The organism is Pseudomonas sp. NY15364 (assembly GCF_048068235.1).
GTDB lineage: Bacteria > Pseudomonadota > Gammaproteobacteria > Pseudomonadales > Pseudomonadaceae > Aquipseudomonas > Aquipseudomonas mendocina_D.
On record NZ_JBLUPX010000029.1, the window covers coordinates 1 to 46,666 of the forward strand.

Here is a 46,666-nt window from a genome sequence, read left to right on the forward strand (position 1 = left end):
ATCGCCGTGAGGATCGCAGTTATCCGCGAGCGGTCAAACCCAAGCCGTCCAAGTATCCGACCAGAAATAAAAATGCCAGTCAGCTTAACTGACTGGCATTAGCCCGAAGGCGGCTTTCTGTCTGGCATCAAGCCTGCGGGCGCATGTGCGGGAACAGGATGACGTCACGGATCGACGGCGAGTTGGTCAGCAACATCACCAGGCGGTCGATGCCGATGCCCTCACCAGCGGTAGGCGGCATACCGTACTCCAGAGCGCGGACGAAGTCGGCGTCGTAGTGCATGGCTTCGTCGTCACCGGCGTCTTTCTCGGCCACCTGGGCCAGGAAGCGTTCAGCCTGGTCTTCGGCGTCATTGAGCTCGGAGTAGGCGTTGGCGATCTCGCGGCCACCGATGAACAGCTCGAAGCGGTCGGTGACGTTGGGGTTCTGGTCGTTGCGGCGGGCCAGCGGCGATACCTCGAACGGATACTCGGTAATGAAGTGCGGCTGCTCCAGCTTGCTCTCCACCAGCTCTTCGAAAATCATCACCTGCAGCTTGCCCAGGCCTTCATGGCCGAGCACTTTGGCGCCGGCCTTCTTGGCGATGGCGCGGGCCTTGTCTACATCCTGCAGGTCGGCAGCGGTCAGTTCGGGGTTGTACTTGAGGATCGAATCGAACACCGACAGACGCGCGAACGGCTCGCCGAAGTGGAACACCTTGTCGCCGTACGGCACGTCGGTGCTACCGAGAACAGCCTGAGCCAGCTCGCGGAACAGCTCCTCGGTCAGGTCCATGTTGTCTTCGTAGTCGGCGTAGGCCTGGTAGAACTCGAGCATGGTGAACTCGGGGTTGTGCCGGGTCGAGACGCCTTCGTTACGGAAGTTGCGGTTGATCTCGAAGACCTTTTCAAAACCACCGACCACCAGACGCTTGAGGTACAGCTCCGGCGCGATGCGCAGGAACATGGCCATGTCCAACGCGTTGTGGTGGGTCTCGAACGGTTTGGCCGCAGCACCGCCAGGGATGGTCTGCAGCATCGGTGTTTCCACCTCGAGGAAGTCACGCTCGGCAAGGAACTTGCGGATATGAGCGATGACCTGCGAACGCACCCGGAAGGTGTCACGCACTTCTTCGTTGACGATCAGGTCGACGTAGCGCTGGCGATAGCGCTGTTCGGTATCGGTCAGGCCGTGGTGCTTGTCCGGCAGCGGACGCAGCGATTTGGTCAGCAGACGTACGCTGGTCATCTCGACGTACAGGTCGCCCTTGCCAGAACGGGCCAGGGTACCTTCGGCGGCGATGATGTCGCCCATGTCCCAGGTCTTGACCGCTGCCAGGGTTTCTTCCGGCAAGGTCTTGCGGTTGACGTAGACCTGGATACGGCCAGTCATGTCCTGAATGACCATGAAAGCGCCACGATTGAGCATGATGCGCCCGGCAACCTTGACCGGAATGGCAGCGGCTTCCAGTTCTTCCTTGGTCTTGTCGACATACTGTTTCTGCAGGTCGGCGCAGTAGTTGTCGCGGCGGAAGTCGTTGGGGAAGGCGTTACCCTGCTCACGGATGGCAGCAAGCTTTTCCTTGCGCAGTGCAATCAGCTTGTTTTCTTCCTGTTGCAGTTCGTTCTGGTCGCGTTGTTGGTCGCTCATGGTCGTTTTATCTGCCTGGCGTGTATATGCAAATGGGGTTTGGCAGGAGCCAGCTGGTCGCGAAGAGCATCGCCAGCACGCCGACTCCTAAAGGATTGCGGTTAAAGGCCCTGCTTGAGGCTGGCCTCGAGATAGCCGTCGAGGTCGCCATCGAGGACTTTCTGGCAGTCGCTACGCTCGACGCCGGTACGCAGGTCCTTGATGCGCGAGTCATCGAGCACGTAGGAGCGGATCTGATGACCCCAGCCGATATCGGACTTGCTGTCTTCCAGCGCCTGCGAAGCCGCGTTGCGCTTTTGCATCTCCAGCTCGTACAACTTGGCCCGCAGCATCTTCATGGCGGTGTCCTTGTTGGCGTGCTGGGAGCGTTCGTTCTGACACGCGACCACGGTGTTGGTCGGCACGTGGGTGATACGCACCGCCGAGTCGGTGGTGTTGACGTGCTGACCACCGGCGCCGGAGGAGCGGTAGGTGTCGATGCGCAGGTCGGCCGGGTTGATCTCGATCTCGACCTTGTCGTCGATCTCGGGCGAGACGAACACTGCCGAGAACGAGGTGTGGCGACGCGCGCCGGAGTCGAACGGGCTCTTGCGCACCAGGCGGTGCACGCCGCTCTCGGTGCGCAGCCAGCCGAAGGCATATTCGCCCTTGATGTGCACGGTGGCACCCTTGATGCCGGCGACTTCACCCTCGGACAGTTCGATGATGGTGGCGTCAAAGCCGCGCTTGTCGGCCCAGCGCAGGTACATGCGCAGGAGGATGTTGGCCCAGTCCTGCGCCTCGGTGCCGCCGGAACCGGCCTGGATGTCCAGGTAGCAGTTGTTCGGGTCCATCTCGCCGCTGAACATGCGGCGGAATTCCAGCTTCTCGAGGATTTCGCGCAGGCGGTCGACTTCGGCGGCGATATCGTTCACGGCGCCTTCGTCGTTTTCTTCGGCAGCCATTTCCAGCAGGTCTTTGGAATCGGCCAGGCTGCCGGTGAGGTCGTCGATGGTTTCGACGATCTGCGCCAGCATGGCGCGCTCACGGCCCAGCGCTTGCGCGTACTCGGGCTTGTTCCAGACGCTGGCGTCTTCCAGTTCGCGGTTTACTTCGACCAGACGATCATGCTTGTGATCGTAGTCAAAGATACCCCCGAATTGACTGGGTTCGCTCGGACAGGTCCTTGATGGCGTTGAGGATCGGATTGATTTCCATGGTAGTCGGCGCTCGCGGCAAATCGGACGGAAAAGCCGGCGATTATACCCGAGCCAGCCCAGGCTGGCAGCCCACTATCGGCAGGTGATCACAGCTCAATGGATCAACGGCGCACTATACTGGTCACACAGCCGATTGCAGTGGCCTACTCGGGAATCAAAACATGCCCCCAGCGCAAAGCATGCGTAGCCATATCGCCCTCTTCGTTGCCCTTCTGGTCTGCGCCCTCAGCTGGCTTCTGGGCACACTGATCGGCCAGTACACCAGCCAGCAGATTCGCGAGGACGTGGGCCGCAACATGGCCGAGGTGTCCTATGCAATGGTTGATCGCCTGGATCGCGACATGGCCTCGCGCGCTGCGGTGCTGAAGGTGCTCGGCAACCTGCAGGCGTTGCGTCAGCCCGATGACATCGCCGAGGTGCGGCGCCTGCTCGACAGCCTGCAGAAGGAAATCCCCAGCATCGCCTGGATCGGCTTCACCGACCCGCACGGCCTGGTGCTGGCCTCCAGCAACGGCATATTGGAAAACGTCAGCATTGCGCAGAGGCCGGTCTATCTGGAGGGGCGCAACGGACTGTTCATCGGTGACGTGCATGAAGCGGTACTGCTGGCCAAGCTGCTGCCCAACCCAAGCGGCGAAGCGATGAAATTCGTCGACATCAGCCTGCCGATCTTCGCCAGCGACGGCAGCCTGGCCGGCGTTTTGGCCAGCCACCTGTCCTGGGCCTGGGCCGACGAGGTGCGCGAGTCGATTCTCGGCCCGAGCCAGGACCGACATCTGGTCGAATTCTTCGTCATTGGTCAGGATCGCGGCATCCTGCTTGGCCCGCAGGAAATGATCGGCCAGAAACTGGAGCTTCCGGCACTGGAAGGGCTGAAACCTGGACAAAGTCGCTGGCAAGTGCAGCAGTGGCCAGACGGTAACGACTACCTCACCGGCCTGACCCTGAGCCAGGGCCATCAGGACTACCCAGGGCTAGGCTGGACAGTGGTGGCGCGGCAATCGCTCGAGGTCGCCGATGCCCCTGCGCAGAACCTGCTGCAAAGCATCTTGCTCTGGGGCAGCGGCCTGGCACTGGTATTCGCGGTGATCGGCTGGTTGGTCAGCAGCTACTTCACCCGGCCACTGCGCGACATCGCTAACGCAGCAGACCGTCTCAGCGCGGGTGAAATCACCGAAATCCCCGAGCTGCGGGGTAGCCGTGAAATTCATCAGCTGAGTCAATCCATCCGTCACCTGGTGGAAAGCCTGACCCTGCAGCAGACCGCGCTGGGCATGATGGAAAGCCTCGCTCACCACGACGCGCTAACCGGCCTGCCCAACCGCATGGCGCTGGAGAAATTTCTGCCTCAGGCCCAACAACGAAGCCGCCTGCAGCATGGATGCCTGGCCCTGCTCTATCTCGACCTCGATGGTTTCAAACCAGTCAATGACACCCATGGCCATATAGCAGGGGATCATCTGCTACGAGAGGTAGCCCAACGTCTGCGCGGCTGCCTGCGTGACGGCGACATGGTCTCGCGCCTGGGCGGCGACGAGTTTCTCATGGTGCTGCAAGTGCCGGGACAGGATGCACAGCATCACGCCCACCAGGTGGCCGAGCGCGTGATCACTGCACTCGGCCAGCCGGTACTGCTGGAAGTCGGCGAGGTGCGCATCGGCTGCAGCGTCGGCGGAGCACTCTGGCCTGAGGACCACATCGAGCTCAGCGTCGTCCTGCAACTGGCTGACGAGGCGCTGTACAAAGCCAAAAACGGTGGGCGTAATCGCGCGATATTCCACAGCAGCCAGGAAACCAGCCTCAGCTGAGCGCGGGCTCGGTTACCCGGGTCGCCTGTCGTTGCGGCTGCGCGTCCTCGTTGATCAACTGCGCTGCCTTCTCGGCGATCATCAATACCGGCGAGCAGGTGTTGCCCGAGGTGATGCTCGGCATGATCGACGCATCGACCACGCGCAAGCCGGCGATGCCATGCACGCGCAAGCGGGCATCGACCACGGCCTCACGCCCCTGCCCCATCGCACAGGTACCCACCGGGTGGAAGATGGTGGTGCCGATCTCGCCTGCCGCACGCTGCAGATCCTCCTCGCTGCGATAGTCCGGGCCGGGCTTGTACTCCTGAGGTCGGTAACCGGCCAATGCCGGTGCAGCGACGATACGCCGGGTCAGGCGAATGGCGTCGGCGGCCACACGCAGATCCCGCTCGTCACTGAGGTAGTTGGGGCGAATCAGCGGGGCGACGCTGGCATCGACCGAGGCGATTTCGACGCTACCACGGCTGTGCGGGCGCAGGTTGCACACCGAGGCGGTGAACGCCGGGAAGTCGTGCAAGGGCTCACCAAAGCGCTCCAGTGACAAGGGTTGAACGTGATACTGCAGGTTGGCGCGCGCCTGCCCGGGGTCGGACTTGGCGAAGGCGCCAAGCTGGCTGGGCGCCATCGACAGCGGCCCGCTGCGCTTGAGCAGGTATTCCAGGCCCATGCCCAGCTTGCCCCAGGGCATGGCCGCGATGCGATTGAGCGTCTTCACGCCCTCCACCTGATAGATCAAGCGCAACTGCAGGTGATCCTGCAGGTTGCTGCCAACACCTGGCAGCTCGTGCCTGACGCCGATGCCCAGCTTTTCCAGTAGCGGCCTTGGGCCGATGCCGGAGCGCTGCAGCAAGGCCGGCGAGCCGATGGCGCCAGCACACAGGATGATCTCGCGACGCGCCGCAACGCGCAGCGCACGGCCCTGACAACGCAGGTGCAGCGCACTGGCGCGCCCGTCCTCCAGCTCCAGACGCTCGGCCTCGGCGCCAGTCAGTACCTGCAGATTAGGGCGCTGGCGGATATCTCGTAGAAACGCCTTGGAAGCATTCCAGCGCACGCCACGTTTCTGGTTGACCTGAAAGTAACTGCAGCCTTCGTTGTCTCCACCGTTGAAATCTTCGACGCTGGCAATGCCACTTTGCGCCGCGGCACCACGGAAGGCTTCGAGAATTTCCCAGGACAGACGCTGACGCTCGACCCGCCACTCGCCATCACCACCGTGCAGTTCGCTGGTGCCGGAAAAATGATTCTCCGAGCGTTTGAACAACGGCAACACATCACGCCAGGCCCAACCCGGATTGCCCGCGGCGGCCCAGCCATCGTAGTCGGCAGCCTGGCCGCGCATGTAGATCATGCCGTTGATCGAGGAGCTGCCGCCGAGCACACGGCCACGCGGGTATTTCAGCGAGCGGCCCTGCAGGCCGGGATCGGCCTCGGTGTTGTAGCACCAGTCAGTGCGCGGATTGCCGATGCAGTAGAGATAGCCGACCGGGATATGAATCCAGGGATAGTTGTCGCGCCCACCCGCCTCGATCAGCAACACGCTGACGCCAGGGTCGGCGGAAAGCCGATTGGCCAGCAGGCAGCCGGCCGGGCCGGCGCCGACGATCAGATAGTCATAGGCATCCGATGGCGCTTGCGACATAAGCATCCTCGCGTGTCGTTCTTGTCATTGGCCAACAGCCTAAAACAAGCCGGGCGCGAGGATGAATGATCTTTTGGTCTGAGGCGGCGCGTCAGACGCGCTGCGCCTCGATACGCACCTGAGCTTCCAGCTCGCTCTTCAGTGCAGGTGCCAGCTGTAGCTGACGCGCCAGTTCTTCGAGGTAAGCGCGCTCCATGAAGTGCTCTTCGTCGACCATCAGCACGCTGGCCAGGTACATTTCGGCGGCCATTTCCGGGGTCGTTGCGGCGCGTGCCACATCGGCAGGATCCAGCGGCTTGTTCAGTTCGGTGTGCAGCCAGGTCTGCAGTTCGCCGTCCTGCGCGAGCTTGCCCAACTCCTCTTCGATCAACTGACGCTCACGCTCATCGACATGACCATCGGCCTTGGCCGCCGCCACCAGTGCCTTGAGAATGGCGCGGCTGTGCTGCTCGACTTGCGGCGCCGGCAAACGATCCAGGGTTTGCGGCTCGACCGGCTGCGCACCACCCTGCTGGGCTTGCTGCGCCTGCCAGTTGCCATAGGCCTTGTACGCCATCACGCCGAGCGCGGCCAGACCACCATAGGTCAGCGCCTTGCCGCCCATCTTTCGCGCCTTCTTGCTGCCCAGCAGCAGGCCGACCGCACCGGCCGCCAACGCGCCGCCACCGGCGCCCGAGAGCAGACTGCCCAGGCCTCCGCCAGAGAGCAGACCGCCTAGACCGCCTGCCTGCTGCCCCAGAGGGCTCTTCGCCGCAGGTTTTTGCATGGCCTGCTGGCCGGCCTTGAGCAGTTGGTCGAGCAGATTACTGGTGTTCATCACGAACTCTCCTGAAAAATAGGCACCGGAACATCCGACCCCGGAAAGCACCGGGAAATCCCGTGGCTCTTCAACCGACAGCGGTTGAACGGACGTGAATTTCTAGCAGAGTTCGCCCCAACCAGCCGGGCATATTGGTAACGCCGAATTTCATAACCGTCGCACTCAGCGCGGGGCGATGTGCGCCACCATCAGTTGCACGGTTTCATTGCCACGAAACTCGTTGAGGTCGAGTTTGTACGCCACTTCGGCCCAACGCAGCGTCGGATTGGGCCAGACCTCGCGATCGATGTTGAAGGCGATACCGTCGAGTTGCACGCTGCCGCACTCGGTCTTGAGTACAAGCTTCAGGTGACGCTCACCGACGATGCGCTGATTGACGATCTGAAACACGCCATGGAACAGCGGTTCGGGAAAATGCTGCCCCCAGGGCCCGGCGTTGCGCAGAGCGCGGGCCAGTTCCAGGTGGAACTCAGTGGCATCGAGCTGCCCGTCTGAGAGCAGGCGGCCAGTCAGGTCGTCCTCGCACAACTGGCGCCGTACCTCGGCGTCGAAGGCGACGGCGAAGGCGCCGAAATTCTCCTGCGGCAGCGACATCCCGGCAGCCATGGCATGCCCGCCGAACTTGCTGATCAGCCCCGGATGACGCGCCGCCACGGCGTCCAGCGCATCGCGGATATGCAGCCCCGGCACCGAACGCGCCGAGCCCTTGAGCATGCCCTCGCCAGCATCGGCGAAGGCGATGGCCGGACGGTGATAGCGCTCTTTCAGGCGCGAAGCGAGGATGCCGATCACGCCCTGGTGCCAGTCCGGCTCGAACAGGCACAAGCCGAATGGCATGTCGTCCAGTGACAGGTCCTTGAGCTGGGCCAGCGCCTCGCGCTGCATGCCCTGCTCGATGGCCTTGCGATCCTGGTTGAGCTGGTCGAGCTGCACCGCCATATCGCGGGCCAGCGCCTCATCGTCGCAGAGCAGGCATTCGATGCCGAGGCTCATGTCATCCAGGCGCCCGGCCGCATTCAGCCGAGGGCCGAGGATGAAACCGAGATCAGTGGAGGTGATACGCCGATGATCGCGCCCGGCTACTTCGAGAATCGCCCGCAGGCCCGGCCTTGCCCGGCCGGCACGAATGCGCGCCAGGCCCTGGTGCACCAGGATGCGGTTGTTGGCATCCAGCGGTACCACGTCGGCGACACTGCCCAGCGCCACCAAGTCGAGCAGCTCGCCCAGATTCGGCTCCTGCCGGCTGGCAAACCAGCCGATCTCGCGCAGCCGCGCGCGCAGCGCCAACAGCACATAGAACATCACGCCGACACCAGCCATGGCCTTGCTCGGAAACTCGCAACCCGGCTGATTGGGGTTGACGATGGCATCGGCCGCCGGCAGCTCCGGCCCAGGCAGGTGGTGGTCGGTGACCAGCACCTTGAGCCCTGCGGCCTTGGCGGCCGCCACACCGTCGACGCTGGAGATGCCGTTGTCGACGGTGAGCAACAAGTCGGGCTGGCGCTCAAGCGCCACGGCGACGATCTCCGGGGTCAGGCCGTAGCCATACTCGAAACGATTCGGCACCAGGTAATCCACATGCGCCGCGCCGAGCAGGCGCAGGCCGAGTACACCGACCGAGCTGGCAGTGGCACCATCGGCATCGAAGTCACCGACGATAAGAATGCGCTGACGCTGCTCAAGCGCCTGCACCAGCAGTTCGACCGCGGCGTCGATGCCCTTGAGCTGCCGGTACGGGATCAGCCGCGCCAGCCCCTTGTCCAGCTCCTCGGCAGACTGCACACCGCGGGCGGCGTAGAGACGGGTCAGCAAAGGCGGCAGATTGCCCAGGTCAGGCAGTTGTGCGGGTAAGGGACGGGCTTCGATACGCATCTTGGGTCTTTTCATGTAGGGCGGGTGCAACCCGCCACAGGTGATCTGGCGGGTTACACCCGCCCTACAGCATCAGATTTCGTGGGGTGGACGACGCTTCATCCGTCCACCTTGCGCACGCGTAGGGTGGACGAAAACAGCGTCGTCCACCCTACGCAGATCGCAGATTCAACGCTCGCCAGCGAGCCACTCAATAGGAATCTCGTGCTGACCGCGCTCGTCGGTGACGAACAACTCGCCATCGCTGATCATGACGCTCCAGTTCAGCGAACGCGGCATGTCCAGCGCCAGGTCGGCCAGCGCCTCCTGGCCGAGAGCGACCACGTTGATGTTCTTCAGGCTGCGCACCGGGTCCAGGCACTTGCCCTGCCACACGCGCAGGTTGCCGTAGGCCACCAGGCTGAATTTTTCGGTACGCCGCGAGCACCAGGTGATGCGCTCGCTGTCGGGCTGGCCGACTTCGATCCAGTGCAGCACGCGATCGTCCAGGCTCTTTTCCCACAGCGCCGGCTCGTCAACGTCCGACAGGCCGCGACCGAACGTCAGTTGCTCGTGGTAGAACAGCGCATAGGCAATCAGCCGCGCGGCCAGGCGCTCTTCGGTCTCGGACGGGTGGCGAGCGACGGTGAAACGCAGGTTTTCATAAACGCTGCGATCCATGTCGGTGAGGTTCAGTTCGATCTTGTAGGTGGTCGATGGCAGGGCCATGGCGGGCTTCTTGGCTGGTCGAAAGAGCGCAAGTCTAACGCGAATGCATGGCCCACGCCGACCTTCAACAGGTCATACGGCAGATAACGATCCAGCGCCAGCGCCGCCAGGCTGTAGCTCTTGCCGGTAACGGGCGGGCCGGAAATCTGGCTCAGCGGATGGTGTGCAGCATTGGCCAGCGCCTGGCACTGGGCAGCGCTGAGCTGCGCCGGCAGGCGCTGCGGCCTGCTGGTCGAGCCTGCCGTCTGCACAGGAGGTGTTTCGCCGAGCAGCTGCAACAAGGCCGGCGACAGTACCTCGGCATCCTGCAGCAGTTGCAGCTCATGGGCGATGCCACGGCTACCGCTGCCGCGCGGCACCAGGGCGACGAAGGCACCGGCCTGCAGCGACAGGCTGCGGCGACGCTGAGCCTTGGCCAAGGTCTCGACATCTGCCAATTGCGGGAAACTCGCCGCTTCACTGACGTCACCCACCTGCGTATTGCGCTCTACCCAGGCCAGCAACTGCCCCAGGGAGGCATCATCGAGCGGGCCTGTCGGCAGCGGCAGTCCGTCGAGGCTATCACTGCCGTTCTCATCGAACAGACGGCGCAGCAAGCGCCAATTGCCATGGGCGCGCTGCACGTCGATGGCGAGCATCTGGCTCTGCCCGTCGGCCGTTGCCTGCAGGCTGGCCTCGTAATAGAACAGCGGGCCGCAAATCGTCTGCGCGGCACCGGTTTCCAGTTGCAGCCGGCCACAGACCGGCAGCACGCCGTAGAGCAGTTGCAGCTCGCGTTGATACAGCGCCTGCGCCTCGGCCAGACTGCGGCCCAGTTCGGCCGCCAATGGCAGCAACGGCAAGCCTCCGCTGGCCAATTCCTCACGCCCATCGAGCCAGGCCCAGCGATTGGCGGGCAGCTTGCTCAGGTTGTCCAGATCCAGGTCGCGACTGTCGGCCAGGTAGCAGCTGCGATAGAAGCCGAGCAGCTGGCGGGCGTGAGGGTGAGCCATCAGTTACCTGCGTAGCGCGCCCAGAGTGCTTCGAATTCACGGCCATAGGCCGCGACCAGCTGCGGATGATCGATCACCAGCAGGTTTTCCTCGTTGCTGGTGGTGGCGCTGCGCGTCCAGTTGAAGCTGCCGTTGAGCAGCAGGCGCCCGTCGAACAGGGCGAACTTGTGATGCATGTGGAAGGGTCCGGCATCGATGCGCAGCGGCACGCCCTTGTCGCGCAGCCACTGGATATCGCTGCCCTCGTCGAACTGCTTTTCGTTGTCGGTGATCACCCGCACGGCAATGCCGCGTTGATGGCAGGCAAGCACCTCCTCGCTGAGCTGATCGTCGGAGATGGTGTAGACGCAAATCTCCACGCTCTTGCGCGCCTGGCGGCAAAGCTCGCGGATCTTGCGCCGGCAACTCTCGCCCGGGCTGAAGTGAGCGCTGGCATGTTCCACGCGCGGCGCGCTACCGACGCTGTCGAGGGTCTTGATCACCTGTTCCAGCCATTTCAGCGCCGGCTCGACGTTTTCCGCTTCGCGCATCAACTCGCGGGCCAGGGCGAAGGCGCGGTTGCGCATGAAGCGCACCTGATCGGCGCTCAGTTCGCTACCCAGTTGACGCAGTTCGTCGCGCTCCTCATTGCTCAGGCGCAGGTCGGCCAGGCTGTCGCGCAGTTGCTGGTCGAGGCGATTGAAGTCCATGAAAAATCCCTTTTATCGATGACTACGACGGCTTAATGCAGCGTAGAGAACGCCGCAAAAAGCCCCCGCCAGGTGGTATTCGAAAGAAACGCCAGCACGCGGCAGCAGCCCGAAGAACCAGCCGCCGTAGAGGAAGAACACCAGCACAGCTAACAGCAGATCGAGCAGGCTGCGCTCAAACCAGGCGCGTGCCAGGAGCAGCCCCCATAAACCGAACAGCCAGCCACTGGCCCCGACATGCAGGCCGGTACGACCGAACAGCCAGACCAGCACGCCACTGCCGATGATGATAAAGGCGCTGGCGAAGAAGAAATCGCGGCGCGAGCGCAGCAGCACCAGGCTGCCGAGCACCAGCAGACCGCTGAGGTTGCTCAGCAGATGCGCCCAGCTGCCATGCAGCCAGGGCGCGAGGAGAATGCCGGGCAGCGCCTCGATATGCCGAGGCAACAGTCCCCAGACATTCAGGGCGCCCCCGAGGGCGCCATTGAACAGTTGCACCAGCAGCATCGCGCCGCTGATCACCAACAGCGGACGCAACTCGATCAGCCAGCCTCGCCTCACGGCGCCCCGTTATCCGAGGCGTCGCTGCGCTGCTCCTGGCCCAGCAGCGTGCCAAGGTCACGCAGTTGGGTGGAGATTTCCAGCATGCGGTTATGGGTGCGCAAATCGATGTCGATCTTCTTGTCCATCGCCTTGATCAGCGGCAGAAAGCTGTTTTCCAGGCTATCGGCCAGGTTCTCGAGCAATTTTTGCGTGCCCGGTTGCGGCGGCGCGATCACCTCCACCTGCGGGCGCAGTTTACCGAGGCTATCCAGCCCGGCCAGCAGTTGCTCCCAGGGAATACCCGGCGCTTCGCTGGCCGGCGTCTTGCCGGCCCCCAGACCGCGCACGCTCTCGACCAGGTCGTTGAGCTGCGCTACCACGCGTCCTCCAACGTCCGTATCGCTGCCGCCCATGGCCTTGTTACGCAGGAATTCACGCTTGATCTGCGTCCAGCGCTCAGCCTGCTCCGGTGTCATGTTGCCACGCAGCTCGGCGAGCTTGAGCAGGTTCTCTTCCGCGCCGGTGGTGAGCAACTGCGACTCGCCCTGATAATGGTCGGCGATCAACTGCAGCAACTCGGTATCGTTCATCACCGGGCTGGTCTTCTCGGCCATCTTGTTCATGTTGCGGTAGCTGCCCTGCAACTTGAACGGTGGCTCGGTGCGGTAACTGTCGGCCTGCGCGGCGCTGACGATGTACTGCTGGTTGACCCGGCCGACCACGTCGCGAATCTGCATCAGGCGCTGCAGGGTCGAGGTGATCTCGTTGATCTCGGCGGCGCTGTAGGTGTGGCTCAGCTCATTGGCCGAGAACGGCTTGCCCTCGGCCTTGGCAACGAAGCGATAGACGTCGGCCATGTCGCGGGTGGCCAGCGGCGCCAGCACCGGGTTGGAAGTCAGACCGTTCTCGATGTAGCTCAGCGCGAAGGCTTCCTGCATGCCGCCCAGGGTGTCACCGAGGTTGTAGATGTCGGCGCGGTTGGCGAGCATGTCGGGGATTTTGAACACGTCGCCGGACTCGGTGTACGGGTTGCCGCTCATCACCACGCAGAATTTCTTGCCGCGCATGTCGTAGGTCTTGGTCTTGCCCTTCCACACCCCCTCAATGCGCCGGGTGCCGTCGCACAGCGAGATGAATTTCTGCAGGAATTCAGGGTGGGTGTGCTGGATGTCGTCGACGTAGAGCATCACGTTGTTGCCCATCTCCAGCGCCAGGTTGAGCTTTTCAAGCTCCTGGCGCGAAGTGGCATCTGGCGCCTGCGCCGGGTCGATGGAGCGCACTTCGTGGCCGAGCGCCGGGCCGTTGATCTTCATGAAGATCAACCCCAGGCGATGCGCCACGTACTCCATCAGCGTGGTCTTGCCGTAACCGGGCGGCGAGATGAGCATCAGCAGGCCCATCAGGTCGGTGCGCTTGTTCTCGCCAGCGGTGCCCATCTGCTTGGCCAGGTTGTCGCCGATAAAGCCCAGGTATACGTCGTTGATCAACTTGTTGCGCACGAACGACGACAGCGGCCGCGGCTTGAACTCGCTCAGGCGCAGGGCCTGACGTTCGCGGTTGATCACTTCCTGGCGCAGCGCCTGGTAGCGCTGCAATTGCGGCACGAAGTGGCCACGGTGCTGCTCGAGGCGGGCGAAGTAGTCGTCAATGGCCAGCACCAGGGCGCCATCCTGCACGCGCGGATGATCGCCGAGCAGCCCACTGACGGTGAAACGCAGGTCGACCTCGGTGAAGCGTCGTGGGAACTCATCGTCCAGCATGCTGATGGCCACGGCTTCGGGAATGTATTCGGCCAGCTCGGCCAGCGCTTCATCCTGCGCACACAGACCATCGATCCAGGTCTGCGCCAGCGACCAGCGCTGCACCGGGCGGCCGCGCAGGTTGTTCAGCGCCTCGCGGTAGTCGTCCCAGACATGGCTGGCTTGCATGCGCTGCTGCAGGCTATCGAGCAGCTGCCGGGCGTACTTGCTGAAGGTGAACTCGATTGGCTTGGCCGCCAGCTCCTCGACCAGGTAGGCGGCTGCCGCCTGGCGCTGAGCGGTGTCCACGGCCAACGGGTGCTGAGCGAGGAAACGTTGCATCGCTGCCGCGATCTCCTCCTGCAAGCGCAGTACGCCATCCTCACTGCCGAACATCTGTCGCAGGTGTAGGCTGCTGCGTGCGCGCTCGGGCCATAGCTCGGCCTCGATGTCCTGCCCCCAGCGGTTCCAGAACAGCGCGGCGAAACCCCGCGCGGCTGGCGCGTAGCGCAGCAGTCCGGCGCTTTCGCGCAGTGGCAGCAACTGGATCAGGATCAGTGCCGCATCGTGGTCGTGGATGCCCTTCTCGTAAGCATCCTTGTAGCGCGGCGCAGCGAAGTCGCGGATCAGCCGGGTCAGGTCATCCGGCTGCGCCAGGTGGGTCTTGAGCAAGTCCAGGGTCAGGCCTTCACGCCCGCCCAGAGCCGCGTCCAGCACCAGCCCCGCCAGGTATTCAGCGCGGTACAGCGCGGAGGACTCGGACTCCAGCGAGACCTGCCAGTAATCGCGCAGGCCTTCCAGCGTCTCGTCGCGCAGCGGTTCTAAGAAATCGGTACCGGTCAGGTGCAGATACAGTGCATCGCCGCGCGGCATCAGGGTCAGGTCGAGTTCCTGAGTGTTGACGCTGAAGCGGTGACGCGGCCCGAGCTTGATGACGTTGCCGCCCTCTTCGAACAGCTCGCTCTTGTCGCGCAGGGCACGTACCGCCTGGTCGCGTGCAGCCTTCAGACGCGCTTCGACGTCATCAGCCTTGACGCTGTCCTTGAGCTCACGCAGGCGCTCGGCCATCTCGCGCAGCTTGAGGATCAACGGGTCAGCGGCGAAGAAGGCGTTGAGCTCTTCCATCTGAGTCAGGCGTGCGGTGCGCCGGACGAGGCTGTCGAGGATGCGCTGGGCAGCATCGAGCACGCCCTGGGCGCGGCGCTGACGCTCGTCGAGCAGGCTCTGCTTGTGCGCCTCGAAGGTTTCCAGCAGCTCTTCGCGCTTGCCGAGGATATCGCTGAGGAACTGCTCCTGATCACCGAACTGGCTTTCCAGTTCTTCCAGCTGCACCAGCAGACGCGACAGCTGTTCGTCGCACTTCTCCGGGTCCTGGGCCAGCGCCAGGGCGTTGGTGATGCCCTGGCCGAACAGTTTGAACTGAGCGCCGAACTGCGCCACCGTCTCGGCCGAGCCCAGGCCCTTGCGCCGTTGCTCGGCACGCGCCTTGGCCTGATTGAGCCGGGCATATACCTCGGAAATCGATTCGACGATGGCGGTACGCTGGGTGGCGTCATCGATCTTCAGCGACGCCATCAGGCTCGACAGCATGTCCAAGTTGCCGGCCATCTCCTGCATCTCGACCAGCGGTTCATTGAGCTGGGTGACGGTATCGGCCTTCTGTGCCAGGCCGTCTAGCTCACCGAGGCGCAGTACATAGGGTTGCAGCGCCGCATCACTGGCGAGGAAGGTCGAGGTAGCGCCGGCCACGCGCTCCTGCGCTTCGAGCAGTTCAGTTTCCATGGCGTCGATACGCGCCACGTCGATATAGCGGTAGTCGCGGATGGTCAGCAACTGGCCGCGCTGCGCGGTGATGGTATTGAGCGCCTCGACGAAATGCTGCACCTCGTCCCAGCTGTCGACCAGCAGACCGGAGAGCAGGCTCTTCTGCCGCGACTCGGCCTCGGCCATGGCCCGGCTGGACTGCTGGCGAATACTCTCGACCTTCTCGAACTCATCCAATACCAGCTCGGAAGTAGAAGCCACTTCGCGCAGCAGCGGCGCCAGCTCGGCGCACTGGGCGTCGCCCAGCCAGTGGTAGATGTCGAACAGCCGGCGAGTGTTCTGGCATAGCTGGGTGTAACGCGCCACCGACACTTCGCGACTGTCGATCTCGCGACTGAGGTTGAGCAGATCGGACACACCACGCACCAGTTCGGCATTGCCGATGCGCCCGAAGAAACCGCTGCGCGCCGGCTGGCGAGCTGCGTAGTCCTCGCTCTCGAACGGCGTCTGCCAGATCTGCATCGGATGGATGCGGGTCGGCTCGCTGCCCTCGGCGGAGAAGATCACCATGCGCCCGTCTTCCAGGCGCGCATAGCCGTGACCGAAGATCGGGTTGTGCAACTGGCGATTGATCATGTTGTAGGTGAACAGCGCCGCGCGGCCTTCTTCCGGGTGGTAGAAGATGTACTGCACGTCTTCGCCGTTGGGCGAGCGCACCGAGCGTTTGAAGCGCATGCCGCCCATGGGCTGTTCGAAGGTCTTGTACTCGCCGCTCTGCAGGTAGTAGCCGCCGGGGAAGATGATGCCGTGGTCTTCCGGCAGCTGCACGCAGGCCAGGCCGATGGCGTCGATACGCTCGACCTGATTGGTCAGGCTGTTGAATACCAGGTAGCGCCACTGCTCCTCGCGGTACGGCAGGATCTTCAGCAGGATCAGGCTGCCCAGGCGGGCGTATTCGATCTGCGCGTCGTCCAGCGACTGGGTCTTGTCGACCACGGCTTCACGGTAGATACCCTGGCCATCCTGGGTGTTGTTCTCGACCTTGATGGTGAGGTCGCCACCGATGGTCTCGACGAACACGGTGTCGAGAATGTTCATGTGCGGATGGCGGCCGCTGACCACCATCTCGCGGGTGGTCTTCTGCCACTCGAAGTCGAACGGCGCTGGCAGCGCGATATCGCGCTCGCCGCGGTTGTCGATGTAGCGGACGTCCTTGCCGTCGGTGGAGATCGACCAGCGGAACACGCGGATGTCGCTGATCCGCTCGCCGATCTGGAAACTCGCCAGCAGCTTGCCGTCGCGGATGGCCAGTTGCAGCAGGCGGGTGTTCTTGTAGTAGGTGTACAGCTCGTTGAAGTCGGCGACAAAGCTGGCTTGAGCCAGGAAGCTGCCATCCAGCGGCACCGACTCGGCATCGAAGCCGTCAGGGGTTTCCACCAGGCGGTAGAGGGAGAACACGTCGGCGACGCTGGTTTCCTTCTTCAGCCCCAGGAACACGTTGTAGCCGAATAGCAGGCATTCACCGACCTGGACGATATCGCGGGCGATGCAGTTGTTCTCGGTGCGGATACGCACCCGACCGATAGCCTCCATGGCGCTGCTGCCGAACTCGGCCAGACGCTGACCATTGAGCGTCTCGGTCAAACTGCGCAGGCGCTGGCCCTGCTCCTGCAGGCGCCGCTGCAGCACCTCGTAGGCACCGCCTTCGGCGACAGCCTTGTCCAATACGTCCTGTGTTTGTGCGTCCGACATCGTGTTCTTCCTGGATATTCGGCATCGAGCACCCTCGCCCGATCAGCAGGGCAAGGGTCTGGAAAATGCGTGGAAGGTTCGCGGCTAAAGCCCCTCCCACAAGGCTCGGCATGCTGTGGCCGGTAGGGTGGACAACGCTCTTTTTGTCCGCCGCTCGTGTCGCCAGTGGTGGGCTGAAGCCCACCCTACAGGCAACGCGCTCAGGCCTGATCAGGCTCTGCGCTTGGCGCTGCCACCGGCGCTGCGGGCGCCGCCTTGCCGGCCAGCAAGCGCGACAGCACGTCCTGCACCACCGGGCTCTTGCCCACCACACCTTCGATGGCCTTGCCCACCGACAGCGACTTGGCGAAGGAGTTGAAGAAATCGCCTTCGCCACCGACGATCTCGATCTTCGCCTTGGCCAGCGCGGTAGCCAGCACCTCGGCCTGATCCTTGGCGATGTCCTTGTTCGCAGCGATGGCGGCCATGGCCTCCTCGAAGCTCTTCTCCAGCTGCATGCGGAACTCTTCGTGCTGGCGGGCGTTGTCGCTGAGCGAATCCAGCGCGCCGAACTTCTTGCCCAGACCTTCCGCTTCGGCGTTCAGACGCTCCAGCAGTACCTGCGCTTCGGCCATGCCCAGATCCTGAGTGGCCTTGGCCTTGGCGGTGCCAAGTTGCTCTTCGCCGCGCGCCTGGGCGCCGAGTTTCTCTTCCAGTACCTTGGCGTCGGCCAGGCCGTCTTTTTCCTTGGCAGCTGCTTGCGCTTCGGTGACACGCGCTTGCGCCAGCCCCTTCTCCTGTTCGCCCTTGGCTTCGGCGATCAGGCGCTCGGCCTGCACGCGAGCCTCGGCCAGGCCTTCCTTCTCCTTGGCGGCAGCGGTGACTTCACGCACACGCGCATCGGCCAGGCCAGGGGCGGCGCGCTCGGCTTCGATACCTTCAGCCAGTTTCTTCTTGGCTTCGGCGCTCTTGGCGGCTGCTTCCAGTTCGGCCTGGGCCAGGTTGTTGATTTCCACTGCCTTGTGCTTGGAACGGGTTTCGTCGGCTTCGGCCTGCTTGACCTGGCGCACCAGCTCCTGCTCGGCTTCGGCCTGGGCGTTGAGCACGGTGACCTGCTTCAAGCGCTCGGCCTCGGACACTTCACGCACTTCCTTGATGCGCTCTTCTTCCTGCGCCACGGTCTTCTCGACCGCAACACGCTCGCGCACCACGGCAGCGATGTTCTTGCGCTCTTCTTCCAGCGCCTTTTCCTTCTCGATGCGCTGCAGCTCGACCTCGCGCTCGCGGGAGACCACTTCCAGGTCCTTGGCGCGGGTAACCTTTTCCACTTCGATGACCACGGCACGCTGACGGTTCTGCTGCGCCACTTCCACTTCGCGCTGGTGATTCTCGGCGCGGATGTCCAGCTCTTGCTGGGTCTGGATGCGGGCCTGCTCGGCCTTCAGGCGCTCTTCCTCGCGTACCTTGAGGGTTTCTGCTTCCTCACGGGCACGGATGGTCTCGATCTCGCGCTTCTGCCGCGCTTCGGCATCGGCCTGCTGACGCTCCAGCGAGAGGGTCGCTTCGCGGGTTTCGACGTTCTTCTTCTTGATCGCCAGCTCTTCGTTGCGCTCCAGTTCGTTGGTGATGACGTTCTGCGCAGCGGTCAGCTCAGTGATCTTGCGGATACCTTCGGCATCGAGAATGTTGCTCGGGTCCAGCGAGTGCTTGGCCGTCTGCTCCAGGTAATCGATAGCCACGTCTTCGAGCACGTAACCGTTCAGATCATTGCCAATCACTTCGACGATACGATCACGGAAGTCCTGACGATTCTCGAACAGCTGGACGAAATCGAACTGCTTGCCGACAGTCTTCAGCGCCTCGGAGAACTTGGCGTTGAACAGTTCGTTGACCGCCGCACGGTCGGAGGCACGCTCCACGCCAATGGCCTTGGCCACCTTGAGCACGTCTTCCTGGGTCTCGTTGACACGCAGGTAGAAGGCCACGGTGATATCGGCACGCATGTTGTCGCGGCAGATCAGACCATCCTTGGCGCGGCGGTCGACTTCCAGGGTAATCAGGGAGATCTTCATGAACTCCTTGAGGTGGATCACCGGGTATACCAGCGAGCCGGTGAAGTGCACCTTGGGTGTCGAGCTCATGTCGTTGACGATCAGCGCCGTGCCTTGCGGAACCTTGATGTAGAAGGCCTTGAACAAGGCGATCAGGGCAATGATGAAGAGGACGACCAGCCCTGCCCCGACGATGAAGGGAATGACGTTTTCCATTACAGCTCTACTCCTTTGCTAGTTGTGCAGGCAGGTTCGGCCACACCTAGGCTGCCTACCCTCTGTTACGTACGGATTGTCGGCAGAGGCTAGACGCCTCGAAATTCTTCTTCGGTAATGATGCGGTAGGCGTGCTCGGCCGCCAGATATTCCAGCAGTACCACTCGGTCGCCACGCTTGAAGCCCAGCGTCTCGTCGGCGCGTACGCGCAGAATCAGCCCGGCGCCGCCGTCCTCCAGCACCGCCTCGCCGTGGTTGGCGGTGACCCGGCCGCTGCGCACCACCGCTACCTGGCCCAGCACCGATTTGCTGCTGATCGCCTCGACCTTGTGAAACAGCGGTCTTAGCGGCCGGCAGATCGCTGCGCATAGCGGCGCAGCAATAATGAAGGCGCCAGCGATGACCACCAGCCCCAGCGGGTAGCGCAGAATGCCCAGCGGCAGATGGCGCAGCAGCCACAGTTCGATGAAATAGCAAATGAACCAGCCGAAGAAGAACAGCAGCGTCAGCACCAGCGTGACCGGCACACCGTCGAGCTTGAGCTTATAGAGCAGGCCGGCGAGGCCTTCGGTCTGGCCGCTGCCTTCCATCATCGAATCTGCCTCGACGTCGAGCAAATCGACCTCGAGCAGACCGGCGGCGACGACCAACCAGTAGATGACCGCCACGCACAGCAGGAAGCTGTAGATGGCGGTGGGGAATGACAGAGCTGTCTGCAGGAAGAGTTCCATTTTTTCCTTTCCCTAAAGTAGGGAAACGGGGCGCGAACGCCCCGCATCATTCAAGCCTTGGACTTGTCCTTCAGCCTGGCCAGCACGCTGTCGGCGCTGGCGTTGTCGGCCTTGATGCCGGCAGCACGCAGTTTGGCTTCCAGCGAATCGTCCGGCGCGCTGGTGGCAGCCAGTTCAGCCGAAGCCTCCATCCTCGCCGCACGCTCGGCCTGCTTCTGCTTGATGCGCTCGAGCGACTCGACCGCCGTCTGCAGCTTGGCTTGCGAGCCACCGTAGCGCTGAGCCACAGCCATTTGCGCCTTCTGCACGCTTTCGGTGGCCTTGACCGTATCCACCTGCTGCTTGAGGCGCTTTATGTTGCCCTCGGCCTGGGTCACGGCCTTGCGCAGCTGGGCTACGCTGGCGGCGAAGCCTTCAGCCTGCTCACGTTCGCTGGCCTGCTCGATTTCCAGGTTGGCGATCTTCTCAGCGACTTCCTTGGCCAGGGTTTCGTTGCCTGCATCCAGTGCCTTCAGCGCGTACTGTTCGTACTCGGCAATGCTCGCCGCGCTCTTGTTCACCTTGTCGCTGGCCAGCTTCTGCTTGGCCATGATCTCGGCCAGCGCTTCCTTGGACTTGCGCAGCTCGACATCAGCGTCGCGGATTTCCTGATCGAGGATACGCAGGGCCTGACTATCGACCACCGCCTCACCCACTTCATTGGCACCGCCACGCAGCGCCGTCAGCATTTTGCTCCAGACATTCATCGTCTTCTCTCCTCTCAGGCGCCGGACTTGAGGAAGCCTTCATAGGCTTCGGTGGCTTTGATCACGTTGTCCGCCAGCAACTCGATTTCGAACACCACATCGGACAAGGTCGAGGACGAGCTCAACGCGCCGAACATGGTGTAGCAATCGCGCCCGTCGACCATTTTCTCCAGGCCGATGGACGACAGCGGGAACAACTTGTGGGTACGCAGTACCTCTTCGTTGAAGCTCGCCGCATCCTTGACGTCCGCCGCCGGCCAAAGCAGCGCCTCAACGATGATCTGCTCACCGAATACAGCGATGAACAACGGCAGGTCGCCGTACTCACGCATGGTGATGTGCAGGCTGGCATCGGCACCTTGAATCAGTTCGATACTGGCCTGAGCGCTTTGGAACAGTTCCGTTGCCGCCAGCGCTTCATGCAGCGCCTGGGCGGTCCAAACTTGAGGCATGCTCATACCCTCCCCCTTCTCCATCGAAGCCAGCAGCGACTGTGGCTGGCGCAGTTTGCGCTCGAACGCGACCAACAACGGCGCATGCTCGGGCAAGATCCAGACTTCCTTCTTGACCAACCCCTGCTCACGCAGACGCTGACGATAAAGACGCTGGTAATGGGCTGATGATTTGTTGTCCATGAGACGCAGACTAGACCCTTACATGTGAACATGTAAAGAACTCACATGTGATAAATGTGATGCCGTTCGTCAGACGAGCGCGCAGGCGTCATCCTTGGCGCAAGGCAACCGAAAAGCGGGCTGGAATGGGAAGAAGAGAGGCAGGCACCTGGGCTCATCCATGATTCGGCTAAAACGCATCCATTCGCGAAGTGTCGAATTAAACCCCAGGTACCTTCGTTGCGCACGCAAAAAAGCGCTAACCGGGTCTCAGTTATGACCGCCAACCCGAGAGACAGACAGTGCCATGAATGAACTCCCACCCGCAGTACGCCAGCTCGTGCATGCAGGCCAACGTCAGGCCGCCATCGACCTGCTGAGCGAATACCTGGCCAACGATCAGCAGGAAGCCTAACGTCGCATCGATCAATACCTGGAAGACGATCCACCCGTGCATCTGCGCGGCGCAGGCGTCGTGCGAGCCAGTCGCCTGAACGCACTGATCTGGCTGATCCTGATCATTCTGATGGCGCTGCTGGCACTGATCTTCGCCCTCTGAGCCAGCCACAAACGAAACCGGCGCCACAAGGGCGCCGGTTTCATCGAAGCAGAACACCTCAGAGCGGTTTGCCGCGATTACCGTGAGCCGCGACGAATTGCTGCACGGTCTTCAGGTCATTGGCCAGCACCGTGCAGCGCTCCTCGCGCTGGAACAGATCGGTCAGGTGCGCCGGCAATGCAGGCACCGCATCGATGCCGGCCTTTTCCACCGCCTCGGGGAATTTGACCGGATGCGCGGTACCCAGCACCACCATCGGCGTCGCCAGACTGCGACGGCACTCACGCGCGGCGCGCACACCGATGGCGGTGTGCGGATCGAGCAGCTCGCCGCACTCCTTGTAGACCTCGGTGATGGTTTCGCAGGTCTGCTCGTCATCCACCGCCAGCGAATCGAACAGCTTGCGCGCTTCGGTCCAGCGATCTTCGTCGACACTGAAACCGCCGCCCTGCTTGAAGCTGTCCATCAGGCTGGCGATGGCGGCACCGTTGCGACCGTGCAGGTCGAACAGCAGGCGCTCGAAGTTGGACGAGACCATGATGTCCATGGACGGCGAGAGGGTCGGGTGCAGGGTTTCCTTGACGTACTGGTTGCCGCTCATGAAGCGGTGCAGGATGTCATTGCGGTTGGTGGCGACGATCAGTTGGCTGACCGGCAGGCCCATGTTGCGCGCCAGGTAGCCGGCGAAGATGTCGCCGAAGTTGCCGGTCGGCACCGAAAAGGCGATGGAACGCGCCGGGCCGCCGAGCTGCAGCGCAGCGTGGAAGTAGTAGACGATCTGGGCCATGATCCGCGCCCAGTTGATCGAGTTGACCGCCACCAGGCGGGTGCCCTTGAGGAAGCCCTGGTCGGCGAAGCTGGCCTTGACCATCTCCTGGCAGTCGTCGAAGTTGCCTTCGATGGCGATGTTGTGGATGTTCTCACCGAGAATGGTGGTCATCTGCCGGCGCTGCACCTCGGACACGCGGTTGTGCGGGTGCATGATGAAGATGTCGACGTTGTCGCAGGCCTTGCAGCCTTCGATGGCCGCCGAGCCGGTGTCGCCACTGGTGGCGCCCATGATCACCACGCGCTCGCCGCGCTTGGCCAGTACGTGATCGAGCAGGCGGCCGAGCAGTTGCAGGGCGAAATCCTTGAACGCCAGGGTCGGGCCGTGGAACAGCTCCAACACCCACTCGTTGCCATTGAGCTGACGCAGCGGCGCCACGGCGTTGTGCTCGAACACACCGTAGGTTTCTTCGAGAATCTTTTTGAAGTCGGCATCAGCGATGGAGCCGGCAACGAACGGACGCATCACCCGGAAAGCCAGCTCGTGATACGGCAGACCGGCCCAGGAAGCGATTTCCTCGACGGTGAAACGCGGCAGATTTTCCGGCACATAGAGTCCGCCGTCGCTGGCCAGGCCAGCCAGCAGCACGTCTTCGAAATTCAGGGCCGGCGCCTGGCCGCGGGTACTGATATAGCGCATGGGATAAACCTTCGTTCGACTGCACCCGCAGGCCTGCGCCTGCGGGTGGACACGGGATTAGTTGAGCTGTTCGACGCGCAGACGCATGACCGGCGAGGTCACGCCATCCAGCGCTTCCATGGCGGCGATAGCCTCGATGATACGCGCCTCGACCACGCGATGGGTTACGAGGATCATCGGCACCAGACCGTCCTGCTCCTCAGCCTCCTTCTGCATGATCGACTCGATGTTGATACCGCGCTCCGAGAGGATGCTCGCCACCTGAGCCAGCACGCCCGGATGATCCTTGGCCTGAATGCGCAGGTAATAAGCGCTTTCGCACTCGGCAATGGGCAGGATCGGGTGATCGGACAGCGAGTCCGGCTGGAAGGCCAGGTGCGGCACACGATTGGTCGGATCGGTGGTCAGTGCCCGCACCACGTCCACCAGGTCGGCCACCACGGCCGACGCAGTCGGCTCCATGCCAGCACCAGCGCCGTAATACAAAGTGCTACCAACCGCATCGCCATTGACCATCACCGCGTTCATCACGCCATTGACGTTGGCGATGAGACGGTCGGCCGGGATCAGCGTCGGGTGCACGCGCAGCTCGATGCCAGCCTCAGTGCGACGAGCCACACCCAGGTGCTTGATGCGATAGCCCAGCGCCTCGGCGTAATTCACATCAGCCGTGGTCAGCTTGGTGATGCCTTCGGTGTAGGCTTTGTCGAACTGCAGCGGGATACCGAAAGCGATGGACGCCAGGATGGTCAGCTTGTGCGCCGCGTCGATGCCTTCGACATCGAAGGTCGGATCAGCCTCGGCGTAGCCCAGCGCCTGCGCTTCCTTGAGCACGTCGTCAAAGGCACGGCCCTTCTCACGCATTTCGGTGAGAATGAAGTTGCCGGTGCCGTTGATGATGCCGGCCAGCCAGTTGATGCGGTTGGCCGACAGGCCTTCGCGAATGGCCTTGATCACCGGGATGCCGCCAGCCACAGCCGCTTCGAAAGCGACGATAACGCCCTTCTCGCATGCCTTGGCGAATATCTCGTTACCGTGCACGGCGATCAGCGCCTTGTTGGCGGTGACCACGTGCTTGCCGTTGTCGATGGCCTTGAGCACCAGCTCCTTGGCCAGGGTGTAGCCACCGATCAGCTCGATGACGATATCGATCTCGGGGTTGTTGACCAGCTCGAACACATCGCTGGTCATGGCAATGCCGGTGGTGTCGTACTGGGGCTTGGGCGAACGAATGGCAATCTGGGCAATCTCGATGCCGCGACCGGCGCGCCGAGTAATCTCCTCGGCATTGCGCTTGAGTACATTCAACGTACCGCCACCGACGGTGCCCAACCCACAGATGCCTACTTTGACCGGCTTCACACTCAATTCCCCATCAGCACTGCACGAAACGGCCGGAGCATGCCCCGGCCGCAGATAAAGAGCCGCACCTTACGAAGCGGCTGTTTGTTAGTCAATCCGCACTCAGTCGTTTGACTCCAAAGCTATTTTGGCCAACTGCGGCGCCGGCTGATAACCCGGAATCATCTTGCCGTTAGCCAGAACGATGGCCGGCGTGCCATTGACCCCGATCATCTGGCCGAGCTGGTACTGCTTGGCCACCGGGTTGTCACAGGACGCATCGGCTACGCTCTGGCGGGTCTTGGCACGATTCATCGCCTCCTGCTGATCCTTGGCGCACCAGACGCTGACCAGCTCCTTGGCCGCCGGGCTGTTCAGGCCCTGGCGCGGGAAAGCCACATAACGCACTTCGACGCCCAGGCGGTTGAGCTCCGGCACCTCGCTGTGCAGCTTCTGGCAGTAACCGCAGTCGGTATCGGTGAAGACGGTGATATGGGTCTTCGGCGCCTTGGGCGCGAACACCACCATTTCGTTGGCCGGAATGGCATTGATCTGCTTGGCCACCGCGCGGCTTTCTTCGAGCTCGGTCAGGTTGACGGCCTTACCGTCCTTGACCTGAAACAGATAACCCTGGATCAGGAACTGACCATCGGCACTGGTATACAGCTGACGGCCGCCCTCCAGCTGCACCTGATAGATACCCGGCAACGGGCTTTCGGCAATCGCCTCGATCGGCAAATTGGCGTCGAGCGACTTGAGCGACTGGCGAATGGCCTGATCAGGATCGGCAGCCAGGGCGACGCTACTGCCCAGCGCGAGTGCCAAGGCAATGGAAATACGGGTCAGTGACATGAACACTCCTGTCGAAAGACGGGCCGGTGAAAATCGCAACAGCCTACCACAGATGCAGCACCGGACAGCCGGCCAGCTAACAGATGGCGCAGCCAACGGACGCCCATTCCGCAAGAGCATCAGCCACGCGGGTGGTGTTGCGCATGCAGCTCCTGCAGGCGTGCGCGCGCGATATGGGTGTAGATCTGCGTGGTGGACAGGTCACTGTGACCCAGCAACATCTGCACCACCCGCAGATCGGCGCCGTGATTGAGCAGATGCGTGGCGAAGGCGTGGCGCAATGTGTGCGGCGACAACGCCTTGCTGATGCCTGCGACCAGGGCCTGATGCTTGATGCGATGCCAGAAGGTCTGCCGAGTCATCTGCTCGCCACGCAAGCTGGGAAACAGCACATCGCTGGGTTTGCCGCCCAGCAATAGCGGACGCGCCTCGCGCATGTAGCGCTCGACCCAGGCGATGGCCTCTTCACCCAGCGGCACCAGGCGCTCCTTGCTGCCTTTACCGAACACCCGCAACACGCCCTGACGCAGATTGACCTGCTCCAGCGTCAGGCCAATCAGCTCACTGACACGCAAACCGCAGGCGTAGAGCACCTCGAGCATGGCGCGATCACGCAGACCGATGGGGTCATCCAGGTCCGGCGCCTGCAGCAGCGCCTCGACATCCGCTTCGGACAATGACTTGGGCAGCGGCCGGCCGATCTGCGGCAACTCGATCTGCAGCGTCGGGTCTTCACTGATGAGCGTTTCGCGCAGCAAAAAACGGTAGAAGCTACGCACCCCTGAGAGAAAACGCGCTGTAGAACGAGCCTGATAGCCCTGCTCGAGACGCCAGGCCAGGTGATCGAGAATGGCGTCGCGACCGATATGCTGCAGCGCCAGGCCACGCCCATCGAGCCAGCCATTGAAGTGCTCCAGATCACTGCGATAGGCGGCCTGAGTATGGGCGGAAAGCCCTTTTTCCAACCATAGGGCTTCGAGAAAGCGCTCGATCAGAGGGTGAGTCAGCGCAGGCATCGATTGACCTTCAATTACAGGGTAGGCAAGTGTTCCACAGCCAACACCCGACGCACCAGCAGACCAGGCCGACGATCAGCGGCCCTTGCCCAAGGCCGGCAAATGGCTAGCTAGCGAATCCCGGCAATACCGGCACCGGCTTCTGCTGATCATCGACGGCGACGAAGCTGAAACTACCGCTGATCGCCCGCTCGCGCCCTTCCTGATACAGCCCCTCGACGAACACCTCAACCTCCACCTTGAGACTGGTATTGCCGACCTTGATTACCCGCCCAACCAACTCGACGATGGAGCCCGCCGGTATCGCGTGCTTGAAATCGATGCGATCGCTGGAAACGGTGACCAACGGCAGACGGCAGAACCGCGTGGCGGCGATGAACGACACCTCGTCCATCCAGGCTAGCGCCGTACCACCGAACAATGTGTTGTGATGATTGGTGGTCGGCGGAAACACCGCCTTGGTCACACGGGTTTCCGACAGCGCGATGCGTCGCTGGATCTCTTGCTCTCTCGGGGTCATCTCAATGCCACTCATGATTACTGCAAGCCAGAAACGACAAAAGCAGCCCTTAGGCTGCCTTTGTCAGAGAAGCGTCCGAACTTAGGACAGCTTTTCCTTGATGCGTGCGGCTTTGCCGGACAGATCGCGAAGGTAGTACAGCTTGGCTTTGCGCACGTCACCGCGACGCTTGACTGCCAGACTGTCGACCAGCGGGCTGTAGGTCTGGAAGGTACGCTCAACGCCAACGCCGCTGGAGATCTTGCGCACGGTGAAGGCGCTGTTCAGGCCGCGGTTACGCTTGGCGATAACGACGCCTTCGAAGGCCTGCAGACGCTGACGGTCGCCTTCCTTTACTTTCACTTGTACGACTACGGTGTCGCCCGGTGCGAAAGTCGGGATTTCTTTGTTCATCTGCTCAGCTTCGAGCATCTGGATAATCTTGTTGGTCATGCTGCGCTCCTAAGACAAGCCTCCCGGCCCATCATCGATACGTTAACTATCGTCCCGCTGGCGGATGTATTCCTCCAGCAGCTTCTTCTCTTCTCCAGAAAGCGAGCGGCTATCCAGAAGATCAGCGCGACGTTCCCAGGTCCGACCAAGGGACTGCTGCAAACGCCAGCGCCGGATGTGTTCGTGGTTGCCACTAAGCAACACTTCGGGAACACGTTTATCCGCATACACCTCCGGGCGGGTGTAGTGCGGGCAGTCGAGCAGGCCATCCGTAAAGGAGTCCTCCTCGGCCGAATCGGCATGACCCAATGCACCAGGCAAAAGGCGCGTCACCGCGTCGATCAGCACCATGGCCGGCAGCTCACCGCCGGACAGGACGTAGTCGCCAATCGACCATTCCTCATCGACATGCGCCTCAATGAAACGCTCGTCGATGCCTTCATAACGACCGGCGATCAGGATCAGTGCATCCTCCTGCGCCAGCTCGCGGACCGCCGCCTGATCCAGGCTACGGCCCTGCGGCGACAGGTAGATCACCTTCGCCGCCTCTCCCGCGGCTTGCTTGGCACTGGCCAAGGCATCCTCGAGAGGCTTGATTTTCATCACCATTCCCGGACCACCGCCGAAAGGGCGGTCATCCACCGTATGGTGACGATCAGTCGTGTAGTCTCGCGGGTTCCAGCAATTGAGCTTTAGCAGCTCCTGCTTGACCGCTCGACTGGTGATACCGTACTCGCCGATAGCGGCAAACATTTCCGGGAACAGGGTGATGACTTCTACACGCATGAGCCTTAGAAATCCGCATCCCAGTCGACCCGCATCTCGCCAGCTGCCAGGTCAATCGAAAGCACGCACTGCCCCGTGTAGGGCAACAGACGCTCGCGATCATCCAGACTGCCCGCGCAGGGCTTGACCACCATCACATCGTTGGCACCGGTCTCGAACAAGTGGTCGACCACACCGAGCAGCTGCTCTGCCTGATCAATGACCTTCAAGCCCTGTAACTGGTACCAGTAGAACTCACCATCTTCCAGCTCTGGCAGCTCGCTACGCGGCACGCAGATCTCGAAACCGGCGTAGGTACGCGCAATTTCGCGATCATCCAGACCTTTCAACCTGGCTACCAGCACCTTGCCCTGAAGGCGGCCGCTGGCCAGTTCCACTTTCTTTACCTCACCGTCACGCCTGAGCGTCCAGTTGCGGTAATCGAGCACGTTATCGATGGGATCGGTAAAGGAGTACACCTTCACTTCACCCTTGACGCCGTGCACCGAAACAATCTTGCCGAGAACGATCAAATCCTCGGCGACGGCCGGCGTCGTACTCATAAAGATGCTTAGGCAGCAGCCTTGGCAGCTTCCTTGAGCAGCTGAGCAACGCGCTCAGACGGCTGCGCGCCCTGGCTCAGCCAGTAGGCAGCACGCTCTTGATTGACGGACAGCTTGACTTCAGCACCCGCGGCGATCGGGTTGAAGAAACCGATACGCTCTACGAAGCGACCGTCGCGCGCATTGCGGCTGCTGGTCACGGTCAGGTGGTAGAAGGGGCGCTTTTTGGAGCCGCCACGAGCGAGACGAATAGTTACCATGAGAACATCGTTCCTGTAGTCGGTGCTAACTTGAGGCACACATCAAAAATGGGCCTAGGCCCGAAAGGCCGCATATTTTAAGGATTATGCGGCGGTTTGCAAATCTCTTTTTCCGGACGGCCATCGGCCGGCGTACAGGCCTCAGAATTTCGGCATTCCGCCGCCACCCGGAAGCATGCCGCCCATGCCACGCATCATCTTGGCCATACCGCCCTTGGCGGTGAATTTCTTCATCATCTTCTGCATCTGCTTGTGCTGCTTGATCAAGCGGCCGATGTCCTGCACCTGGGTACCGGAGCCCAGAGCGATACGGCGCTTGCGCGAGCCACTGATGATGTCCGGGTCGCGGCGCTCAGCAGGCGTCATCGAGTTGATGATCGCTTCCATCTGCTTGAACTGCTTCTCCGCCGCACCTTGAGCATTGCCCATCTGCGACAGATTAACGCCACCGATGGACGGCAGCTTGTCCATCAGGCCGCCGAGGCCGCCCATGTTTTTCATCTGCTGCAGCTGATCACGGAAGTCTTCGAGATCGAAGCCCTTGCCCTTCTTCAGCTTCTTGGTGAGTTTCTCGGCCTTCTCGCGATCGAGGGTCTGCTCGGCCTGTTCGATCAGGCTGAGCACATCACCCATACCGAGGATGCGCGAGGCGATACGATCCGGATGGAAGGGCTCGAGTGCGTCGCTCTTCTCGCCCATACCGATGAACTTGATCGGCTTGCCGGTGATATGACGCACGGACAAGGCGGCACCACCACGGGCGTCACCGTCGACCTTGGTCAACACCACGCCGGTCAGCGGCAGAGCCTCGCCAAAGGCCTTGGCCGTGTTGGCGGCGTCCTGGCCGGTCATGGCATCGACCACGAACAGCGTTTCGACCGGTTTGACCGCCGCATGCAGCGCCTGGATCTCGGCCATCATTTCGCTATCCACGGCCAGGCGACCGGCGGTATCGAGGATGACCACGTCGATGAACTTCAGCTTGGCTTCGCGGATCGCTGCGTTGGCGATATCCACCGGCTTCTGGCTGGCATCGGAGGGGAAGAAAGTCACCCCGAGGTCGCCCGCCAGGGTTTCCAACTGTTTTATTGCCGCAGGACGGTAGACGTCGGCCGACACCAGCAGCACAGACTTCTTCTTGCGCTCCTTGAGGAACTTGGCCAGCTTGCCGGCGGTGGTGGTCTTACCCGCCCCCTGCAGACCTGCCATCAGCACCACGGCAGGCGGGGCTGCGTTGAGTGCCAGATCTTCGTTGGCCGCGCCCATCAGCTCTTCCAGCTCGGCGCGGACGATCTTCACGAAGGCCTGTCCTGGGGTCAGGCTCTTGGAGACTTCGGTACCAACGGCGCGATCCTTGACCTTGCCGACGAAGTCCTTGACCACCGGCAGAGCCACGTCGGCCTCGAGCAGGGCCATGCGCACTTCGCGCAGCGTATCCTTGATGTTGTCTTCGGTCAGCTTGGCCTTGCCCGTGACGTTACGCAGCGTCTGGGACAGGCGATCGGTAAGATTTTCGAACATGCGCGTTCCTTTGATAGGTGCGACCCGGCGCGCCGGGTGTGCGACAGGCGGCGGATTATAGCGAAGTCGCCGAGCTGCCGACACCGCCGGCAGTCTTTCGTGCCGACGCCCATCTGTGCCACACTCAGCGCCTTTCGGGCTCGCCTTACACGGATTTATGCACCCTCTGTTGCCCAGTCTCGCCGCCGCCCTCCTCTATGCCGGCGCCGCCGCTTACCAAGGCCTGCGTCTGACGCAGCGCAGCATCCCCGACAAACGCCTGCTGGCGTCGCTAGGTGTGCTCGCCTTGTGCCTGCACGGCATCAGCCTGTTCTACCAGCTGTATGACGTACACGGCCTCAACCTGGACTTCTTCAACGCAGCCAGCCTGATCGCCTGGGCGGTCATCGGCCTGATTCTGCTGGCCTGCCTGCGCATTCCGGTGGAAAACCTACTGCTATTGCTGTTCCCGCTCGGCACGCTGACCGTGCTGGCGGCCGAGTTCATGCCCAGCGGCACCATCAACCCGATCGACGAGCACCCCGGCATCCTTGCCCACATCCTGTTCTCGATCATGGCTTACGGCATGCTCACCATCGCCGTGTTCCAGTCGGTCCTGCTGCTGTTGCAGGACCATCAGCTCAAGCACAAGCACCCGTCCGGGCTGATCCGCAACTTTCCCCCCCTGCAAACCATGGAAAGCCTGCTGTTCGGCTTTCTCTTCGCGGGCTGGCTGCTGCTGTCGCTGTCGCTGCTGTCCGGCGCGCTGTACATCGATGATCTGTTCGCCCAGCACCTGGCGCACAAGACCATTCTTTCCTGCTTCGCCTGGGTGGTTTTCGCCGTTCTGCTGTGGGGTCGCCACCAGCTTGGCTGGCGCGGCCACAAGGCCATTCGCTGGACCCTCGCCGGGTTCTGCCTGCTGATGCTGGCCTACTTCGGCAGCAAGCTGGTACGCGAATTCATCCTGCACATCTGAGGCAGACGTCGTGGACGACATACATTCGAGCTACCTGCTCGGCCTGCTGATTTTCCTCATCCTCTGCTCGGCGTTCTTCTCCAGCTCCGAGACCGGCATGCTCAGCCTCAATCGCTACCGGCTCAAGCACCTGGCCAAGGAAGGACATAGCGGCGCCAAGCGCGTCACCCGCCTGCTTGACCGTCCGGATCGCCTGCTCGGCACCATTCTGGTCGGTAACAACGTGGTCAACATCCTCGCCGCCTCCATCGCCACGGTGCTGGCGGTGGACATGTGGGGTGAGGCCGGTATCGCCATCGCCACCGCAGGCCTGACCATCATCGTACTGATCTTCGGCGAGATCACACCCAAGACCCTGGCCGCCCTGCGCCCGGAACTGGTGGCCTTCCCTGCCAGTCGCGTGCTCAGCCTGCTGCTGCGCGTGCTTTACCCGGTGGTGTGGCTGACCAGCGTGATCAGCAGTGGCCTGCTGCGTCTGTTCGGCGTCGATCCGTCACAGCGCGCCAGCGACAGCCTGTCTACCGAGGAGCTGCGCAGCGTGGTGCGTGAGTCCGGCTCGGAGTTGCCGATGAATCGCCAGAGCATGCTGCTGGGCATCCTCGACCTGGAACGGGTCACGGTGGATGACATCATGATTCCGCGCAACGAAGTGACCGGCATCGACCTCGACGACGATCTGGAAATCATCATCGGCCAGTTGCGCAGCACCTCGCACACGCGCCTGCCGGTGTTTCGTGGCGACATCAACCAGGTCGAAGGCGTGGTACACATGCGCCAGATAGCCCGCCTGCTCAGCCACAACCAGCTGACCAAGGACAGCTTGCTGGCAGCCTGCAACGAGCCCTATTTCATCCCGGAAAACACGCCGCTGGCGACCCAGCTGATCAATTTCCAGAAGCAGAAGCGGCGCATCGGCATCGTCGTCGACGAGTATGGCGAGGTGATCGGCATCGTCACCCTGGAAGATATCCTCGAAGAGATCGTCGGCGACTTCAGCAACCAGGACAGCCTGCGCAGCCCCGACATTCATCCGCAAGAAGACGGCACGCTGGTCATCGACGGAGCCGCCTACATTCGCGAAGTGAACAAGACCCTCGGCTGGCATCTGCCCAGCGATGGCCCCAAGACCCTCAATGGCCTGATCACCGAGGCCCTGGAGACCATCCCTGACAGCAGTGTCTGCCTGAAGATCGGCCCCTATCGCCTGGAGATCCTGCAGGCGGCGGACAACCGAGTGAAGAGCGTCCGCGTGTGGCAGGTGAAAAAGGTCAAACCGGACGCTGCAACGACGGAGTGAGGCGCTCGGCCAGGCCATCGGCCCAGCGCCGGTAGCCCAGTGCCGACGGGTGATAGCCATCCTCGGCCAGGTAATGTGCCTCGAACGGCAGGTCCAGCCGGCAATGCAATGCGCCAAGGCGTTGCGCCAGGCCCTGCAACTCAGCATCCAACAAGCGGGCCCGCCAGCCCATCAACTGCCGCAGCAACCAGGGCAAGGCGCCGAAATGCTGCAACGGTGGTACGCCGCTGAAGGCCACGTGACAGCCCTGCTCGCCCAGCGCAGCGGCCATCCCGGCCAGTGACTGCAGCCAACGCTTGCTCGGTGTCAGGTGGGTGGTGTCATTGACGCCGAACACCAGCAGCGCCAGGTCCGCGGGCTCCATCAATGCCTGCGGTAACAGGCGTTCATGGGCCTCAGGCGCGGTGATGCCATTTTCGCCACAGGCGCGCCAGCGCACCGGTCGCCCCAGGCGTTCAGCCAGGGCGGTGGCCAGGCAACTTGCCAGCGATTGATCGAAGCGGGTGACCCCAACGCCTGCCACGGTCGACTCACCGATCAACAGCAGGCGCAGCGGCTCACCCGGAAGATGCGTAGCGGCGACACCGCTCGGTTCGCCCTGCGCAACCGGCAAGCGCAAGGCCGTGCGCCGGGTGTTCAGGGCCAGAGGCAGCGCCAGTGGCAGCAATGGCACAGTTGCCAGCCACCACAGCGCATGCCGACTCACAGCTGGACGCGAACCGCTTGCGCGCTGCGCAGTGCCTTGGCACGTGCAGCCTCGATGGACTCGTCACGCGCCAGCGCCACGCCCATGCGGCGCTGGCCTTTGACTTCAGGCTTGCCGAACAGACGCAGCGCCGTGTCTTCCTCGCTCAGCGCAGCGCCAAGGTTGGCGAAACTGGCCTGCTGCGAATTGCCCTCCACCAGAATCACCGCCGACGCCGACGGGCCCATCTGGCGGATTGCCGGAATTGGCAGACCGAGAATGGCGCGGGCATGCAGGGCAAACTCGGACAGTTCCTGGGAGATCAGCGTCACCAGGCCGGTGTCGTGCGGGCGCGGCGAAACCTCGCTGAACCACACCTGATCGCCTTTGACGAACAGCTCGACACCGAACAGGCCGCGACCACCGAGCGCCTCGGTCACCGCCAGCGCCACGCGCTCGGATTCGGCCAGCGCCTTCGGGCTCATCGGTTGCGGCTGCCAGGATTCCTGGTAGTCACCGTTCTCCTGGCGATGGCCAATCGGCGCGCAGAAGCTGGTGCCACCGACATGACGCACGGTAAGCAGGGTGATTTCGTAGTCGAAGTCGATGAACCCCTCGACGATCACCCGCCCCTTGCCGGCACGGCCGCCTTCCTGGGCGTAGTCCCAGGCGCGCTGCAGGTCGGCGTCGCTTTTCAGGACGCTCTGGCCTTTGCCAGAAGAGCTCATGATCGGCTTGACCACGCAGGGGTAGCCGACGGACTTCACTGCTGCGGCGTAGTCCTCGAAGGTGTTGGAGAAATGATAAGGAGAGGTCGGCAGGCCCAACTCCTCGGCCGCCAGACGACGAATGCCCTCGCGGTTCATGGTCAGCTGTGCGGCACGCGCGGTCGGCACCACGTTGAAGCCTTCGGTTTCCAGCTCGACCAGCGTGGCAGTGGCGATCGCCTCGATCTCGGGCACGATGTAGTGCGGCTGTTCCTTTTCGATCACTGCACGCAGGGCTGCACCATCGAGCATATCGATGACGTGGCTGCGGTGCGCCACCTGCATGGCCGGCGCATTGGCATAACGATCAACACCGATGACTTCACAGCCCAGGCGCTGCAGCTCGATCACCACTTCTTTGCCGAGTTCGCCGCAGCCACACAGCAGTACACGGGTCGCAGAAGACGACAGAGGGGTTCCAATACGGGGCATGAGTGTTCCTCGAACAGTGAATCAGGACGGAGTCAGTAAAAGACCGGAAGCGCGGGCGCGCTCCAGGCAGCGTTGCAGTACCTCGCGGCGCTCGGCATTGTCCATGCGGCCCCAGCGGGTGATTTCGGCGGCGGTACGCTGACAGCCGATGCAGATATCCTGCTCATCCAGCGCGCAGACATGCACACAGGGTGAACGCACCGGTTTTTCTACATCACTCGTCGTCATCAGGCACCAGCTCACGGGAATAGCGCTGCGCATTATGAACGTAATGCGCAGCGCTGGCCTCCAGCATCTTCTTCTGCGGCTCGGTGAGCTCGCGCACCACCTTGCCCGGGCTGCCCATGACCAGGCTGCCGTCGGGAATCACCTTGCCCTCGGGAATCAGACTGTTGGCGCCGATGATGCAGTACTTGCCGATCTTGGCGCCGTTGAGTATCACCGAGTTGATGCCGATCAGGCTGTAATCATCCACGCTGCAGCCATGCATCATCACGTTGTGGCCGACGGTGACGCCCTTGCCCAGCGTCAGCGGAAAGCCCATGTCGGTGTGCATGACGCTACCGTCCTGCACGTTGCTGTTCTCGCCGATATGTATCAGTTCGTTGTCGCCGCGCAACACGGCGCCGAACCAGACACTGGCACCGGCTTCCAGGCGAACCTTGCCGATCAGGTCGGCGCTTGGTGCGATCCAGCTCTCGGGATGGGCATCGACACGGGAGCTTCCCAGGCGGTATTTCATGCTCGTCAGTCCTCGGCGCTATCAGCGCAGGTGTATGAAGTGTTCGGGGGGCTGGTGCAGAGCGATCTGCGCATCGTCGAAGATCAGGTTGACCAACTCCACCACCATGATCGCGGTCAAGCCCCAGATGCGGTACTCGCCATAGGTGTAGGACGGCACGTACCAGCTCTGCCCGAGGTAGTCGATACGGTGGGTGACTTCGCGCGGGTCGCTGCGGAAGAACTCCAGCGGAACCGAGAATACCGAGGCGATCTCGGCGTCGTTGGGCTTGTATTCGACGTAATCCGGCACCAGCCCGACGTAGGGCGTGACCTGAATGCCGTGACGCGACACCAGGCTGCTGAGCGGTCCGACGACTTCGACCAAACCAGGTGGCAGGCCAATTTCCTCCTCGGCCTCGCGCAGCGCGGTGTCCACCAGATCGCGGTCTTCCGGGTCGCGCCGGCCACCGGGAAAGGCGACCTCGCCACTATGGGTCGACAAACCACTGGCGCGCAGGGTCAGCACCAGCTCAGGTTCATCACTGCGGGTAATCGGGACCAGCACCGCCGCTTCGGGGAAGCTGCGCTCGGTCTCCAGAGGGCGCGGACTGTAACCGCGCACACGATGGAGCAACTCGTCCAGCATGGGCATACTCGGAGTCTTGTTTTGCCAGGCATCATGGCATGAAAGCACGCGGCCGCCCAACCCCGACGACAGGACAAGCCGGCCGCAATAGCGGGCTTGCCGGCCACCTCTCAGCCGGCCAAGATAGCGCCAGAAAAAGAGGAACGGGCATGAAATTCTGCAGCCAGTGCGGCAACCCGGTCACCCGCATGATCCCCGCGGGCGACAACCGCATGCGCCATGTCTGCGGCCACTGCGCCACCGTGCATTACGAAAACCCGCGTATCGTTGCCGGCTGCCTGCCTGTGTGGGGCGCCCAGGTGCTGCTGTGCCGCCGCGCCATCGAGCCGCGTCGCGGCTACTGGACGTTGCCGGCCGGCTTCATGGAAAACGGCGAGACAACCGAACAAGCCGCCGCCCGTGAGACCCTCGAAGAAGCCTGCGCCCGCGTACGCGACCTGAGCCTCTATACCCTCTTCGATCTGCCGCACATCAGCCAGGTGTACATGCTGTTTCGCGCCGAACTGGTCGACCTGGATTTTGCCGTCGGCGAGGAAAGCCTGGAGGTGCGATTGTTTGCAGAGAGCGAAATCCCTTGGTCAGAGCTGGCTTTCCCGACCATAGGCCGTACCTTAGAATGCTTCTTCGCCGACCGTCGGCAGAATCTCTTTCCGGTACGCAATGAGCCACTCGAAGCGCTGCGTGCCCACTACACACCCCGTTGACCCTTGCGGACGTTCCCGATGCGCTGGTTGTTGCCCCTGCTTTGCCTGACCCTCAGCTTCAACGTCCTGGCCAGCACCACGCCAGCGACCAGTAGCCGCACCGTGGACAAGGTGCTGGTACTCAAATCCGAGCGCAAACTACACCTGCAGCAGCGCGGCGAGACCATCAAGTCGTACCGTATTTCCCTGGGCAAACAGCCCAATGGCGCCAAGCAACGCGAAGGCGACCTGCGCACGCCGGAAGGCTTCTACTGGATCGACTGGCGCAAGCCGAGCGACAAGTACCAATTGTCGCTGCACATTTCCTACCCCAACGCTCGCGACCTGGCCAAGGCCAATGACGCCGGGGTGCCGCCGGGTAGCATGATCATGATCCACGGCACGCCGCTGGATGAGGAATACCCGGAGTGGTTCTTCCACACCCTCGACTGGACCGAAGGCTGCATCGCCATGAAGAACGACGACATGCGCGAGGTCTGGAGTATGGTCAAGGACGGTACGCTGATCGAAATCAGGCCTTGAGCCACTGCATTGAAAAAGGCGCCATCGGCGCCTTTTTCATATCGACTCAAAACTGCAGGTCGGACAAGCGCCAGACGTCGAAGGCCGGCGTTTCGTAGGGATGGGTTTTCTTCAACGCCTTGACGGCGTCGTGGATCAGCTCGTCGGCAACGACCATTTCCACTTTCCACTCGGCAACCTGCTCGACGCTGCCGACCTGACCGATGAACGGCTGGCTGCCGTCCAGGGCGCGGAACTGACCTTGGCCCAGCACCTGCCAGCAGCAGCTGTCGTAAAGACCAATGCGCCCGCCGCCGGCTGCGAACACCGCCTTTTTTACCGGTTCCAGATGGGTTTCCGGCACGTAGAAACACAGTTTGTACATCAAGTTCTCCGCAGATGGGCAACCGAACAACAGACAAGCCATGACGCCAATATGATGTCATTTCGCCATGGAGTTGTCTTGAGATCGCCCGCACAAATCCATACGCAGCATTAAAACGATTCGCTGCTTTCGACTCAGGCGGCGGGTATGGCGTTCTCAACGAGCGCCGAAAAAGCGCCGCCATCTGTCGGCCAGACCGCTGGCCGGAGGGCTGTGGCGACCATCGCAGTAGGGCAGGCTTGCGGATCGGCTACAGCGACACAACAACAGGCGCTGCTCGCGCTCGGGTTGCAGGATCAGGGATTGGGCGCAGTCGGGTGGGCAGTCAGGCATCTCGGGCGAGTGCCCACAGCGGCATAGATGATGAGTTTCGCCGGCTTTGACCAGGCGGACTTCGGGAAGGATGGGCAGAGAATCATCGGCCATGGCTGGGCCTGTGTAGTTCGGATGGAATCCGAGCAGAGGGTTTGGCAACGGCTTCCCGGATTGCATCCGGGCTACCGGGCCCTGCTCCCCTCTCCCGCGAGCGGGAGAGGGTCAGCAGAAGGCCGCTGCGCAGCCGCTTTTAGTCCACCCAGACGCGGGCGTTGCGGAACATGCGCATCCAGCCGCCGTCTTCCTGCCACTCGTCCGGGCGCCAGGAGTTCTGCACGGCGCGGAACACCCGCTCCGGGTGCGGCATCATGATGGTCACACGACCGTCGCGGCTGGTCAGGCCGGTGATGCCACGCGGCGAACCGTTGGGGTTGGCCGGGTAGGTCTCGGTGACCTTGCCGTGGTTGTCGACGAAGCGCAGGGCCACGGTGCCGGACAGATCGGCTTCCAGCAGCGCCTCCTCGCTTTCGAACTCGGCATGCCCCTCGCCGTGGGCGATGGCGATCGGCATGCGCGAACCGGCCATGCCCTGCAGGAAGATCGACGCCGACTCCTGAATCTGCACCATGGCCACGCGCGCTTCGAACTGCTCGGAGCGGTTGCGCACGAAGTGCGGCCAGAACTCGGTACCCGGGATCAGCTCGTGCAGGTTGCTCATCATCTGGCAGCCGTTGCACACACCAAGGGTGAAGCTGTCGCGACGCTCGAAGAAGCCTTGGAAAGCATCGCGAGCACGCGCGTTGAACAGCACCGACTTGGCCCAGCCCTCACCAGCGCCGAGTACGTCGCCGTAGGAGAAACCGCCGCAGGCCACCAGACCTTTGAACTCTTCAAGGCTGACGCGGCCGGCGAGGATATCGCTCATGTGCACGTCGATGGCGGAGAAGCCGGCGCGGTCGAACGCGGCGGCCATTTCCACCTGGCCGTTGACGCCCTGCTCGCGCAGGATCGCCACTTGCGGACGCACGCCCTTCTTGATGTAGGGCGCAGCAATGTCCTGGTTGACGTCGAAGCCAAGCTTGACCGACAGGCCGGGGTTGTCTTCTTCCAGCAGCAGGTCGAATTCCTGATCGGCACCCTGGGCGTTGTCGCGCAGACGCTGGATACGGTAGCTGGTCTCGGCCCACTGACGCTGCAGCAGACGACGATCACCAGCGAAAACCGGCTCGCCATTGAAGCTGATGCTGACGTCGCTGTTGTTCACGGCCTGCCCGATCACGGCCACGCAGTCGTCCAGACCGGCAGCGCTGAACTGCGCCAGCACCTCTGGCGTGGCGTCCTGGCGCACCTGGATCACTGCACCCAGCTCTTCGTTGAACAGCACGGCCGGCAGCTCGGAGCTGTCGTCAGCCAGCGCGTCGAGATTCAGCGACAGACCGCAATGACCGGCGAAGGCCATTTCCAGCACGGTGGTCAGCAGACCGCCGTCGGAGCGGTCGTGGTACGCCAGCAAGTGACCGTCGGCGTTCAGGCCCTGGATCACGGCGAAGAAGGCCTTGAGGTCTTCGGCGTCGTCGAGGTCCGGCACCTGCTGGCCGATCTGCGAATAGACCTGTGCCAGGATCGAGGCGCCCATGCGGTTCTGGCCGCGACCGAGGTCGATCAGAATCAGATCGGTCTCGCCCTTGTCCATGCGCAGTTGCGGAGTCAGGGTCTGGCGAATGTCTTGTACCGGAGCGAAACCGGTGATCACCAGCGACAGCGGCGAGGTCACGCTCTTGTCGACGCCTTCATCCTGCCAGCGGGTTTTCATGGACATGGAGTCCTTGCCCACCGGAATGGTGATGCCCAGTGCCGGGCACAGTTCCATACCGACAGCCTTGACGGTGTCGTACAGGCGGGCGTCTTCGCCGGGGTGGCCGGCAGCGGCCATCCAGTTGGCCGACAGTTTGATGTCGGACATTTTCTCGATGCGTGCCGCCGCCAGGTTGGTAACGGTCTCACCCACCGCCATACGCCCGGAGGCCGGCGCGTCGAGCAGCGCCAGCGGCGTACGCTCACCCATGGCCATGGCTTCACCGGTGTAGACGTCGAAGCTGGTGGCGGTCACGGCGCAATCGGCCACCGGCACCTGCCAAGGGCCGACCATCTGATCACGTGCCACCAGACCGGTAATGGTGCGGTCGCCGATGGTGATCAAAAAGCTCTTGCTGGCCACGGCCGGGTGATGCAGCACGCGACCCAGCGCTTCTTCGATATTCACGCTGGCAGCGCTGAAGTCATCGCCCTGCTCGGCTTCGCGGCTAACGCTACGGTGCATGCGCGGCGGCTTGCCCAGCAGCACTTCCAGCGGCATGTCCACCGGGGTGTTGCTGAAATGGCTGTCGGTCACGGTCAGGTGCGGCTCGGCAGTGGCCTCGCCGACCACGGCGAACGGGCAACGCTCGCGCTCGCAGATAGCCTGGAAACGCTCGAAGTCGGCAGCGTCCACGCTCATCACGTAACGCTCCTGCGACTCGTTGCACCAGATTTCGTGCGGGGCCATGCCCGGCTCGTCATTAGGCACGTTGCGCAGCTCGAAGCGGCCACCACGACCACCGTCGTTGATCAGCTCCGGCAGGGCGTTGGAGATACCGCCAGCGCCGACGTCGTGGATGAACTTGATCGGGTTGGCCTCGCCCAGCTGCCAGCAGCGGTCGATGACCTCCTGGCAGCGGCGTTCCATTTCCGGGTTCTCGCGCTGTACCGAGGCGAAGTCCAGGTCAGCCGAGCTGGCACCGGTGGCCATCGACGAGGCAGCGCCGCCGCCGAGGCCGATGAGCATGGCCGGGCCGCCGAGCACGATCAGCTTGGCGCCGACGGAAATCTCGCCCTTCTGTACGTGGTTCTCGCGGATGTTGCCGAGACCGCCAGCGAGCATGATCGGCTTGTGGTAGCCACGCACTTCCTCACCGCGCGGGCTGCTGACCGCCTGTTCGAAGGTGCGGAAGTAGCCGTTGAGCGCCGGGCGACCGAACTCGTTGTTGAACGCGGCGCCGCCCAGCGGGCCTTCGATCATGATGTCCAGCGCGCTGACGATGCGCTCGGGCTTGCCGTAGGGCTTTTCCCAAGGCTGAAGGAAATCGGGGATGTTCAGGTTGGAGACCGAGAAACCGGTCAGGCCGGCCTTGGGCTTGGCGCCACGACCGGTCGCGCCTTCGTCACGGATCTCGCCACCGGAGCCGGTGGAGGCGCCGGGGAACGGGGCGATGGCGGTCGGGTGGTTGTGCGTCTCCACCTTCATCAGAATGTGCACCGGCTCCTGCACCGCGCCGTACTGGCGGGTCTCAGGATTGGGGAAGAAACGCCCGGCGGTGTGGCCGACGATGACCGAAGCGTTGTCCTTGTAGGCGGACAGTACGCCTTCGTTGTGCATCTGGTAGGTGTTCTTGATCATGCCGAACAGCGACTTGTCCTGGCTCTCGCCATCGATGTCCCAACTGGCATTGAAGATCTTGTGGCGGCAGTGCTCGGAGTTGGCCTGGGCAAACATCATCAGTTCGATGTCGTGCGGATTGCGCCCCAGGTCATTGAAGCTCTTCACCAGGTAGTCTATTTCGTCCTCGGCCAGGGCCAGGCCCAGATCCTGGTTGGCCTGCTCCAGCGCAGCGCGACCGCCACCGAGCACGTCCACGGCGGTCAGCGGCTTGGGCTCGGCATGGCTGAACAGCGCGGCAGCGTCCTCCAGCGCATTCAGAACAAGCTGAGTCATGCGGTCATGCAGCAGGGCGGCGACGGCGGCGCTGTCGGCCTCGTTCAACTCGCCGCTGATGTAATAGGCAATGCCGCGCTCCAGGCGCTGGACCTTGGCCAGGCCGCAGTTGCGAGCAATGTCGCTGGCCTTGCTCGACCAGGGCGAAATGGTGCCGAAACGCGGGATGGTCAGGAACAGCTTGCCGCTGGGCTCCTGCACCGGCACGCTCGGGCCGTACTTGAGCAGCCGCGCCAGCACTTGTTCTTCATCGGCGTTGAGCACGCCCGTCACGTCGGCGAAATGCGCGAACTCGGCGTACAGCCCGGTCACGGCCGGCACCTTGCTGGTCAGTTGCTCAAGCAATTTGCCATGGCGGAAAGCGGAAAGGGCGGGAGCGCCGCGCAGGATCAACATCGTCGGAACAGCCTCTGGGAAGGGGTGTGCTGGAGGCCGGGCATTCTATCCTAAAGTGGCGGTCTGCGGCACCTGTAGCCGGGTGCTTAAAGGACGAACGCGCTAGCAGAGAAGCGAAGCGCTGTCGAGATATGGCGCCGCCTGCGCTTTGCGTATACTGCGCCGATGTTTGCACGACCTGCGATACGCATGCGTTGCGCCAAAGGGCTGTTGGCGATTGGAACCCTCCTGATGCTTGCTGGCTGTGGCGAAGAACCCAAGCCCAGCGTACTTGAGCAGGCAAAGGCGGAGGGTGAGCTGCGCGTGGTCACTCGAAACAGCCCCGCCACCTATTTCCAGGACCGCAACGGCGCCACCGGTTTCGAATACGAGTTGGCCAAACGCTTCGCCGCCGATCTCGGCTTGGAGCTGAAGATCGAAACCGCGGACAACCTCGACAGCCTGTTTGCCAGCCTGGGCCGCGCCAATGGTCCGGTCATGGCGGCCGCCGGCCTGGTGGATACGCCACAGCGACAGCGTCAGGCACGTTTCTCGATTCCTTATCTGGAAGTCACGCCTCAGGTCATCTATCGCCAGGGCGAAACCCGCCCAACCAAGCCTGAAGAGCTCGTCGGCAAACGCATTCTCGTTCTGGCCGGCAGCAGCCATGCCGAACAACTGGCCGCCCTCAAGCTGGAACAGCCGGAACTGGAGTTCGAGGTATCCGACGCCGTAGAGGTGGTCGACCTGCTGCGCATGGTCGACGAAGGGCAGATCGACCTGACCCTGGTGGACTCCAACGAACTGGCGATGAACCAGGTGTACTTCCCCAACGTGCGAGTCGCCTTCGACCTGGGCGACACCAATACCATGCGCTGGGCAGTAGCTGCCGGTGAAGATGACAGCCTGCTGGTGGAGATCGACGCCTTCCTTGAGCGCTCCGAGGCCAACGGTACCCTGCAGCGCCTGAAGGAGCGCTACTATGGCCATGTCGACGTGCTCGGCTACGTCGGCGCCTACACCTTCGCCCAGCACCTGCAGCAACGCCTGCCGCGCTACGAGAAGATGTTCCGCAAGGCCGGCCAGGCCAATCAGATCGACTGGCGCCTGCTCGCAGCCATGGGCTATCAGGAATCGCTGTGGCAACCCAACGCCACGTCCAAGACCGGCGTACGCGGCCTGATGATGCTGACCCAGCGCACCGCCCAGTCGGTCGGCGTGTCCAACCGCCTGGACCCCAAGCAAAGCATCGACGGCGGCGCCCGCTATTTCATCCAGGTGCACCAGCAATTGCCGGACAGCATCGCCGAGCCGGACCGCACCTGGTTCGCTCTGGCCGCCTACAATGTTGGCGGCGGTCACCTGGAAGATGCACGCAAGCTGACCGAAGCCGAGGGCTTGGACCCGAACAAATGGGCCGACGTGCAGAAGATCCTGCCGCGCCTGGCGCAGAAGCAGTGGTACAGCAAGACCCGCTACGGCTATGCCCGCGGTGGCGAGCCCGTGCATTTCGTGCGCAACATTCGTCGCTACTACGACATTCTCACCTGGGTGACCCAGCCGCAGCTGGAAGGCACGCAAGTGGCCGAGAGCGGTATCCACCTGCCCGGCATCGACAAGCGCAAACCCGAAGAAGAAACCCCGCCGCTGTAAATGCCTACAGCAAGCTCTGATTACCTGCCGCGCAGCGGCTGATGGCCTGGCGCGCCGCCGGCAGCCCTTTCAAACGCGTGGCGCACTGCGCCTGACTCGAGACCCGCTCGACCTGCAGGTTGGCCTGCGCATCGATGCTGATCAGATACGCATGGTTGTAGCGCGCTCGATCGTTCCAGTCGCTGAACCGTTGGGTGGCGAGTACGCAACGGTAGTCCAGATGACCGGTAAAGCCCTGGAAGCGATCACGCATGAAGATATGATGGTAACGCTGCCAGTCGCGGTCACGCTGGCCGACGCGCACGGCCTCCTGGCAATCCTCCAGCGTGGTGATCTGCGGCTCGTGCAGGAAAATACTCTGCGCCAGGTTCGAGCCGCCTAACTGCACACTGGCCACCAGATACACCTCAGGCTGCGCAGCCACAACCGGCGCAGCCAGCAGTGCCAGCACGCTCAACATCCCTTTGTTCATAATCGCTCCCGGTAAAGAGGCTCAGCCGCGCCGGGCCTTGAAAAAGTCTTTCAGCAGTGCCCCGCTCTCCTCTGCCAGCAAGCCACCTTCCACCAGTACGCGATGGTTGAGAAAGGCTTGATCGAAGAACTGCCCCTGACTGATCGCCACGCCCGCACGCGGCTCGCTGGCAGCGAACACCACACGAGCGATGCGCGCATGCACGATCAAGCCAGCGCACATGCTGCAGGGTTCCAGGGTGACGTATAGCGTGCTACCGGGCAGTCGATAGTTCTGCACACTTTGCGCCGCAGCGCGAATCGCCACCATCTCGGCATGGGCGCTGGGGTCATGACGCAGGATCGGACAGTTGAAGCCCTGGCCCACCACCTCACCGTCCTGCACCAGCACGGCACCGACCGGCACTTCACCCTGCCCAGCGCCCAGACGCGCCTGCGCCAGCGCCAGGCGCATGAAGTGCTCGTCACGCGAGCGGTCGATGATCTGCGGTCTTTTCATTGCATCAATCCGTAGGGCGCCGGCGAAAAACGGCGCCTACCCTACACCACTTCGATGGCCGCCATCAGCCCCGTTTCCATATGGTCGATGACGTGGCAGTGGAACATCCACACACCGGGATTATCGGCGACGAAGGCAATGCGCGCGGTCTCGTTCTTGCCCAGCAGGTAGGTGTCGGTGAAATACGGAATGATCTGGCGTCGATCCGAGCCCAGCACCTTGAAAGTCATGCCGTGCAGGTGGATCGGGTGCTGATACTGAGCCATGTTGCGCAGTACGAAAACGTAGTGACCGTCCTTCTTCAGCGTGGCGATCGGACGGTCCGCACAGGTCTTGTCGTTGATGTCCCAGGCCTGACCGTTGATCTGCCAGTACTTGTAGCTGCCGCCCCGCTCGACATTTCCCGACAGCATGGCCGCCCACTCGAAGTTGAAGCGTAGCGTCTCGGCGCGCGCCAGATCCGGCTCGGCAATCGGATTGGCCGGCAATGGCGGCGGCCAATCTCCGGCAGCTTCGGCGCTGGCGATGCCCTTCACGGTCGCCAGGCGCAGCGGCCCGTTGCGCAGGTATAACGCCTCTCCAGCAGCCGGAACCTTGAGCGCCAGGTCAAGGCGCATGCCGGGGCCGAGCCAGTATTCCTTGCCCAAAGGGCGCGGCTGTACCGGGTTGCCGTCCAGCGCATAGATGCGCGCGTCGCCGCCCGGCAGGTTGAGGCGATAGGTGATGGTGCTGTCGACGTTGATCAGACGCAGGCGCACCACCTGCCCGGCCGGCAACTCCAGTGTCGGGTTAGGCTCGCCGTTGATGGTGGTCAGGCGCCCACGCGTGCCCTCGCGCGCGGCCTGGCGCGGCACCAGAAACTCGGTGAACGCGCCCTGCTCGTCGATGTGCCAGGTTTTCAGGCTCAGCGTACGCTCATGACGGAACCCCGTCGGCTCGCGCTCCTCGACGATCAGCGGGCCGACTAGACCGCGCCCCAATTGCTCGGCACTGGCGGTGTGCGGGTGGTACCAGAAGCTGCCGGCGTCGTGACAGATGAAGTCATAGTCGAAGTATTCACCCGGCAGCACCGGTGCCTGGGAAACGTAGGGCACGCCGTCCATCTCCAGCGGCAGACGAATGCCATGCCAGTGGATAGTGCTTTGCACATCGAGCTTGTTGATGAAGCGCACCCGCAAACGCTCGCCCTGCCGACAGCGCAACTCCAATCCCGGCGCCTGGCCGCCATAGCCCCAGGCCGGCGTCTTGTGCCCCGGCACCAGCTCCAGATCAAGCGGCGCGGCGATCAGCTCATAGTCATGGCTCGCCACGTTCTCCGGGCGCCCCAGCCAATAACGCACACCACCTGCGCCCAGGCCGGCCACACCCAGGCCAGCTAGGCCGGCAAGCACTTGTCTGCGGGTAAACGACATCTTCATCCTCGGCAATCTGCGCGCATACTCAATTGCGGTATCTTCTCATTTTCAACGAATGGAAAACGACCCCACTAGCAGAGTCGGGTTGCCGCAGCTCCAACCTGCGGGCATGAAAAAACCGGCCTAACAGACTGTGTGAAAACGTTCTGAACTGAACCGGTTCAATACAAACGCCTCGATTGTTTCGGGGCGTTTGTGTTTTTACTGGTGCAATGATGCAAAGTGCAGCGCTCAGGTCAGCAGCTCGATCATGCGGCGTGCCCCGAGTACCGAAATAGCACGTTTGAGGTTGTA

41 protein-coding genes are annotated in these 46,666 nt (G+C 62.7%); 6 read left to right on the forward strand and 35 right to left on the reverse strand.

All coding sequences use genetic code 11. From position 1 onward, the window contains the following. Positions 1-127: 127 nt before the first annotated feature. Together lysS and prfB are read right to left on the reverse strand one after the other, a co-directional pair. Positions 128-1,630, reverse strand: a complete 1,503-nt coding sequence (gene lysS, locus ACNFCJ_RS19460) for a lysine--tRNA ligase (protein ID WP_256833589.1) — start codon at positions 1,628-1,630, stop codon at positions 128-130. 101 nt (positions 1,631-1,731) lie between these two features. Next, positions 1,732-2,827, reverse strand: a protein-coding gene (gene prfB, locus ACNFCJ_RS19465; RefSeq protein ID WP_416773131.1) for a peptide chain release factor 2 whose coding sequence is annotated in 2 segments (ribosomal slippage) — positions 1,732-2,754 and positions 2,756-2,827 — 1,095 coding nt in all. Because the reading frame shifts where the segments join, the coding sequence is not laid out codon by codon here. 163 nt (positions 2,828-2,990) lie between these two features. Between prfB and ACNFCJ_RS19470 the strand changes: the two genes are divergently transcribed. Continuing rightward, complete coding sequence (locus tag ACNFCJ_RS19470; RefSeq protein ID WP_416773132.1) at positions 2,991-4,637, forward strand: diguanylate cyclase domain-containing protein; 1,647 nt, start codon at positions 2,991-2,993, stop codon at positions 4,635-4,637. Here ACNFCJ_RS19470 and ACNFCJ_RS19475 read toward each other — a convergent pair. The 22 genes from ACNFCJ_RS19475 to ffh form a co-directional block, all read right to left on the reverse strand. Next, positions 4,630-6,282 carry a GMC family oxidoreductase gene (locus tag ACNFCJ_RS19475; RefSeq protein WP_416773134.1) on the reverse strand — a complete coding sequence of 551 codons (1,653 nt, stop codon included), beginning with the start codon at positions 6,280-6,282 and terminating at the stop codon, positions 4,630-4,632. The genes ACNFCJ_RS19470 and ACNFCJ_RS19475 overlap by 8 nt on opposite strands. 91 nt (positions 6,283-6,373) lie before the next feature. Then, entirely contained in the window at positions 6,374-7,099 is a 726-nt protein-coding gene (locus tag ACNFCJ_RS19480) for a tellurite resistance TerB family protein (RefSeq protein ID WP_416773136.1), read from the reverse strand. 165 nt (positions 7,100-7,264) lie between these two features. Next, complete coding sequence (gene recJ, locus ACNFCJ_RS19485; protein WP_343349361.1) at positions 7,265-8,974, reverse strand: single-stranded-DNA-specific exonuclease RecJ; 1,710 nt, start codon at positions 8,972-8,974, stop codon at positions 7,265-7,267. A 168-nt stretch (positions 8,975-9,142) separates the two neighbouring features. After that, positions 9,143-9,682 carry a YaeQ family protein gene (locus tag ACNFCJ_RS19490; RefSeq protein ID WP_143505892.1) on the reverse strand — a complete coding sequence of 180 codons (540 nt, stop codon included), beginning with the start codon at positions 9,680-9,682 and terminating at the stop codon, positions 9,143-9,145. Continuing rightward, positions 9,646-10,674 carry a hypothetical protein gene (locus tag ACNFCJ_RS19495; protein WP_416773138.1) on the reverse strand — a complete coding sequence of 343 codons (1,029 nt, stop codon included), beginning with the start codon at positions 10,672-10,674 and terminating at the stop codon, positions 9,646-9,648. Before ACNFCJ_RS19495 ends, ACNFCJ_RS19490 begins: the two co-directional genes overlap by 37 nt. After that, positions 10,674-11,363, reverse strand: coding sequence for a phospholipase D-like domain-containing protein (locus tag ACNFCJ_RS19500; protein ID WP_416773140.1), 690 nt, complete (start codon positions 11,361-11,363; stop codon positions 10,674-10,676). Before ACNFCJ_RS19500 ends, ACNFCJ_RS19495 begins: the two co-directional genes overlap by 1 nt. Before the next feature lie 12 nt (positions 11,364-11,375). Continuing rightward, the gene (locus ACNFCJ_RS19505; RefSeq protein WP_143505896.1) at positions 11,376-11,924 is read right to left on the reverse strand and encodes a rhomboid family intramembrane serine protease; all 549 of its coding nucleotides are present in this window, start codon (positions 11,922-11,924) and stop codon (positions 11,376-11,378) included. Next, complete coding sequence (locus tag ACNFCJ_RS19510; RefSeq protein ID WP_416773142.1) at positions 11,921-17,161, reverse strand: DNA repair ATPase; 5,241 nt, start codon at positions 17,159-17,161, stop codon at positions 11,921-11,923. The genes ACNFCJ_RS19505 and ACNFCJ_RS19510 overlap by 4 nt, the downstream gene beginning before the upstream one ends. 200 nt (positions 17,162-17,361) lie before the next feature. Further along, positions 17,362-19,407 (reverse strand): hypothetical protein, encoded by a 2,046-nt coding sequence (locus tag ACNFCJ_RS19515; protein ID WP_416773144.1) that lies wholly within the window; start codon positions 19,405-19,407, stop codon positions 17,362-17,364. A gap of 89 nt (positions 19,408-19,496) precedes the next feature. Next, complete coding sequence (locus tag ACNFCJ_RS19520; RefSeq protein WP_416773146.1) at positions 19,497-20,138, reverse strand: hypothetical protein; 642 nt, start codon at positions 20,136-20,138, stop codon at positions 19,497-19,499. Between the two features lie 50 nt (positions 20,139-20,188). Further along, positions 20,189-20,884, reverse strand: coding sequence for a PspA/IM30 family protein (locus ACNFCJ_RS19525; protein ID WP_416773147.1), 696 nt, complete (start codon positions 20,882-20,884; stop codon positions 20,189-20,191). Between the two features lie 14 nt (positions 20,885-20,898). Then, positions 20,899-21,519 carry a YjfI family protein gene (locus tag ACNFCJ_RS19530; protein WP_416773149.1) on the reverse strand — a complete coding sequence of 207 codons (621 nt, stop codon included), beginning with the start codon at positions 21,517-21,519 and terminating at the stop codon, positions 20,899-20,901. Positions 21,520-22,115: 596 nt separating this feature from the next. Further along, the gene (gene thrC / locus ACNFCJ_RS19535; RefSeq protein ID WP_416773151.1) at positions 22,116-23,525 is read right to left on the reverse strand and encodes a threonine synthase; all 1,410 of its coding nucleotides are present in this window, start codon (positions 23,523-23,525) and stop codon (positions 22,116-22,118) included. A gap of 57 nt (positions 23,526-23,582) precedes the next feature. Beyond that, a complete protein-coding gene (locus ACNFCJ_RS19540; protein ID WP_416773153.1) occupies positions 23,583-24,887 on the reverse strand; it encodes a homoserine dehydrogenase in 1,305 nt (434 codons plus the stop codon). Between the two features lie 102 nt (positions 24,888-24,989). Then, on the reverse strand, positions 24,990-25,718 hold the full coding sequence (gene dsbC / locus ACNFCJ_RS19545; protein WP_416773155.1) for a bifunctional protein-disulfide isomerase/oxidoreductase DsbC: 729 nt from the start codon (positions 25,716-25,718) through the stop codon (positions 24,990-24,992). A gap of 119 nt (positions 25,719-25,837) precedes the next feature. Beyond that, complete coding sequence (gene xerD / locus ACNFCJ_RS19550) at positions 25,838-26,734, reverse strand: site-specific tyrosine recombinase XerD (protein ID WP_416773157.1); 897 nt, start codon at positions 26,732-26,734, stop codon at positions 25,838-25,840. Positions 26,735-26,840: 106 nt separating this feature from the next. After that, positions 26,841-27,254, reverse strand: a complete 414-nt coding sequence (locus ACNFCJ_RS19555) for an acyl-CoA thioesterase (RefSeq protein WP_074858020.1) — start codon at positions 27,252-27,254, stop codon at positions 26,841-26,843. Positions 27,255-27,335: 81 nt separating this feature from the next. After that, positions 27,336-27,686 carry a 50S ribosomal protein L19 gene (rplS, locus tag ACNFCJ_RS19560; RefSeq protein WP_045734872.1) on the reverse strand — a complete coding sequence of 117 codons (351 nt, stop codon included), beginning with the start codon at positions 27,684-27,686 and terminating at the stop codon, positions 27,336-27,338. A 42-nt stretch (positions 27,687-27,728) separates the two neighbouring features. After that, positions 27,729-28,472: a tRNA (guanosine(37)-N1)-methyltransferase TrmD gene (trmD, locus tag ACNFCJ_RS19565; RefSeq protein ID WP_416773159.1), complete on the reverse strand. Its 744-nt coding sequence runs from the start codon at positions 28,470-28,472 to the stop codon at positions 27,729-27,731. A 5-nt stretch (positions 28,473-28,477) separates the two neighbouring features. Continuing rightward, positions 28,478-29,014, reverse strand: coding sequence for a ribosome maturation factor RimM (gene rimM / locus ACNFCJ_RS19570; RefSeq protein WP_074858024.1), 537 nt, complete (start codon positions 29,012-29,014; stop codon positions 28,478-28,480). An 8-nt stretch (positions 29,015-29,022) separates the two neighbouring features. Next, entirely contained in the window at positions 29,023-29,274 is a 252-nt protein-coding gene (rpsP, locus tag ACNFCJ_RS19575) for a 30S ribosomal protein S16 (RefSeq protein ID WP_416773161.1), read from the reverse strand. Positions 29,275-29,415: 141 nt separating this feature from the next. Continuing rightward, positions 29,416-30,795 (reverse strand): signal recognition particle protein, encoded by a 1,380-nt coding sequence (gene ffh / locus ACNFCJ_RS19580; protein WP_416773162.1) that lies wholly within the window; start codon positions 30,793-30,795, stop codon positions 29,416-29,418. A gap of 157 nt (positions 30,796-30,952) precedes the next feature. On the opposite strand from ffh, the gene ACNFCJ_RS19585 reads away from it, so the two are divergent. Both ACNFCJ_RS19585 and ACNFCJ_RS19590 read left to right on the forward strand, forming a co-directional pair. Continuing rightward, positions 30,953-31,753 (forward strand): cytochrome C assembly family protein, encoded by an 801-nt coding sequence (locus ACNFCJ_RS19585; RefSeq protein WP_416773164.1) that lies wholly within the window; start codon positions 30,953-30,955, stop codon positions 31,751-31,753. 10 nt (positions 31,754-31,763) lie between these two features. Beyond that, complete coding sequence (locus ACNFCJ_RS19590) at positions 31,764-33,050, forward strand: HlyC/CorC family transporter (RefSeq protein WP_179544208.1); 1,287 nt, start codon at positions 31,764-31,766, stop codon at positions 33,048-33,050. Here the strand turns inward: ACNFCJ_RS19590 and ACNFCJ_RS19595 are convergent. From ACNFCJ_RS19595 to ACNFCJ_RS19615, 5 genes are read right to left on the reverse strand one after another with little or no spacing between them, the layout of a single operon-like run. Further along, the gene (locus ACNFCJ_RS19595) at positions 33,022-33,756 is read right to left on the reverse strand and encodes an SGNH/GDSL hydrolase family protein (protein WP_416773166.1); all 735 of its coding nucleotides are present in this window, start codon (positions 33,754-33,756) and stop codon (positions 33,022-33,024) included. The two genes, ACNFCJ_RS19590 and ACNFCJ_RS19595, sit on opposite strands and share 29 nt — an antisense overlap. Beyond that, complete coding sequence (gene purT / locus ACNFCJ_RS19600; RefSeq protein WP_416773168.1) at positions 33,753-34,934, reverse strand: formate-dependent phosphoribosylglycinamide formyltransferase; 1,182 nt, start codon at positions 34,932-34,934, stop codon at positions 33,753-33,755. The genes ACNFCJ_RS19595 and purT overlap by 4 nt, the downstream gene beginning before the upstream one ends. A gap of 21 nt (positions 34,935-34,955) precedes the next feature. Continuing rightward, positions 34,956-35,162, reverse strand: coding sequence for a DUF1289 domain-containing protein (locus ACNFCJ_RS19605; protein WP_106734678.1), 207 nt, complete (start codon positions 35,160-35,162; stop codon positions 34,956-34,958). Then, positions 35,149-35,676, reverse strand: coding sequence for a gamma carbonic anhydrase family protein (locus ACNFCJ_RS19610; protein WP_106734677.1), 528 nt, complete (start codon positions 35,674-35,676; stop codon positions 35,149-35,151). Before ACNFCJ_RS19610 ends, ACNFCJ_RS19605 begins: the two co-directional genes overlap by 14 nt. A gap of 21 nt (positions 35,677-35,697) precedes the next feature. Beyond that, positions 35,698-36,303, reverse strand: a complete 606-nt coding sequence (locus tag ACNFCJ_RS19615; protein ID WP_090336267.1) for a CoA pyrophosphatase — start codon at positions 36,301-36,303, stop codon at positions 35,698-35,700. 149 nt (positions 36,304-36,452) lie between these two features. On the opposite strand from ACNFCJ_RS19615, the gene ACNFCJ_RS19620 reads away from it, so the two are divergent. Continuing rightward, on the forward strand, positions 36,453-37,007 hold the full coding sequence (locus ACNFCJ_RS19620; RefSeq protein ID WP_256833628.1) for an NUDIX hydrolase: 555 nt from the start codon (positions 36,453-36,455) through the stop codon (positions 37,005-37,007). Positions 37,008-37,025: 18 nt separating this feature from the next. Then, positions 37,026-37,529, forward strand: coding sequence for a L,D-transpeptidase family protein (locus ACNFCJ_RS19625; RefSeq protein ID WP_179544205.1), 504 nt, complete (start codon positions 37,026-37,028; stop codon positions 37,527-37,529). A gap of 46 nt (positions 37,530-37,575) precedes the next feature. Here ACNFCJ_RS19625 and ACNFCJ_RS19630 read toward each other — a convergent pair whose 3' ends face one another. The 3 genes from ACNFCJ_RS19630 to purL form a co-directional block, all read right to left on the reverse strand. Then, complete coding sequence (locus ACNFCJ_RS19630; RefSeq protein WP_099526535.1) at positions 37,576-37,893, reverse strand: YqfO family protein; 318 nt, start codon at positions 37,891-37,893, stop codon at positions 37,576-37,578. 156 nt (positions 37,894-38,049) lie between these two features. Continuing rightward, positions 38,050-38,385, reverse strand: coding sequence for a CDGSH iron-sulfur domain-containing protein (locus ACNFCJ_RS19635; protein WP_416773171.1), 336 nt, complete (start codon positions 38,383-38,385; stop codon positions 38,050-38,052). 73 nt (positions 38,386-38,458) lie between these two features. Then, on the reverse strand, positions 38,459-42,355 hold the full coding sequence (purL, locus tag ACNFCJ_RS19640) for a phosphoribosylformylglycinamidine synthase (RefSeq protein WP_416773173.1): 3,897 nt from the start codon (positions 42,353-42,355) through the stop codon (positions 38,459-38,461). Between the two features lie 165 nt (positions 42,356-42,520). Between purL and mltF the strand changes: the two genes are divergently transcribed. After that, positions 42,521-43,987: a membrane-bound lytic murein transglycosylase MltF gene (gene mltF, locus ACNFCJ_RS19645; RefSeq protein WP_416773174.1), complete on the forward strand. Its 1,467-nt coding sequence runs from the start codon at positions 42,521-42,523 to the stop codon at positions 43,985-43,987. A gap of 4 nt (positions 43,988-43,991) precedes the next feature. On the opposite strand, the gene ACNFCJ_RS19650 is transcribed toward mltF, so the two are convergent. From ACNFCJ_RS19650 to ACNFCJ_RS19660, 3 genes are read right to left on the reverse strand one after another with little or no spacing between them, the layout of a single operon-like run. Continuing rightward, the gene (locus ACNFCJ_RS19650; protein ID WP_395503081.1) at positions 43,992-44,447 is read right to left on the reverse strand and encodes a hypothetical protein; all 456 of its coding nucleotides are present in this window, start codon (positions 44,445-44,447) and stop codon (positions 43,992-43,994) included. 33 nt (positions 44,448-44,480) lie between these two features. Then, positions 44,481-44,957: a tRNA adenosine(34) deaminase TadA gene (gene tadA, locus ACNFCJ_RS19655; RefSeq protein ID WP_041979664.1), complete on the reverse strand. Its 477-nt coding sequence runs from the start codon at positions 44,955-44,957 to the stop codon at positions 44,481-44,483. Between the two features lie 41 nt (positions 44,958-44,998). Then, positions 44,999-46,369, reverse strand: a complete 1,371-nt coding sequence (locus ACNFCJ_RS19660; protein ID WP_416773176.1) for a multicopper oxidase family protein — start codon at positions 46,367-46,369, stop codon at positions 44,999-45,001. Between the last annotated feature and the right edge of the window lie 297 nt (positions 46,370-46,666).

Coding starts and splice junctions, on each gene's coding strand:
- lysS (WP_256833589.1), bottom strand. CDS start 1,630: ATGAGCGACCAACAACGCGACCAGAACGAACTGCAACAGGAAGAAAAC.
- ACNFCJ_RS19470 (WP_416773132.1), top strand. CDS start 2,991: ATGCCCCCAGCGCAAAGCATGCGTAGCCATATCGCCCTCTTCGTTGCC.
- ACNFCJ_RS19475 (WP_416773134.1), bottom strand. CDS start 6,282: ATGTCGCAAGCGCCATCGGATGCCTATGACTATCTGATCGTCGGCGCC.
- ACNFCJ_RS19480 (WP_416773136.1), bottom strand. CDS start 7,099: ATGAACACCAGTAATCTGCTCGACCAACTGCTCAAGGCCGGCCAGCAG.
- recJ (WP_343349361.1), bottom strand. CDS start 8,974: ATGCGTATCGAAGCCCGTCCCTTACCCGCACAACTGCCTGACCTGGGC.
- ACNFCJ_RS19490 (WP_143505892.1), bottom strand. CDS start 9,682: ATGGCCCTGCCATCGACCACCTACAAGATCGAACTGAACCTCACCGAC.
- ACNFCJ_RS19495 (WP_416773138.1), bottom strand. CDS start 10,674: ATGGCTCACCCTCACGCCCGCCAGCTGCTCGGCTTCTATCGCAGCTGC.
- ACNFCJ_RS19500 (WP_416773140.1), bottom strand. CDS start 11,363: ATGGACTTCAATCGCCTCGACCAGCAACTGCGCGACAGCCTGGCCGAC.
- ACNFCJ_RS19510 (WP_416773142.1), bottom strand. CDS start 17,161: ATGTCGGACGCACAAACACAGGACGTATTGGACAAGGCTGTCGCCGAA.
- ACNFCJ_RS19515 (WP_416773144.1), bottom strand. CDS start 19,407: ATGGAAAACGTCATTCCCTTCATCGTCGGGGCAGGGCTGGTCGTCCTC.
- ACNFCJ_RS19520 (WP_416773146.1), bottom strand. CDS start 20,138: ATGGAACTCTTCCTGCAGACAGCTCTGTCATTCCCCACCGCCATCTAC.
- ACNFCJ_RS19525 (WP_416773147.1), bottom strand. CDS start 20,884: ATGAATGTCTGGAGCAAAATGCTGACGGCGCTGCGTGGCGGTGCCAAT.
- ACNFCJ_RS19530 (WP_416773149.1), bottom strand. CDS start 21,519: ATGGACAACAAATCATCAGCCCATTACCAGCGTCTTTATCGTCAGCGT.
- thrC (WP_416773151.1), bottom strand. CDS start 23,525: ATGCGCTATATCAGTACCCGCGGCCAGGCGCCGGCCCTGAATTTCGAA.
- dsbC (WP_416773155.1), bottom strand. CDS start 25,718: ATGTCACTGACCCGTATTTCCATTGCCTTGGCACTCGCGCTGGGCAGT.
- xerD (WP_416773157.1), bottom strand. CDS start 26,734: ATGCCTGCGCTGACTCACCCTCTGATCGAGCGCTTTCTCGAAGCCCTA.
- ACNFCJ_RS19555 (WP_074858020.1), bottom strand. CDS start 27,254: ATGACCCCGAGAGAGCAAGAGATCCAGCGACGCATCGCGCTGTCGGAA.
- rplS (WP_045734872.1), bottom strand. CDS start 27,686: ATGACCAACAAGATTATCCAGATGCTCGAAGCTGAGCAGATGAACAAA.
- trmD (WP_416773159.1), bottom strand. CDS start 28,472: ATGCGTGTAGAAGTCATCACCCTGTTCCCGGAAATGTTTGCCGCTATC.
- rimM (WP_074858024.1), bottom strand. CDS start 29,014: ATGAGTACGACGCCGGCCGTCGCCGAGGATTTGATCGTTCTCGGCAAG.
- rpsP (WP_416773161.1), bottom strand. CDS start 29,274: ATGGTAACTATTCGTCTCGCTCGTGGCGGCTCCAAAAAGCGCCCCTTC.
- ffh (WP_416773162.1), bottom strand. CDS start 30,795: ATGTTCGAAAATCTTACCGATCGCCTGTCCCAGACGCTGCGTAACGTC.
- ACNFCJ_RS19585 (WP_416773164.1), top strand. CDS start 30,953: ATGCACCCTCTGTTGCCCAGTCTCGCCGCCGCCCTCCTCTATGCCGGC.
- purT (WP_416773168.1), bottom strand. CDS start 34,934: ATGCCCCGTATTGGAACCCCTCTGTCGTCTTCTGCGACCCGTGTACTG.
- ACNFCJ_RS19605 (WP_106734678.1), bottom strand. CDS start 35,162: ATGACGACGAGTGATGTAGAAAAACCGGTGCGTTCACCCTGTGTGCAT.
- ACNFCJ_RS19610 (WP_106734677.1), bottom strand. CDS start 35,676: ATGAAATACCGCCTGGGAAGCTCCCGTGTCGATGCCCATCCCGAGAGC.
- ACNFCJ_RS19615 (WP_090336267.1), bottom strand. CDS start 36,303: ATGCTGGACGAGTTGCTCCATCGTGTGCGCGGTTACAGTCCGCGCCCT.
- ACNFCJ_RS19620 (WP_256833628.1), top strand. CDS start 36,453: ATGAAATTCTGCAGCCAGTGCGGCAACCCGGTCACCCGCATGATCCCC.
- ACNFCJ_RS19625 (WP_179544205.1), top strand. CDS start 37,026: ATGCGCTGGTTGTTGCCCCTGCTTTGCCTGACCCTCAGCTTCAACGTC.
- ACNFCJ_RS19630 (WP_099526535.1), bottom strand. CDS start 37,893: ATGTACAAACTGTGTTTCTACGTGCCGGAAACCCATCTGGAACCGGTA.
- ACNFCJ_RS19635 (WP_416773171.1), bottom strand. CDS start 38,385: ATGCAATCCGGGAAGCCGTTGCCAAACCCTCTGCTCGGATTCCATCCG.
- purL (WP_416773173.1), bottom strand. CDS start 42,355: ATGTTGATCCTGCGCGGCGCTCCCGCCCTTTCCGCTTTCCGCCATGGC.
- mltF (WP_416773174.1), top strand. CDS start 42,521: ATGTTTGCACGACCTGCGATACGCATGCGTTGCGCCAAAGGGCTGTTG.
- ACNFCJ_RS19650 (WP_395503081.1), bottom strand. CDS start 44,447: ATGTTGAGCGTGCTGGCACTGCTGGCTGCGCCGGTTGTGGCTGCGCAG.
- tadA (WP_041979664.1), bottom strand. CDS start 44,957: ATGAAAAGACCGCAGATCATCGACCGCTCGCGTGACGAGCACTTCATG.
- ACNFCJ_RS19660 (WP_416773176.1), bottom strand. CDS start 46,369: ATGTCGTTTACCCGCAGACAAGTGCTTGCCGGCCTAGCTGGCCTGGGT.